This is a genomic window from Mesorhizobium sp. B2-3-11 (assembly GCF_006442215.1).
Classification (GTDB): domain Bacteria; phylum Pseudomonadota; class Alphaproteobacteria; order Rhizobiales; family Rhizobiaceae; genus Mesorhizobium; species Mesorhizobium salmacidum.
This window is the reverse complement of the sequence record NZ_VFVS01000007.1, coordinates 55492-110215: the sequence shown is the minus strand read 5'-3', so window position 1 is coordinate 110215 and position 54724 is coordinate 55492. Positions and strand designations below refer to the sequence as shown.

Below are 54724 nucleotides of genomic sequence, written 5' to 3'. Positions count from 1 at the left end.
GCGCAGCAGCGCGCTCATCTCCTCGCCATTCTTGCGGTGGCGAAGCTGCAGCGCCATCGAGAAGCCCAGATTGGGAATGAACGGGAACGGATGCGCCGGGTCGATCGACAGCGGCGTAAGCACCGGAAACACCTGGTCCTGGAAATGCTCTTCCAGCCAAGCCTTCTCGTCCTTGGTCAGCGCATCACGGGTGATGCTCTCGATGCCTTCCTTGTTGAGCAGCACCGTGAGTGCCGAAAGGCTCTTCTGCTGGTCCTCCTGCAGCCGCTCGACCTCACGCAGCAACTGTTCGAGCTGCTGTTCTGGGGTGCGTCCGTCCGGGCTCTTCAGCACGATGCCCTCGCGCACCTGGCCGGCAAGGCCGGCGACACGCACCATGAAGAATTCGTCAAGATTGGCGGCCGAGATCGACAGGAAGCGGACGCGCTCCAGCAGCGGGTGATGGGTGTTCAGCGATTCTTCGAGAACGCGGCGATTGAACTGCAACCAGGAGAACTCGCGGTTGACGAAACGGTCCGGATTGCCTTCCGGGCTGGCTGCCGTGATGTTGTTGAATTCGCTCTGTACCGGCTTCAGTTCGTTCATGATTCCTGCTCTTCCGCCCGCCTCGGCCGGTTAACCGGCTTAACTTATCCTGTGGCAGGCTTTTGCGACAGTTCTCTGACAGGCTTTTGCGACAGTTTGATTTCATCGACCTTGCAAAGAGGTTTGATATGATCCAGATGCAGAAGAGACTGCGTTAAGGAGACGACGATGGCAGGCGGTTCCATTCCCCATTTCCAGAACGATGCGGGCCATCCGGCAATCGACATCGGGGTCAAGGAATTCATGTGCACGGGCGCCAACCCGCCTTTCGATCATCCGCACGTGTTTCTGGACATGGGCGACGACAATGAGAAAATCTGCCCCTACTGCTCGACCCTCTACCGCTATTCGCCGAAGCTGAAGGCGACGGAAACGCTGCCGGCGGGCTGCCTCTACATCGACCAGGCCGCCTGACCTCCCGATCATGAGCGAGACGCGGTCCCGGCAGGTCGTGATTGCCGGGGCTGGCATCGCCGGGCTGACGGCGGCGATCGCTTTCGCCGAACGCGGCTACCCCGTGAGGGTGTTCGAACAGGCCAAGCGCCTCGAAGCGGCGGGCGCCGGCATCCAGCTCCCGCCAAACGCGACGCGCATTCTGCGCCGGCTTGGCGTCCTCGACACGCTTCTCGCCAATGCCGTCAAGCCGGAAGCCGTGGTGCTGAAGGACGCCGCGAGCCTGCGCCAACTGGCACGCGTGCCGCTTGGCGGCGCCGGCGAGGAACGCTGGGGGGCGCCCTATCTCGTGGCGCACCGGGCGGATCTGCAAGACGCCCTGATGGCGCGCGTTGTGCAAATGCCCGGCATCCAGCTCACCACCGGCGCGCGCGTCGGCAACATCGCCGCCGGCACGCACGGCGTCACCGTGACTGCCGAGGTGGACGGCAAGCCCGTCCAGGCAGCGGGTTTCCTGTTGGTTGGCGCCGACGGCGTCTGGTCGTCGGTGCGGAGACTTGCCGGCCCAGGCGGCGGAGCCGGCCTCGCGAACAGCCAATTCTCCGGCGAACTGGCCTGGCGCGCGACGGTGAGCGCGGACAGTGAAGCCGGGCGAGCCTATGCCGCGATCGGCGCCCCCGACTGCGTCACCACCTTCCTGCACCCCGGCTTCCATTTGGTGGCCTATCCCGTGAGCAAGGGTGACGCGTTCAATCTTGTCGCTTTCACCAAAGGCGAGCGCATTGACGAGGGCTGGTCCGGACACACCGATCCCGGCATCCTCGCCAGCGCCATGCGTGGCACGGCCGCGGGCCTTGCGAGACTGGTGGAATTGGCTGGCCCATGGCTGACCTGGCCACTCCATACAGTCGAACGGAAGCAGCCCTGGACGATGCCAGCCGGCATCGCGCTGATCGGCGACGCCGCACATGCGATGACCCCGTTCGCGGCGCAAGGTGCCGCCATGGCGATCGAGGACGCCGCAATGCTTGCTGATTTCCTTGCCGACTTCCCCGGCGACCTGACGCAAAGCCTCACCATGTGGGAGAAGCTGAGACGACCGCGCATCGAAAAGGTGCTGAAACGCGGCGCGCTCAACCGCCTCGCCTGGCACGCCCGGGGACCGGTGGCATTGGCGCGCAATCTGCTCCTGGCGACGCGGCCGGGAGAGAAGCTCGCGGCGGATTTGGACTGGCTATACGGGTGGGAACAGCAGAACATCATGAAGCGGCCCGACGATCCGCCGCCTTGACGTAAGGCTAGGTCGAATCTGCGCAAACATGGTTTGAGTTTCGAGACGGCCATTCGCGTTTTCACCAATCCCTTTGCGCTGACCGAGCAGGACAGAGTCGAGGACGGCGAGTACCGATGGCAAACAACGGGCGTAGTCGAGGGTTTCCTTGTGCTGTTGGTCGCCCATGCCGATCGAGCAGAAGACGGGATGGACGTGATCCGCATCATTTCCGCGCCGAGGGCCACAACAACGGAAAAAAACGTTATGCGCAAAATCGTTCGACATAAGTTTGACCCGACAAATCCGCATCCCCTGACGAAACTCAGAAGGCGGAAATCGCATCGCTGAGCGCGCTACCCGAAGGCAATGTCGATACAAGCGATATTCCCGAATTGACCGAAGATTTCTGGCAGAACGCTGTTCGAAATCCCTATTTCAAGCCAATCAAGCAGCAGCTAACGCTTCGTCTCGATTCCGATCTTGTCGCTTGGTTCAAAACACGCTCGCCGGACGGTCGCGGCTATCAGAGCGCGATCAATAAAGCACTGCGCGAGTATGTTGCGAAACAGGATCGCAAGGCCGGCTGATCGAGTCGAACGATCTCTCAATTATACAGCCGCATCGACAACCCAAGCGATGCCGGCAGCGGGTTCCACCAGCCGGTGCGCAGGCCGGCGGTGCGCAGTGCCGCCGCCGTCCAGGTATCGCAGCCGATCAGCGCGTTGAAACGGCCATTGGCCTCATAAAAGCGGTCGAAATTGGAGTAGGCGGCATTGTCGATGACGATCGGGCCACTCGGTCCCTGCTGAAAACTCGCTTCGATGAAGTCGAGCAATGCGGCGAAACGGTCCTTGTCCACATCGAAGCCGGCGACATCGGGGAGCGCCTCGGTGATATCGCCAGCGACGTCGACATGCATCACCGAAGCGTCGAGCGTCAGCGCCTTGAATATGGGCAGCGCCTTCACTTGCGACCATGTCGGCGTTTCCAGGTAAAAGGCCCGCCCACCCCAGCCGAAGACGATATAGCGCACTTCAGGTGCGCCCGAAGGCAGGCCGGCATCGGTCAGGAAACGGAAGCGCCGGCGCATCTCGTCGTCCACCGGAATGGCGATGTCGGTGTGGATCAGGTTCTTCAGCACCAATATGCGCCGCGTGCCCTCATCCGCGGCGGCCGCCGGCCAGAGCGGCCGCGGCACCAGCGTACCGAGCGCCACGGCGAGCACCACTGCTGCAACCAGCAGGGCCAGGAAACGCTGGAGTTTTCTCATCGGTGCGGCTTCGCGATTCCGTTCGCGGCTCAATGGAGAAGATCATTACCTGACGAGCCAGACGCAAAAAAGCCCGGCAATGGCGCGGCCGGGCTTTTTCGAATCGGCGTCAGTCCGCTCAGTGCAGGATCTGCGACAGGAACAGTTTCGTGCGTTCGTGGCGCGGATGGTCGAAGAACTCGGCCGGCGTGTTCTGCTCGACGATCTGGCCCTGATCCATGAAGATCACCCGGTTGGCGACTTTCCGCGCAAAGCCCATTTCGTGGGTGACGCAGAGCATGGTCATGCCTTCCTCGGCGAGGCCAACCATGGTCTCCAGCACTTCCTTGATCATTTCGGGGTCGAGTGCCGAGGTCGGCTCGTCGAACAGCATGATGCGCGGGTTCATGCACAGCGAGCGGGCGATCGCCACGCGCTGCTGCTGGCCGCCGGAAAGCTGGCCCGGATATTTGTTGGCCTGCTCGGGAATCTTGACGCGCTTGAGAAAATGCATGGCGATTTCCTCGGCCTGCTTCTTCGGCGTCTTGCGCACCCAGATCGGCGCCAGCGTGCAGTTCTCCAGGATGGTCAGATGCGGGAACAGGTTGAAGTGCTGGAACACCATGCCGACCTCGCGGCGCACCTCGTCGATCTTCTTCAGATCGTTGGTGAGTTCCTTGCCGTCGACGATGATCTTGCCCTTCTGGTGCTCCTCCAGCCGGTTGATGCAGCGGATCATGGTCGATTTGCCAGACCCGGACGGTCCGCAGATGACGATGCGCTCGCCGCGCATCACCTTCAGATTGATGTCCTTCAGCACATGGAACTCGCCATACCATTTGTGCATGGCGATGATGTCGATGGCGACATCGGTGGTGGAAATCTGCATCTTGGCGGCGTTGACCTTGATCTCTTCCGCGCTGACGGCGTTTTCGGTGGCCATGGCTGGGGTCCCCTTGTTCTTTTGTTTAGCGTTTGTAGCCGGTGTCGAGCCGGCGTTCTGTGTACATTGAATAGCGCGACATGCCGAAGCAGAACAGCCAAAAGACGAAGGCCGCGAAGACCAGGCCGGATTTCGCGGTCTGCGCCGTTGCCCAATTGGCATCCGAGAAGTTCTGCTTGACGATGCCGAGCAGGTCGAACATCGAGATGATGAGGACCAGGCTGGTGTCCTTGAACATGCCGATGAAGGTATTGACGATGCCGGGGATGACCAGCTTCAGCGCCTGCGGCAACACGATCAACCCCATCTTCTGCCAGTAGCCGAGGCCGAGCGAATCGGCGCCTTCATACTGGCCCTTGGGGATCGCCTGCAGGCCGCCGCGCACCACTTCGGCCATATAGGCCGCCGCAAACAGCGACACACCGATCAGCGCCCTCAGATACTTGTCGAAAGTGACGCCGGCCGGCAGGAACAGCGGCAGCATGACGCTGACGAAAAACAGAACGGTGATCAGCGGTATGCCGCGCACGGCTTCGATGAAGATAACGCACAGCATCTTGACGATCGGCATCTTCGAGCGCCGCCCGAGCGCCAGCACGGTCCCCAGCGGCAACGACACGGCGATGCCGACGAAGGACAGGCTCAGCGTGATCAGCAGCCCGCCCCAGCGCGAGGTTTCGACATGCGGCAGGCCGAATATGCCGCCGACCAGAAGGAAGAAGGAAACGATCGGCAGCACCAGGAAGAGCAGGATGGCGTTCAGCCCCTTGCGCGGCACACGCGGCATCAGCATCGGCACCAACAGTACCACGAACAGGATGGCGACCAGGATCGGCCGCCAGCGCTCCTCGACCGGATAGGTGCCGAACATGAACTGGCCGAACTTGGCGTTGACGAAAGCCCAGCAGGCTCCGCTCCAGCCGTCGGGCTGAATGCCGCCTTGCGCAACGGTCGCGCAGACCGTTCGGTCCGGCCCGGTCCACTGCGCGTTGATGAACGCCCAATTGATGACCTGCGGCAGAATCCAGGCGACGATGACGATGCCGAGGATGGTGAGGATGGTGTCGCCGGCCGAACCGATCAGATTCCTGCGCACCCAGGCGATGGGGCCGCTGACGCTCGCCGGCGCGGGCTGCGCGAGCGCCATCTCGGTACGCACCCAGGACATGTCATGTTCCTGCATGGCTCTACCTCTCCACCAGCGCCATTCTGGCGTTGACCACGTTCATGACAGCCGAGGTCACAAGGCTGAGTATGAGATAGGCGATCATCATGATCAGCACGCCTTCGACCGCCTGCCCGGTTTGGTTCAGAACCGTGCCGGCTGTCGCCGTCAGGTCGGGATAACCGATGGCGATCGCCAGCGAGGAGTTCTTGGTCAGGTTGAGATACTGGCTGGTCAGCGGTGGGATGACGATGCGCATGGCCTGCGGCACCACGACCAGCCGCAAGATCGACCCGGATCGCAGGCCAAGTGCCGCCGCCGCCTCGGTCTGGCCCTTGCTGACGCCCCTGATGCCGGCGCGCACGATTTCGGCGATGAAGGCCGCCGTGTAGCAGGACAGCGCCAGATAGAGCGACAGGAATTCCGGCTTGACCTGGAAGCCGCCGGTCAGGTTGAAGGTTGACTGTTTCGGCAAATCAAAGCTCAGCGGAAAGCCGCTCAGCACGTAAGCGAGCAGCGGCAGGCCGACGATCAGCGCGGCGGACGTCCAGAACACCGGAAATTGCTGGCCTGTCGCCATCTGCCGCTGACGCGCCTTGCGGGCGACGAACCAGGACATGGCGATGCCCACCACAAGGGCGACCAGGATCAGCCAGGAGCCGTCGCCCCAGACTGGGCGGGGAAAATAGAAGCCGCGCTGGTTGAGGAAGGAGCCGAAAGGCAGATGATAGGAGTCGCGCGGCGGCGGCAGTACGGCGAGCACGCCGGAATACCAGAAGAAGATGACCAGCAGCGGCGGGATGTTGCGGAAAATCTCGACATAGACCGTGCAGATCTTCTGGATCAGCCAGTTCTGCGACAGGCGGCCGATGCCGATGATGAAGCCGATGATGGTGGCGGTGATGATGCCGGCGGCGGCAACGATGATGGTGTTGATCAGGCCGACGATGATGGCGCGGCCATAGGTCGAGTCCGACGTATAGGCGATCGGCGTGTCCGATATGTCGAATCCGGCGCGCCCCTTGAGGAAGCCGAAGCCGGAGGCGATGTGCAGGCGATGCAGGTTGTCGATGACGTTCTGCACGATCCACCAGATGGAGCCGAACAACAAGACGACGACCAGCGTCTGGAAGAAGAGACTGCGTATTCTCGGATCATTGACGAAGGAGCCGCGGCTCGGCTCCTCGCGTAGGATTTCCTGCGATGCCATGTCACGTCCCCTGTGAAAGAGAAACCGGAAGGCAGGTGCCTGCCTTCCGGATCACATTTCGATCAGCGGATCGGCGGCGCGTATTGCAGGCCGCCCTTGGTCCACAGCGCATTGATGCCACGGGCGATCTTGAGCGGGCTGCCCGAGCCGACATTGCGGTCGAACATTTCGCCGTAATTGCCGACGGCCTTGACGATGTTGACGACCCAGTCGTTGGAGACGCCGAGATCGGTGCCGATCTTGGTATCGGCTTCCTGGCCGAGCACACGCTTGATCTCCGGGCTGGCGGAGTTCTTCATCTCGTCGACATTGGCCTTGGTGATGCCCAGTTCCTCGGCATCGAGCAGAGCGAAATAGGTCCACTTGACGATGTGGTACCACTGGTCGTCGCCCTGGCGAACGGCAGGTCCGAGCGGCTCTTTCGAGATGATCTCGGGCAGCACGACGTGATCGGCCGGCGAGCCGAGCGTCAAGCGAATGCCGTAAAGGCCCGACTGGTCGGTGGTGTAGACGTCGCAGCGGCCGGCATCATAGGCGGCGTTGACCTCTTCCAGTTTCTCGAAGACGACCGGATTGTACTCCATCTTGTTCGCCTTGAAATAGTCGGCGAGGTTGAGCTCGGTGGTCGTGCCACTTTGCACACAGACGGCGGCGCCCGAAAGCTGCAGCGCCGAATTGACGCCCGGCAGCTTCTTGGCGTTGATCATGAAGCCCTGGCCGTCATAGTAGGTCGTGCCGATGAAATTCAGGCCGAGCGCGGTGTCACGGTTGATCGTCCAGGTGGTGTTGCGCGACAGGATGTCGACCTCGCCGGACTGCAGCGCGGTGAAGCGCTCCTTGGCGCTGAGCGGCGTGAATTTGACCTTGGTGCCGTCACCGAAGACGGCGGCGGCAACCGCGCGGCAGAAATCGGCGTCGATGCCTTGCCAGTCGCCCTTGTCGTCCGGCGCGGAGAAGCCGGCCAGACCGGTCGAGACGCCGCACTGGATGAAGCCCTTCGCCTTGACGGTGTCGAGCGTGCCTGCCGACGCGGCCGACGCCATCAGTCCGAGCGTGGCGACGCCAAGAATGCCGATAGCAATGTGTTTCATAACCCACAGACCCTTTTCTGTTTTTTCAGGCAAAACCCTGATCTTTTTTCCCTTGTGAACGCAGCTCCCATCCCGGCCCATTCCCGAAACCCCGCATCGCAAACCGACGCGCCGCCTCCCATTCACGAACAGCATCGAAGGCGATAATTCCCGTGAGGTCAAGGAAAATGACCGAATTGCAACGGGTTTGAAAATCGATTGGCTGAAATGCCTGAATTGCAGACAGATGCGCCCGCGATTTAGTCAGAAGCGCAAATTAACTCGGCAAAGCTCATTTGACGCGGATGTGACCCGGTGCGGTAAAATCCGTTCCGGGCTATACCTTAGCGTTACTGCCCTCAGCACGAAATGCATTGACGTTACGTGATACCCTTCGGCCGACGATTACCCCGTGATTGCCGGTCAATATTGCTTGTGGACAAAGTCGGTGCGCACTCTCAAAGCGCCGGAAAGATGAGAAAGACGCCGACCGCAACCATCAATGCACCGGAGACCCGCGGGATCAATTGCCCAGTTGGGACCACCTTCTCCAGGAGAACGAGGAAGGCGATGCCGGCGATCCACAAGAGGTTCATGACACCGCCGACAAACAGCAGGGCCATCAGCGCCCAGCAGCAGCCGAGACAATAGGCGCCGTGATCCATGCCGAGCCGAAGCGCGCCGGCCGCGGTGGTGCGGAACCCACCATGGCTCGCCAGGAACGCTATCGGCGCCTGACATTGGCGCAGGCAGACGCCCTTGATCGGCGTCCATTGATAAAGGCCGGCGGCGATGAGGACGAGGCCACCTACGACCGCACTGCCGGTCGCCATCGCGGGGTTGAGCAAGGCGAAACGGGCGAGCAGCCATTGCGCACCGGTGGCCACGATGCTGAAGACGACCCAGACGATGAGATAACCGGTAAAAAACCATGCCGTCGAAGCGACAGGCCGGCCATCCGCCAGCGCCTTGCGGCCGACGCCGGCATAGAGCAGCAACATCGGCGCGACCGACGGCGTCATCATGCCGACCATCATCACAGCCCACATCGTGAAGATGAAAACGAAATCAGCCGAAGCCCAAGCCCGGAAACCCGGCGCCACGGCGGCACCCATATCCATGCTCCCCATGTCCAGGTTCGACATGTCCATCCCGGCCATGCCGCCTGCCGCACTGTCCGATACGAGAGCACCAGACATGACCACGTCGGTGGAGAGCCAAACAACATAGGCCCAGGCGAGAACGGCAATCACGACGAGCGCGGCCGCCACGACCGCGCGGTCGCGCCGCAGCACTGCCTCGAGAGCCGTCTCGCCCATTACATCAGGTCAATGCACGATGCCGCTCTGCGTGAGATGCAGATTGGCGAAATGGCTGTGCGTGTCGGCCACCTCGAACTTGATCGGGCCCGTTGCCTTGGTCCAGCCGCGCCCGACCTCGGCAATCGCGTATTCGAAGCCGCGCGGCAGGTCGATGCGCGCCCGGTGCTCGGCGCCGGTGACCGGGTTCTTGATCGGTTCACCATGGCCGTCGGTTACGCCGTTGACATGCAGCCGCCCGGTTCGCGCGTCGACGTCGACCTTGAAATCGATCGCGGCGAAGATCGGATCGTGGAATTTCTCCAGCGTGGTCGAGAAGACCTGGAATATGGTCGCGCCCGGTTCGGTGTCCTGACCGCCCAGTATTCGAAGCAGGGCATTACGCTGGGCCTCGCTGGCCCGCTCGTCGATAACCACCGCGGCCTCGCCCCTGCCCTGGTGGATCGCGCCGGGCCAGCTGAAAATGCCGACGAAGCGCAACCCGTCGAGCTTGGTGTCGCCGTGATGGCCGGTCTCGATCTCCATGCCGGCGACGGCCTGGCAGAATCCATATGTCGGCATGGCGTTGAACTGGCACGGGCAGCCATAGGCGCAATTGCAGTTGATGAATTCGCGCGCCTTCATTGTCCATTTGGTGTCAGGCATGGCATTCCTCCCCTTGCCGCACTCTCGATGAGCGCGATATCCGGATCGGGACCAGGAGGTTACCGGCAAGAACCATCCGGCAGCATCTGATCGAAGCATCCGGCGATTAACATTAGCAGTTTAGCATATACTTTTCACGGCCGGCTACAATAGGTTCACCAGCTGACGACCAAGCTTCCGACAAGGCACGGTCGCATGTGTGGCCGGTCCGATTCAGGAGCAGGCCCTGGCTGTCTTCCGGACCCGGGAATTGGCATATTCGAAGTCCATTCCTGGCGGACAGTGGGCTGTTGCGCGGCCCACGACGCCGCACTATGGCTAGCGCCTTGTCAAACAAGGCGACCAAGAATGGCGAAAGACGGCAGCGAGCAGGGTTCCGGCAAGGTGGGCATCAACACGCGGCTTGCCCATTCGGGCAACAACCCGCACGACTATTTCGGCTTCGTCAATCCGCCGGTGGTGCATGCCTCGACCGTGCTGTACCCCAATGCCGCCGCGATGGCCGCACGCAGCCAGAAATACACTTACGGCACGCGCGGCACACCGACGACCGATGCCCTTGCACTGGCGATCGATGCGCTGGAAGGGTCCGCCGGCACCATCGTGGTGCCATCGGGCCTGGCGGCGGTGACCATTCCGCTGCTCGCCTTCGTATCGGCGGGCGACCATCTGCTGATCGTCGATTCCGTCTATCACCCCACGAGAAACTTCGCCGACACGATGCTGAAGCGGTTGGGCGTCGAGGTCGAGTATTATGCTCCCAATGTCGGCGCCGGCATCGCGGCGTTGATCAAGCCGAACACCAAAGTGGTGTTTACCGAATCGCCGGCCTCCAATACGTTCGAGGTGCAGGATATCCCGGCAATCGCCAAGGCGGCGCATGCGGCCGCCGCCATCGTGATGATGGACAACACCTGGGCGACGCCGCTCTATTTCCGGCCGCTCGACCATGGCATCGACATCTCGATCCACGCGGCGACGAAATATCCTGCCGGACATTCGGACGTGCTGCTCGGCACGGTCTCGGCCACTGAGGCCTGTTGGACGCAGCTCTACGAGAGCTTTTGCACGCTTGGCTGCTGTGCGGGCCCCGACGATGTCTATCAGGTGCTGCGCGGCCTGCGCACAATGGGCGTGCGCCTCGAGCATCATCAGCGCAGCGCACTCGCCATCGCGTCGTGGCTCGAAGGCCAGAAGGGCGTGGCGCGCGTGCTCCACCCTGCCCTGCCCAGCCATCCGGACCACGCCCTATGGAAACGCGACTTCTGCGGTTCGAGCGGCATCTTTTCCATCGTGCTTGCCGGCGGCAGCCAGAAGGAGCAGCACGCTTTCCTGGACGCGCTGCAGATCTTCGGTCTCGGCTACTCCTGGGGCGGCTATGAGAGCCTCGCTGTGCCGGTCTGGCTTGGCGACCGCGTCGTTGCGAAAGGCCCTTACGAAGGTCCGTTGATCCGCCTGCAGATCGGTCTCGAGGATGTCGACGACTTGAAAGCCGACATCCTGCGCGGACTTACGGCGGCGGCACGCACGGGCTGACGTCAAACAGACTCGGCAAAGGTCGCAAGCCCTTGGCGCTGATGACAAAGCGGGAGCCGCAGTCAGCACTCCGGCGAAAGCCGGCGCGCAATATTATTCTCCTGCGCCGTGACTTTACGGATTTGTTTGACTTTCAAATCGGCGAATTCGGCTGCATTGCGTGCCGCACGCATCCTCGACAGATCCATTCCTCGCAAAGTTTCTCGATGGCCTTTCGTCTTTTTGTCCCCATCCTCGCCGGCGCGACGCTGCGTGAACGCATCCTGGCGTGTATCGGCGCCACGATCGGCATCGCGCTGACCGGCGTGATCAGCGGGCTGGCGATGGGCGGCGGCCCGCATGTGGCCCTGCTGGTGGCCCCGATGGGCGCATCCGCCGTGCTTCTGTTCGCTGTGCCCGCGAGCCCGTTGGCGCAGCCCTGGTCGATCGTCGGCGGCAACTCCATATCGGCGCTGGTCGGCGTGACCGTCGCGCATTTCATCCATGATCCGGTGATGGCCTCGGGCCTCGCGGTGGCATTGGCCATCGCCGCGATGTCGTTCACGCGCTGCCTGCATCCGCCAGGCGGCGCCGCCGCGCTGACGGCGGTGCTCGGTGGGCCGGCCGTCATCAGCGCGGGCTTCCTGTTCCCGTTCGTGCCGGTCGCCTTGAATTCGACCATCCTGGTGGCGCTGGGTTTCCTTTTCCACAAGCTGGCGCGGCGCAACTACCCGCATGTCGTGGCACCGGCCGCCAACAGCCACGGTACCGCCGATCTCCCGGCTCAGCAGCGCGCCGGTTTCCGGCCCGAGGACATCGACGCGGCGCTGACGGCGCTCGACGAGACCTTCGATATCGACCGCGACGACCTCGAACGGCTGCTTCGACAGGTCGAATTGCAGGCCATGGTGCGGTCGCACCGGACGCTGCTGTGCAAGGACATCATGTCGCGCGACGTGGTTTCGGTGCCCGAACAGGCCATCGCCGACGAGGCACGCCGGCAACTGCTTGATCACAATATCCGCACCTTGCCGGTGGTTGATGCCGAAGCAAGGCTGGTTGGCGCTGTCGGCCTACGCGAGCTGACGAAAGCCGTCGACACGGTGAAGAGCGTGATGGCAAAAGCCGGCACCGCCTCGCCCGAGACGCCGGCGATGAGCCTGCTTCCGGCGCTGACCGACGGCCGCAGCCATGCCGTGGTGATCGTCGACGGCGAGCGGCGCATTCTCGGCCTGATCACGCAGACCGACCTGCTGGCGGCCGTCGCACGCGTGCAGACAGCAGACAAAGGATTGGCGGCGGCCTAGAATAGCGAGCCCGGATCCCGCTGATCCGGGAACCTTTTGCCGGCAGGCGCATCCAATGTGCAGTCAAGCGCATGTTTGAAGAGGCGCCTGTTCGAAGAGGCGCGTGTTCTGGGAGATCCGGTCGCGATGAGCAAGCTCGCAACGCCCGCCACGGCACCCATGGTTGCCGAAAGCCTTTCAGGCGACATGCTGCTCGTCCACAAGACGCAGGCGCGCGAGCCGAATGCTTTTCGCGCCATCATGAAAATACACAACCAGAGGCTCTACCGCATCGCGCGCGGCATTCTGCGCAACGACGCCGAAGCCGAGGATGTCGTCCAGGAGGCCTATGTCCGCGCCTTCGCCAGCCTGGCGGCTTTTCGCGGCGAATCCACGCTCGCCACCTGGCTGTCGCGCATCGTCATCAACGAAGCGCTTGGCCGCCTGCGCAAGAAGCGTCGCACAGCGGATATGCCTGACAATCCGGAAGCGCAAATCATCCGGTTTCCTCTCAATTCCAACGATGATCCGGAGCGCGCGATGGCGCAGCGGCAGATTCTCGCACTTGTCGAACGAGCGACCGACAACTTGCCCGACATTTACCGCATGGTCTTCGTCGCCCGCATCATCGAGGGCCTGAGCATGGAAGAAACCGCCGATTTGCTTGGCGTCCGGCCGGAGACCGTCAAGACGAGGCTGCACCGTGCCCGTGTCCTGCTACGCAAGGCGCTGGACGATGAAATCGGCCCTGTGCTGCTCGATGCCTTCCCGTTCGCCGGGCGGCGCTGCGAGCGACTGACCCGGGCGGTGATGGAACGGCTGGGCTTCGAATGATGCGGTCCTGATTTCCGGGAACGTTTCTCTCCGCCCCGCATCCAATGAGCGTCAACTGAAAGATTTGAGCCCGGCGCCTCTTCGCGGCCGGGCCAAGGAGGATGCCATGTTCACCCGATATACCGTTGCCCTTGCCGCCCTGCTTCTCGTCGGCGCTGCCCCGGTCTCGCAAGCCGCCGACAAGCCGACCGACCCGCAGATCGCCCATATCGCCTATACGGCAGGCGTCCTCGACATCGAGGCGGCCAAGCAGGCGATCAAGACATCGAAGAACAAGGAGGTCGTCGATTTCGCCAAGGACATGGAGCGCGACCACGAAGCGGTGAACAAGCAGGCGCTCGACCTCGTCAAGAAGCTCAAGGTGAAGCCCGAGGACAACGCCACCAGCCAGGCGCTGACGAAGGCTGCGAAAGAGGAACGCGCCAAGCTCGCCAAGCTGAAAGGCGCGGCCTTCGACAAGGCCTATATCGAAAACGAGGTCGCTTATCACAAGCAGGTCGATGGCGCGCTCGAAACCCTGCTCATTCCCTCGGCCAGCAATGCCGAGCTGAAGAGCCTGCTCGAGACCGGCCTCAAGATCTTCCAGGGCCACGAGCAGCATGCCGAACACGTCGCCGGCATGCTGAAATGAAAGCGGGCGCCTTGGATCATCTGGCGTGGCTGGCAATGCTGGCGCTGACCTTTGCGGCGGCGCCGGCGGCGGCCGCAACCATCCAGGTGACGATCGACAGGCTCGTCTATTCGCCGGCAAGCCTCCAGGCCAAAGTCGGCGACACGATCGAATGGGTGAACAAGGACGTGGTCGCCCACACGGCTACCGTGAAGGGTGGCTGGGACGTGATGATGCCGCCGAAATCCAAGGGACAAGTGACCCTCAAGACAGCGGGCGCGGTGGATTATTTCTGCCGCTTCCATCCGAACATGAGGGGCCATCTCGATGTGGCGCCCTGACCGGTCCAGCCGCAGGACCGGTCAGGACATCATAGCCAGCCAGGCAGTGCCGAAAGCGAGCGTGATCAGCGTCAGCGGCAGCCCGACCTTGAAGAAGGCACCGAAAGACAACGGTGTGCCTGCCGACTTGGATTGTTCGGCGACGATCAGGTTGGCGACCGAGCCGAGCAAGGTGAAGTTGCCGGCCAGCGTCGAACTCATGGCCACCACCAGCCAGGCGCGCTCGGGGTTCTCCAGGCCGGGGATAAATGGCCTGAGCGCCAGCACGGCCGGAACATTGCTCATGATGTTGGACAAAACCGCGGTGAAACCCGACAGCCTCCAGACATCGTCGAGCCCGATGTTCTTGGCCGAGGCGATCATGTCTGATGTCAGCAGCGTCTTTTCCGCGCCCGCAACCACCACGAACAGACCCGCGAACATGAACAGCAGCGGTCCGTCGATCTCGCGGTAGATGCGCGATGGCTTGATGGCGCGGGTGAGCAGCAGAATGGCGCCGCCAATGAGCGCCGCCTTGGCTACGGGAACACCGGCGAAGAAGGCGATCGCCAATCCGATGCAGACGACCACCGCTTTGAGCACCTGGCCGCGATGCATGCGGCCGCGCGAGATGTGTGGCGTCAGTTCGCCGTTGCGGGTGAATTCGGCGCGATAGACGATGCGCACAATGACGATGACGGCGACAAGGCCAAACAAGGCCACCGGCGCGAGCGCCGCCGAAAAGGCCGGATAGGAAATGCCAGATAGCGCGCCGATGACCATGTTCTGCGGATTGCCGGTGATGGTGGCGACGCTGCCGCAGTTCGACGCGGTGGCGGTAGCGATCAGATAGGGGATGGGGTTGCGGTTGATGACGCGGGTGACGTGAACGACGATCGGCGCCATGACCAGGCAGATGGCGTCGTTGACCAGGAAGGCCGACAGCACGCCGGTCAGGAGCGTCACCATCACCAGGAGCATGAACGGCGCATGCGCGTGCTCGATGGCGATTGCGCCGAGACCGCGAAAGGCGCCCGACACCTTCAGATGCGCCACCACGATCATCATTCCGAGCAGAAGCGTGATGGTGTCGAAATTGATGGCGCGATAGGCGTCTTCCATGCTGAGCGCGCCGATGGCGATCATCGCCGCGCCGCCAAGCAGCGCAATGCCTGCCCGGTCAAGCCTTAGGCCAGGTATGCGGCCGATGGCGACTCCGGCATAGGTGAGGACCAGGATCAGCAGTGCCGCGGCGGCCGTCAACGTCATCGGTAAGAAGCCCTGCTTGATCTGTCCGCGCACCGATGCCGGCCGCCCGCGATTCACGTGATGCCAGCTTTAGCGCGATGTCGGGATTGATGCCAAACGGCTACGTGGACTATTGGCGGAGAATATCTGAAGGCCGATGGCGCGGGTGCCGCTAGCGTCGGTAGAAATCCAGCCGCTGTTGCAACGCCTGGGGTGAAAACAGCTGCTCGACTGTCTGCCGCGCCTTGCGGCCGACCGTCGCCCGCAGGCCCGGGTCGGCTTTGAGATCCGCCAGGATTCGCGCCGCCTGTTGCGTCGTTTCAAACAGGAAGCCGTTTTCGCCATGCCTGATGTGGTCGGCGTAGCCGCCATTCGCATGGCAGACCACGGGCAAACCGCAGGCCATCGCCTCGAACACCACACGGCCGAACGTCTCCACATGGGAGCCGGTGCGATAATAGAACACGTCGAGCGTCGGCAGGAACTGTTCTGCGACAAATTCACCCTGCGGCAGGAGTTCGAGTTGCGGATGCGGCGCAAGCCTGTCCTTGAGTGGCATGCCGCCCTGAATCCGCACCGCGATGCCATCGCCAAGCAACGCCTCATAGAGCGCCACATCGTCGGCGTGATGCTTGTCCGCCGTGTCGCGGCTCAGCCGCCCCACGGTGAACGGACCGTTTGGCTTTGCCGGCAGTGGCGAGAAGCGCTCGATCTCGATCGGCGAGGCATGGACGACGCCTTCGACCTCCAGCATGCGCCTCTGAAAGTCGGAGATCAGCACCAGTTCGGCAGCGGGCCAACCCAGCAGGCGCGGCCTGCGTGTCGTCAGAGCGATGATCTTGGGATGAAAGGTGTTGAAGACATAGATCAGCCGGTGCGGCCGCGGGACCAGATAAGGCCACATCTTGTTGTGCCAATGCGCGCCAAGAAAGACATAGGTGCCGCCATCCGGCACATTGCGTGTTGCCGGTGAGACGCGGCGTATCGGAAATTCCCGCATCAGGTCTTCGGATAGGCGCGACGAGGTTGCCCAGAGGCGCACCTGCGAGCCGGCGCTCAACAGCCGATACAACTCCAGGGTTTCGCGCTCACTGCCGCCAAACGGGTTCTGAAAGCCGTTGAATAAATGGATCATGATCGCGGTGCTTACTGGGTTCTATCCCGGCGCGTTTCGCCATTCATTGCCTGCACCCAAGGGTCGTGCCGTACCCGCGAACCGCACGATCGAGGGACTTAAGAGGCAGGACTATTTCCGGCGATACTTCCTACATTGCTTGCCCGGAGGAAGCACACAGACAAGCAGGCGTCAAGGAAGCGGCCGGTGCACTGCGAGGCCGCAGTCAGTGGACGGTAGCGATGCTGGGCAGAGACACCAGGGAGGCTTCCGCCGGATCGAAGCTGACCTGATCGCGCCCGTTCGACTTGGCGGCATAAAGCCGTCTGTCGGCGGCGGAGAATATTGCCTCGTAGGTGGTCGGCCCGCTGAAGCTGGTGCCGCCGATGCTGACCGAAAGCGGGCAGGAGCGGCCGCCTGGGGAAAAGTCCATTTCGCGTATCCGTCGGCGGATGCCTTCGGCAACCAGCCAGGATTGCGAGGGGTCGACACCGGGAAGGAATACGCCGAACTCCTCGCCGCCGATCCGGCCGACGATGTCGCCGCCACGCAGCTGACCCTTGATCGCCTGCGCGATCAGTTTGAGCGCCTTGTCGCCGCAATCATGGCCGAGGCGGTCGTTGATCGACTTGAAGTGGTCGGCATCGATGATCAGCAGCGCGCCGGAACGGGTCTCTTCCTGCTTGCTGGTCTGCTCGAGATAGGCCTCGACCAGCATCGAGAAGGCGCCGCGGTTCAGCACCGCCGTCAGGCTGTCCGTCGCGGCGATGACGCTGAGGTCGCGCTGGGCTATCGCCAGCTGGCGGATCTTCCACATCAGGAAAAACAGAAACGAGCCACCCAGCACCAAGGGCAGCAGTAGGTCGGTCAGCTTCGCGCGCCAGACAGATTCGGGCGAAAGATAGGGGAAATTGAACGAATCGACGAAAAACGCCACGGCGATAAAGAATGCCGTGCCGGCGCCGGTGACGGCGATCACCCTGCCCCAGCTGGTCGGCGACAGGTCCAGCTTCATCCCTTCCACTCCGTTAGCCGTCCCTACTATGACGTGCCAACGCAAACAAAATGATAAGACTTTCCTTTCAATTCGACATCGGATGACGGGGAGAAGAGATCAGATGGCCGGGAGCGGGGCACGATCGCCCAATCGCGGCCGTGTCCCGGTCGTGGAAGCAAATTTACTCTCCGCATCTCGGAGCGGGAGCAATTCCGAAGTCAGCGGGTGGACGCCGGCCCAACCGCCTCGGCGACGAAGGATGCCGCGATCAGGTCGTCGGCATCCAGTTGCAAGGAATCGCCGCCAGCTCCCATGATGGCCGCGACCTTGTGAAAGATTTTCATTTCATGGCCGGAAATTTCGGCATCCTGCATTCGGGCCCTGAGGTCGGCGATACGCCGCCCCAAGGCAGGGGACGTTCCAATCTCACGTTTCGACATAACCTGGTTTCTCCTCCCCCAACCCGTGCTTGTTTTGCCCACCCATTCGCTTGCCCGCACATTGCCCTTTATGAGGCTCCACGAATACAAGCCCCCGAACGCGCAGTTTTGGCCAAGGTTCCAACACGGCGAGATCACGAAATATTCCAGAGCCCTAAGGGCCCGAAACTCCTGTTCCAGCTTCCATCACACGGCGTGGCAGCACTGACAGGCAAGGGTGAAGGTCAAGTGGCGGCGTGAGGTCATGCGGCGTAAGCCATTGAAATAATGGTAATCCCGACAGAATTCGAACCGGTGACCATCGGCTTAGAAGGTCGAAAGAACATGAAGCTTTCTCAGCAGTGTTCCAACTTGCGACACTGTGCAGCATGTGGAGCAGAATAAGAAACTTGGAACTATACGACGAAGCTAGACGCCCTTGGCCTTCGCATAACCGTTCGGTATGGAATTGGCGATCAGGAGAATGACTGTGACGTTATGGCTGCAGTGTTCACATCGTCAGACGGCGGTTGAGCGGCGGCGCGCCATGAGGAAGGCGCGCCCCGAGTGCCGCTCCTGAGCTCGCCTGCGCGATCTGATCCCCTCGTGAACGGCTCAGGTGCTCTTCAGCGTACCGTTCATTCCTTCCGGATAGAAGCCGCCCTTGCTGACGCCGTCCTTGTCGGTGAGATACACAATCCGTAGCACTTCCTGCGGTGTTCTGGTGAACGCGATCGCGTCGGGAGTCGAGGGTACGATGTTGGCTCTGCCATTCACCTGGATGCCCTGGTCCTTGTCTTCCGGCCCGTCGATCTTGTCTCGTGCATCGGAGACAGCGTTGGCGGCCTTCCAGGCCTTCTCTCCCTTCCGGTATAAGGTGGAACGCGCCATTCCCATATGGTAAGCCTCGACCGCCAATATGCCAGCAGCGGCGGCGAGGAATTCCTTGTTCTTCAGAACCGTCGCAGCACCGGCATAGGCGGTGACGCCAACATCCTCGAACAACATGCCGCCGAGAACGAAGTTGGTTTCGTCGCCGAAGGGATCGAAGTCCGGTCCAAGGCCAGCTGCCTCCGCGACAGCCTTGAATCCTGTATCGAAATCGATGGCCGGTCTGTCGACGGCGTTCTTTCCCAGCGTCTTGCGGTAGAACCGAACGTGCGCGAGTTCGTTTTCAGCAACTTCCTGCATGAATTCGCCGATGGCTGGGGTGTCGAACGACACTTTCTTTCCGCCAACGACCTCGCCGGGTTTCGAACCGGCATCGGCGGCGTCAATGCCTTTTCCGGTGGTGCCGCGCAGGTAGTATTCGGCCTCCATGTATTCCAAGTTGAGCGCAAAACGGAAAATGTCTTCGTCCTGCATTTTCTCCTGGGCATAGGCGCGAGAAACTGGCGCCACGCCCGTCGTCGCGGCGAGGCTGGCTCCCAGCCCAAATTGCAATGCCCGCCGACGGGAAAGGTGGAGTGAGGGGATGGCACGTATCATAGCTTTCTCCCAAAAGCCCGCCGGCATCACCTGTTGGCACCCGATCGCGGGCCAACTGCCCCAACTCCGCAATAGGAGGAATGTTCCTGAAGAAGCTCGGACTTTGTAGGCATCGAGGATTGAACAGCCCGTTCGGTGCTATGACCGGCATTCTGAAGCGTGCGTGGGGGTTTCAAAATGGTCCGGCTCGATCCGAGACCAGTGCGCATCGGCCGGCGTGCCTCAAGCGATGGGAGCATGGCGCCCGACCCGGCCCGCCGGCCAGCGATCGAGACCGCATCATGGAAGGCGCGGCGCGCTGCGCCACCCTGACCGACACGCGCTGGACGTTCCACAACAGCGGCTACGCGTCCGAGTTGGAACTTTTCACCCACAGCGGCACTAAGTAACTGAAAACGTTGGCGATCCCGACAGGATTCGAACCTGTGACCATCGGCTTAGAAGGCCGGTGCTCTATCCAGCTGAGCTACGGGACCGTCGGCCGGCCAATGGGCCGGCTGAAATACTTGGCGCTGGCCGCCGGTCAATGCGTCCAGGGCGTCCTGCGGTCATAGCGGAAATTCTCCGCATAGGAAATCTGGCGGCGCTTGGTCTCTTTCGGCTCCTCGACGCGGAAGGCAAGCCCTTCCTTTTCGGCGTAGGCGACCGCTTCTTCGCGCGTGTCGAAGGTGAGCCTGATCTGGCTTCTCATGTCTCCCGAGGTGGTGTAGCCCATCAGCGGGTCGATCTTCTTGCGCATCTCGGGATCGAATTCCAGCACCCAATGGCCGGTCTTGGCCTTGCCGGACTGCATCGCGGTTTTGGCTGGGCTGAAAATGCGCGCGGACATGGCCACCTCTTTGTTGTGCGAGGCAGCGTCGCCGCCCGTAGGCCGTCATTACTGCGCATTGGCACCGGCGGCAAGGTTTTTGCACTTGCTATGTAACACCGAAATGAATAGGCAACAGACCGTTCGGAGTGTAGCGCAGCCTGGTAGCGCATCTGGTTTGGGACCAGAGGGTCGGGAGTTCGAATCTCTCCACTCCGACCATTTCTCTCTAAAATGCGATGCCGATGGCACCGAAGGGTTTTGCCCTTATTCGCGTTTCACCATTTCAGGCTCGCTTCCCTCGCCATTGCCGGCTTAAGCTGCGGCAAACGGGGGATTTGCGGTGCTTGGGATCGATGCTTGGGTGTCGCTGTTCGGGCCGGCCTATTTTGCCTATGCGGGCGTGACGGTTCCGTTCATGGTGACGTGGGCGATCGCCTGCGCGGCCTTGGCGATGTGGAACAATCGCGAGAGCCGCAGACAGGCCAGGCTGGCCCCGGGCATAGCCGCCTCCCATTCCTGGCCCGCCAGCATCGGGATGTTCGTGCTGGTCGCGGCCTGTTACATCGCCGCGCATTCCGCCGTCTATGTAGTGGTCCGGCATTTCGTCAGACTATGGCTGTGACCGCAAGCTCACCGGCTGACGGCGCCACGTTCAGAGCACACCCTCGATATCGGTTTTCGAAAAATCGGCCCCGACATACAACAGCCGGCAAGCGTGCTCCTTCGCCACTTCATAGGAGAAGCAATCGCCGAAATTGAGCGCGGCCGGATGGATGCCCTTCCCCCATTGCGCATAAGCCTCCGCGATTCGCCTGGCTGACGCCGGCGTCACCGCAACAACCTCGAAGCCAAGCCCATCAATCAGGCTGGATAGCTCGGCAGCGATGCCACGATGGGCGGCTACGATCAGCGCCTCGGCGACGGTGCCGGCGGAAATCAGGAGGTCATCTTCGGCTTCGATCGCGGCGATGCAAGCGGCGGCCCGAGGCTCATCAAGTACGATCGCCATAAGTGCAGAGGTATCGACCGCGATCACTCGGGCATGCCGTCTTCGCCATAAAGGAAATCCTGGCTACGAGCGGCGGATGGCCCCGCCTTCGCCTTGGCCGCCCCGGCAGTGCGCGCGGCTTCCAGAAGCGCCCGGCGAGCTCCCTTTCCGGGCATTGCCTTGATGGGAACCAGCCGCACGGCCGCATGACCGTGGCGGGTCAGAATAACCTCGTCGCCCGCCTCCGCGCGGCGCACCAGTTCGGTCAGCTGTCCCTTGGCGTCGGTGACGGATACCTGCATCGATCACTCCGCACGGACCATTCTGTGGTCCAAATCTTTCAACGGAAAAATAGACCATCGAATGGTCCATTTCAAGAGTTTCGACGATGCGACTGGTCAGTGTTGTTGGGTGAATGTCCGCTGCGGCGGCACCCGCTCGATACATTCTTAAAGGCAAGCTCGCCGGGCGAGAACCCCAACCGCCTCATCCCGGCGAGCCTACAACCTGATTTGGAACGCAATCAGGACCGGGGTTAGCCGGCAACCTCGCGCTGCAAGACCGGTGCCAATCTTGTGTGCCAAAACGGGACAGAGGTGGAGACGGAGAATCGCTGGAGCCCTGAAGCCATCAAATCTCGAACTCACCCTGCCCCTCGTCCATGGCGCTCACGGTCTCGGCGGCCAGTGCCCTTGTGATCGGCATCTTGCGCTCCAGCGCGGTGCGATCCAGGCGCTCCACCACACGCATCGCGGTTGCCAGCGAACGCTCGATGCGCCGCACCAGATACTGCACGACATGCGGCTCGACCTCGACCTGCCGGTCGGCGAACAGCTTGGTGATGACGCCGGCGAGCAAGAGATCATCAGGCTCGTGGATCTCGACGGTCGCCGCCGCCTTCAGCCGCGAGGCAAGATCGGGCAGCTTGACGCCCCAGGCCGACGGAAAGCGCCGCGCCGTCAGAAGCAGTGTCGAGCCAGCACCGCGCACGGTATTGATCAAATGGAACAGGCCTTGCTCATCGACCGCGCCGCTATCGACATCGTCGATCAGCGCCGGCCCCGCACCGAGATTGGCGATGCTGTCACCCATGCGCCTGGCGTCGACGGCCACCGCGTTGGCGCGAGCACGCCAGATCGAGGCCAGATGCGTTTTGCCCGAACCAGCGGGGCCTGCCAGCACCACCACTGGTGCTTGCCAATTCGGCCAGCGGTCGACCAGTGCGGCCGCCTGATTGTTGGTGCCGGAGACGACCAGCTCGTCGCGCGAGTAACCGGTGCCGTGGCCGAGATCGAGCGGCAGTTGGCGCGGCGGATCGGTTCGCTGGGCAGTCACGTCAACGACGCGGTTGTGTGCGATGGCCGCCACCGCGATCGGCCGGCAACGTCGGCGCGGGTGCCGTCGCGTGGCCCTTGTAGAGCGGCGATTCCAGATAGCGGGCGATGGCAAACCGCACCAGAACGGCAACCGCCGCGGATGCAGGAACAGCAATCAACAGGCCGACAAAACCGAACAGCGCGCCGAAGGCGAACAGCGCGAACATGAGCCACACCGGATGCAAGCCGACACTTTTGCCAACCAGCCTGGGCTGCAGGATGTTGCCTTCGACGAACTGGCCGATAAAGAAGACCACGGCAACGGCGACAATCATCGTCCAGTCCGGCCAGAACTGGACGAAGGCAACGCCGACGGCCAGCACCAGCCCGGTCAATGAGCCGACATAGGGGATGAAGGAGATCAGCCCGGCGAACAGGCCGATGAGGATGGCGAAGTTCAGCCCCGTCAGCGTCAGGCCGGTGGCATACATGGCGGCCAGCACCAGGCAGAGCGTGCCCTGGCCACGCACGAAGCCAGCGGTGGCGGTGTTGATGTCGCGTGCGATGGCGCGGACCGTCGCCACGTTGTCGCGCGGCACCCAGCTGTCGATGACCGCCACCATGCGATCCCAGTCGAGCAGCATGTAGAAGGCAACCACGGGCGTCACCACGAACAGGCTGACCACCGAGACCAGCGCCACGCCCGAACTCCAGATCGAAGTGAAAACCGTGGTGAGCAGGCCGAAACCGGAGGTCAGCAGCGAGTTCAACCCGTCGCGCAGGCCATTGGCGTTGACGCCGAATTTCTGTTCCAGCCACTTCGGATCAAAGGAGGTGATCAAGCTCTGCAGCCGCGTCAGGTACTCCGGCAGCTTGCCGGCGAAATCGGCCATCTGCGTCGCCAGCACCGGAATCAGGATGACGAAGGCCAGCACCAGCACGATGAGGAAGGTGATGAGGATGACCACGGTCGCCATGAAGCGGCTGAGGCCGAGCCGTTGCAGCCGGTCGGCGACCGGATCAAGGAAATAGGCAAGCACCATGCCGGCGACGAAGGGCAGCAGGATGGCGCTGAAGACATAAAGAAAAAGCGCCAGGATCGCGGCACCCGCCAGCCAGAAGAAGATCTGGCGGCGGAACGTGGCCGACGCCTCGGCCTCAGCCGCCGTCTCGCCGGCCGGCACTACGACGACCGTCTGGTCGTCCACGGCTTTGCCCCGCGCCACCGCTTTGGGGGCGGCCGGCTTGCGGGCAGCCTTGCCGTCGATGGGCTTGTCAGCCTGATTTACCGCCTTCGCCATAGCCGTTCATATGCCTCAGCCAAGCCACGAGATAGGCCGCGGCCGAAGCCACGGTCAAGACCCAGGACAGCAATATGAGGGTGGGCCGCAGAGGGTCGAGGTGCCCGGCAAAGGCGAGTTCGCCCAGCACAACCGCCGCCAGCGCGATCTGTATGGCGGTATTGGCCTTCGACACCAGAAACGGCTTTATCTCGACGGGATGGCCGATCACCGTGGACAACAGGACAGCGCACACGATCAGCGCGTCGCGCGACACCATGGTGACGACCAGCCACAGCGGCAATTGCCCGATGAAGCCCATGACGACGAACACCGAAACCAAAAGCAGCTTGTCGGCGATCGGATCGAGATAGGCGCCGAACCTGGACTGCTGGTTGAAGCGGCGCGCGATGAAACCGTCGACACCGTCGGAAAGGCCGGCAACGACGAAGCCGGCAAAAGCCCATTCCCAACGTGCCTGCAACATGGCCAGCACCACGGCAGGCACCAGCACAAAGCGCAGGATGGTGATCAGGTTGGGGATGGTCAACGCATTGTCCCGCCGTATTATGCCTCGAGATAGATGAGGGAGATGGAGGGCCGAGGCAAGGGAGAAGCAGGACGGGCCAGCGGCAGACGCAGTGCGCGATGCCCCGGCTATCCACGCTTTTGTCAACCAAACGGCGCCCGGTTCGGCCGTTATCCTTGCGGACCGAAACCGTTCATGCGAAGAGCCCGCAAACGAGCAGGAACATTGCGATGAGCAAGCGCGAAACCGGCCAGCATAAAACGGGCCAGAACAAAACGGCCAAGCGCAGAAACGGGCTCACCTATGCCGAGGCCGGCGTCGACATCGACGCCGGCAATCTCATGGTGGAGAAGATCAAGCCGCTGGTGCGCGCAACGCGCCGGCCAGGCGCGGATGGCGAGATCGGCGGCTTCGGCGGCCTGTTCGATCTCAAGGCCGCCGGTTTCACCGATCCGGTGCTGGTCGCCGCCAATGACGGCGTCGGCACCAAGCTCAAGATCGCCATCGATGCCGGCAAGCACGACACGATCGGCATCGACCTCGTCGCCATGTGCGTCAACGACATCGTCGTGCAGGGCGCGGAGCCGCTGTTCTTCCTCGACTATTTCGCCACCGGCAAACTCGATCCCGAACAGGGTGCCGCGATCGTCGGCGGCATCGCGCAGGGTTGCCGCCAGGCCGGCTGCGCGCTGATCGGCGGCGAGACCGCCGAAATGCCCGGCATGTATCACGGCAAGGACTATGACCTTGCCGGCTTTGCGGTGGGCGCGGCCGAACGCGGGCAGCTTTTGCCCACCGACGACATCGTCGAAGGCGACGTGCTGCTCGGCCTTGCCTCCTCCGGCCTCCATTCCAACGGTTTTTCCCTGGTGCGCCGCATCGTTGCCGCAAGCGGCCTGGCGTGGAGCGATCCGGCGCCGTTCAACGACGAGGCGACGCTGGCCGAGGCGCTGCTCGAGCCGACCCGCATCTACGTGAAATCGCTCCTCAAGGCGATCCGCAACACGCACGGCATCAAGGCGCTGGCGCACATCACCGGCGGCGGCTTCCCGGAAAACATCCCGCGCGTGCTGCCCAAGGATTTCTCGGCCGAGCTCGACCTCGAAGCCATCGACGTGCCGCCGGTGTTCTCCTGGCTGGCCAAGACCGGCGGCGTGGCGCCGGAAGAGATGATGCGCACCTTCAACTGCGGCATCGGCATGATTTTGGCTGTCGCTTCGGGTCAGGCGGCGCAGGTTGCGGCCGTCCTGCAGGAAGCCGGCGAGACGGTGACGCCGATCGGCCGCATCGTGCCGCGCCGCGACGCCGGCGTCATCTATCGGGGCTCGATCGGCCTATGAGCGCGCGGAGGAAACGCACAGTCGTGCTGATTTCGGGGCGCGGCTCCAACATGACCGCGCTGATCGCGGCGGCCAGCGACCCGTCCTTCCCTGCCGAGATCGCAGGCGTCATCTCCGATAAGGCTGACGCCGCCGGCCTCGTCATAGCCAGGGCACGCGGCATCGCCACACAGGTCATTTTGCGCGCCGCCCACGGCAGCAAGCAGGCGCATGACGCGGCGATCGACGCGGCACTCGCGGCCTTCAATGCCGACATCGTGGCGCTGGCGGGCTATATGCGCATCCTGACCCCCGGCTTTGTCCAGAAATGGCAGGGCCGCATGATCAACATCCACCCTGCCCTGCTGCCGGCCTTCAAAGGGCTCGATACCCATGCCCGCGCGCTGGCCGCCGGTATCCGCATCCATGGCTGCACGGTGCATTTCGTGACATCCGAGATGGATGACGGCCCCATTATCGCCCAGGCTGCGGTGCCGGTGATGGTCGGCGACAATACCGATACGCTGGCTGCCCGGGTACTGAAGGCCGAGCATCGGCTCTATCCGCTGGCGCTTGGACTGGTGGCCGAAGGCAAGGCGCGCATGGAGGAGGGCCGCGCCGTGCTCGCCCACTTTGCCGACGATGCCGACAACGGCACCTCGGTGGTGATGGCACCCGACCCGCTGCGCGAGGAGGCCGATCTCGAGCAGCTGGCGCGGATCACGCCTTAAGCCGAGGACACGGCGATGAAACAGCTGCTCCTCCTACGCCATGCCAAATCGAGCTGGGATGATCCTGATCTCGATGATTTCGACCGGCCGCTCGCGGAACGTGGGTTGAAGGCAGCCCGATTGATCGGTCGCGAGCTTGCCGCGCGCGACTGGCTGCCGGACCTTGCATTGGTGTCACCGGCGCTGCGCACCCGCGATACGTGGCGGCTGGTGGCGGCGGAACTGCCGGCGCAGCCTCGGGTCGCGTTTGCCCAGGCGCTTTACGATGCTCCAGCGGCGGATATTCTGAGCCAGGTACGCAAAGCAGACCCGTCGAGCGGCTGCCTGCTGGTTCTCGGCCACAATCCAGGCCTGGAGGATCTGGCAAAACAGCTTGCCGGATCGGGATCGGAGGCGAAAGCGCGCAAGAGGCTCGAGCAAAAGTTTCCGACAGCAGCCCTCGCGCGCTTCGTCTTTGAACACGATTGGTCTGCCCTGTCGGCCGCCCGGCTGACGCACTGTCTGCGGCCGAAGGATCTGAGCTAGACGGGTGCGGCAGATCAGACCTGCCGCACCCCTGACATCAGTTGCCCCATATGCCCTGGCCGGGCTCCGGCCAGTCGATGCCGGGCTTGATCTTGGTGTCGGCAGCCTTGTGCCTGGTCATATTCGTGTTGTCGTCGACGGCGCCGGTGGCGGCGTGGTCCACGCCGGCGACCGGGGCGACCGGCTGGCTGGCATTGTCCGAGCCATAATGGTCGCTGCCGGCGAGTGCACCTCCGGTTGCGACGAGCATAGCGGCGGCAGCGAGAGCAAGTCTGTTCATTTCAATCTCCAGGTTCATTCGTTGGGCGGCGTCTTGGGAGGACGGTTCCGCTGGGGACAAGACCAGAAGCAGCCTGGTTTTATTCCTGACCGTGAAATGTTTTTGCCGACTGCGAAGATCGGCTGATACGGCCAATGCCCAGGGCTCATCCAAAAAAACAAGAGCGGCGGGCCAGGCCCACCGCTCTTTGACGTCGAGTTAGTCGAGGCCCCGCGCGGGATCAGCGGCCCCAGTTGCCCTGGCCGGGATCCGGCTGATTAGAGTCGGGCGTCAGTTTGAAACCGCGGTGTTCGACCGGCTTGCGGATCGAAGCCGTATAGCTGTGGTCGATCCTATCCGCAGGCGCGGTGACAGCCGGCTGATTGACGTTGTCCGAGCCATAGTGGTCGCTGCCGGCGAAGGCGCTGCCCATGGCAACGAGAATGGCGGCGGCGGTAAGTGCGATCCTGTTCATTTTCTTTACTCCAATAGTTCTGGTCTGTCCGTCAAGTGGCGTGCCTTGGGAGGACTTCGCGTCGCTCGGACCACCTGGAAGTGGGTTTTTCGTTCGCCGGCTTCCAATCACGAAGATGTTCCTTCACGGCCAGATTCCGGACCTCAAAGGTCAACAACGAATTTGAAAATAAGACGATTTTCATCAGCAATAACAGATTTTTACTGAAGATCTCACGGGGCATTGCATTGTATTTCGCCGAGCTCCGATTCGCGCTGCGCTCACGGCTCGTCAACATTAATTGAACCGACTGGTTCGATCCGTGATCAGCACGCGGGCTGCGCCCGCTCGATGGTTGTCCGGCATGGCCGGCCCGGTTGGCTCAACCGGCCGCTCTGCCAAAAAAAAAGAGCGGCGGGCCAGGCCCACCGCTCTTTGTCGTCATGCGATGCTTGAAGGGATCAGCGGCCCCAGATGCCTTGGCCCGACAAAAATCGGATCCCGACCGCGGCCAAGCCGCATTTGCCTTGCGTTGCGATCGAGACTATCGATCATTTCGGGTCCGATTGCCGAATGGGCCCGCCAATCGAGCCCGAGGCGGCCGTTGAGACCGAAAGTGGGCGGATGCTGGAACGGCAATAGACATGCGATTGCTGCTTGTGGAGGACAATCGCGAACTGGCGGACTGGCTAGGCAAGACCTTGCGCCAGGCGAATTATGTCGTCGACATCGTCCATGACGGCGAGGATGTCGAGCATGCGCTCGCCGCCGGCGACCACGCGCTTGTCATTCTCGATCTTGCGCTGCCTCGCATGGGTGGACTGGAAGTGCTGCGTATGCTGCGAACACGCGGCAACCGGGTGCCGGTGATCGTACTGACTGCCAATGCCAGCCTCGATGGCCGAGTCAAAGGCCTCAACGAAGGCGCCGACGACTATCTGCCGAAGCCCTTTCAGATCGAGGAACTCGAAGCACGCATCCGCGTCCAACTGCGCCGCGCCAATGACCGGACGGCACCGGTCGTTGCCTGCGGCGACCTCGTCTTCGACACCAACACCAGGCTGTTTTCGCTCGGCGGCGAGACGTTGGCATTGACGCCGCGCGAACATGCCGTGCTCGAGCAGTTGATGATCAAGGCAGGACGCACCGTGAGCAAGGCCGCCTTGTCCGCGGCGATCTATGACTTCGAGACCGACGCCGATCCAAGCGCCATCGAGATCTATGTGCACCGTGTGCGCAAGAAGCTTGAAGGCTCGCGGGTCCAGATCACCACTTTGCGCGGCCTCGGCTATCTCTTGCGCCACGATGATCTGGCGCCATGATGATTTGGCGCTATGAAGACTAACAGCCTGCGCCTGCAATTGCTGGCCTGGGTCGTGCTCCCCCTGGCCGGGCTTGCGACCATCAATCTGTGGACCAGCCAGCGCAACGCTCTGGCGACCGCCGATCTGGTCACCGACCGCATGCTGGTCGGCTCGGCCCGCGCCATCGCCGAGCAGGTCGCCATGGCCGATGGCGTACTCGATGCCACCATCCCGCCGGCGGCGATCGAGATGTTCGATACCGGCGATCGCGACAGCGTCTACTATCGCGTCGAGACCGCCGGAGGACGGTTGCTGACCGGTTACCCCGATTTGCCGCAAGCGCCGCGGCATGCGAGCGTCGAGGCGAGCTATCGCGACCATATGTTGCGGCTCTTGACGCTCAGCCACGCGGTGATCGGCGCCGGCGGCGATTCCCCCATAACGGTCACCGTGGGCATAACGCTCTCCGGGCATGATGCGATGGTGAGGCGGCTGTGGCTCAGCGCCTTCGTCCAGCAACTGGCGCTCGTGGCGATCGCCGGCGTGTTCGTGCTGCTTGGCCTGCGCCGCGGCCTGGCGCCATTGATGAGCCTGCGCGACGCGGTGCGTTCGCCAAGCCGAAGCGACCTCGATCCGGTTGACGTGCCGGGCGCGCAGAGCGAAATCCGGCCTCTGATAGAGGCGCTCAACGCCTACATGGAACGGGTGCGCGCGCAGATGGGAGCGCAGCGCCGTTTCATCGCCAATGCCGCACATCAATTGCGCACGCCGCTGGCGCTGCTATCGACGCAGGCAAGCTATGCGCTACGCGAAACCGCCACCGATGCGCGCCAGGAAGCGCTGGTGGCGCTGCAGGCCAGCTCCGGCAAGCTGGCGCGGCTGGCCGAACAATTGCTCACCCTGTCGCGTGCCGAGCCTGGCAGCCGGCGGCCACGCGCCGATCGCATCGACCTGACAGAAGCCGCCCGCCATGTACTGGAAACGCAGGCGCCCGCGGCGATCGCCCGCAAGATCGATCTCGGGCTGGAGGAAACAGGGCCGGTTGCAGTCATTGGCGACGGCACCATGCTGCGCGAGATGATCGTCAATCTTGTCGACAACGCGCTGCGTTACTCGACGGCAGGCGCCAGCGTGACGGTGAAGCTGGCCGCCATCGATAGCGAAGCCGTGTTGACGGTAGCCGATGAAGGGCCCGGCATCCCTGCCGAAGAGCGGGATCACGTGTTCGAGCGCTTTTATCGCATCGCCGGTTCGACCGAGGAAGGCAGCGGCCTGGGCCTCGCCATCGTGCGCGAGGTTGTCGAGAATGCCGGCGGCCGCGTCACCCTCGGGGATGGCGCGGCCGGCGGTCTGGTGGTCGAGGTCAGGTTGCCCCTGGCCTGAACCGACCCGCGCCCAGCGCGGGCTCGGATTGTCCTCGGAACAAAATCAGGTGCCCTGCTCGTTGAACGGCGCCGGCCGCCACTTGACGACATAGTTCTCGAAGCGAGTGATGATGAATTCCACCACCAGCGCCATAACCGCCAGGATGATCATGGCGGCGAAGACGCCATTGGCGTTGAAGGCGCCCTGCGCGGTCGAGATCAGCAGGCCCATGCCTTGCTTGGCGCCGAGGAATTCGCCGACCACGGCGCCGACCAAGGCAAAGCCGAAGCTGACATGCAGGCTGGCCAGGATCCAGCTCATCGCCGACGGGATAATGACGGTGCGGGTGATCTGGAACGGCGAGGCACCGAGGATCTGGGCGTTGGCGATCATCGCCCTGTCGGCCTCGCGAACCCCCTGGAAGGCGTTGGCGAAAACGACGAAGAACACCATCACCACGGCGAGCGCCACTTTCGAGGCCATGCCTAGGCCGAGCGCGATGATGAAGACAGAGCCGAGCACGACGCGCGGCACGGAATTGGCGATCTTGATGTAGATCGAAAAGACATCGGCCAGCAGCCGGTTGCGGCCGAGAATGATGCCGGCGGCGATGCCGCCCAGTGCGCCGATGGCGAAGCCGAGGAAGGTTTCCTCCAGCGTCACATAGATCTGCAGCCAGAGCGGTCCCTGCGAGGTGCCCTCGGTGATCCAGGACCAGATCTGTTCCCAGATGCCCGAGGGGCTGGCGAAGAAGAACGGGTCGATGATGTTATAGTCGGCGCCGAGTTCCCACAGGCCAAGGAACGCAACGAGGATAGCCAGGCGCAGGCCGATGACCAAAGCATGGCGGCGGCGCAGCCGGGCCCTCGCCCGGGCCTCGGCAACGGCAATGGAGGCATCGCGGACGGCGGCATGGGAAGCGGTGGGAGAAATAGCGGTCATGTTGGTGTCTCCTCTCAATGCCCGCTCTGCAAGGTGCGGCTCTGGCCGAGCTGCACTTCTTCGCGCAGGTCGTTCCAGATCACCTTGGCGATCTCGACGAATTTCGGGTCGTAACGGATGTCGGCCATGACACGCGGACGCGGCAGGTCGATGCGGTAGACGCTCTTGACCGTTCCCGGCCCGGCGGTGAGCACATAGACCTTGTCGGCCAGCGCCACCGCCTCCTCCAGATCGTGGGTGACGAAGACGACGGAGGATTTCTGTTCCGACCACAGGCCGAGCAATTCGTCCTGCATGGCCGTGCGCGTCTGCATGTCGAGCGCACTGAACGGCTCGTCCATAAGCAGAATCTTCGGCTGGTTGATGAAGGTCTGGGCAAGGGCGACGCGCTTGCGCATGCCGCCCGAAAGCTGGTGCGGATAATGTTTTTCGAAGCGGCCGAGGCCGACGCGGGCGATCCAGTCGCGGGCCCGATCATAGGCCTGCGCCTTGGCGATCCCGCGATAAAGCGGACCGGCGGCGACATTGTCGATGACGCTTCGCCAGGGAAAAAGCGCATCGGCCTGGAAGACGAAACCGATGTCGCGGCTGATATCGGTGACCGGTTTGCCCATGACGCGGACATGACCTGTGGTCGGCCGCAGCAGGCCGGTGACGAGGTTGAGCGTCGTCGACTTGCCGCAGCCGGTCGGCCCGACGACGCAGGCGAATTCGCCACGCGCCACCGTCATGGTGAAGTCGCGGATCGCCGTCATCATATGGCCGTCGGGCGTGACGAAGCGTAGCGTCACATCATCGATGGCGATCGCGGCATCGGCCGGCGGCGCGGCCTGAGACAACTTCTCAGCCGCCATCGTTTGCACTTGCATGGCATACTCCTGTGGCGATGATGCGAGAATGCCCTGCGGCCAAAACTGTGGTCGCCATCTCTCGACATCGGTAGGCGCGCCGCTGCCAAATCGATTCAGGCCAGCGGCGCAACTTGTTGTTCCTCAAGAGCGAACCGGGTAACCCGCCTCGCCTGCCTGCCTACTTGGCGGCGTCCACGAATTCCGTCGTGAAGGTTTTCGACAGGTCGATCTGCTTGCCCTGCAGGCTCTTGGAGAAGGTCGACAGAACTTTCAGCACCGTCTCGGGGCCATCGGCCGGCATGCGTCCGTCGGGCGTGAACATCGCCTTGCCGCCGGCGAGCCCCTGGATATAGAGATCCTTGTTGCCGGCGTAATAGTCCTTCGGCATCTTGTCGGCGATCTCCTCGGCCGAATGGCCGGCGATGAACTTCATCGTCTTGACGAAGGCATTGGCGAGCTTCTGTGCTTCGTCCTTGTGGCCTTCGACCCAGGAAGACTGGACGTAGAAGGATGCCGCAGGATAGTCGCCGCCCAGCGCTTCCTTGGTCTTTTCGGGCGTGCGCATGTCGACCAGGACTTTGGCCTCGCCGGTCTTGAGCAATTTCGCGATGGTCGGCTCCGTGGTCATGCCGGCCTGAATTTGGTCCTGCTTGACGGCGGCGATGAAGGTATTGCCGGCGCCGACCGGCAGCAGCGTGTAATCACCCGGCTTCAGGCCGCTGCGGACGGCAAGATATTGGGTCAGGAAATCGGTCGACGACCCAAGTCCGGTGACGCCCAGCGTGGCGCCCTTGAAGTCGGCCGGCGACTTGATCTCCGGGTGCTTGGCGGAGACCAGTTCGACCTCGCCAGGGGCCTGGCTGAACTGGACGATCGACTGGATGTATTTGCCCTTTGACTGTAGGTCGACAGTGTGATCGTAAAAGCCGACAACGCCCTGCACGGCGCCGGCCAGCAATTCATTCTCGGCCTCGACGCCGGCTCGCGAGTTGATCAGTTCGACATCGAGCCCCTCATCCTTGAAGTAGCCGAGCTGCTGGGTGAGCACGGCCGGCAGGTAAATCTGCTTTTCCATGCCTCCGACGATGATGGTGATCTTGTCCGCGGCGGACGCCGCGGTCGCGCCCGTGCCGACAATGGCGAGCGTCAGCGCCGCCGAACGCAAGATGCACTTCGAGATCAAACCGGTCATGTAACTTCCTCCACCTGGGCGGCGCGCCATCCAGGCTGCGCCGCATTCCTCCTGCCGGCCACTCCCGCACCGGTCACGCGGCGAACGCCGCAATGAATCAATTGCATGCCCAAGCTTTCAGCTGGCTTTCAGCCACTTTAGCAACCGGGGAATGAAAACAGCCAGGATTTGCCGGTTACGATGCGCCAAAACCCAATACGTCGCGCATGTCGTACTCGCCGGGAGCGCGGCCCGCCACCCAGAGTGCCGCGGCGATGGCGCCACGCGCGAACATGATGCGGTCGCCAGCCGCATGCGACACGGTGACGGTTTCGCCCTCGGCGCAGAAGCTGACGCTGTGCTCGCCGATGATGCCGCCGCCGCGCGCCACCGCGAAGCCGATCTCGCCCGCCGGCCGCGTGCCGGTGACGCCATCGCGGACGCGCCTGGCAACCGCGTCCAGTTCGACGCCGCGTCCGCCGGCAACGGCTTGCCCCAGCATCAGCGCCGTGCCCGATGGAGCGTCGACCTTATGGCGATGATGCGCCTCGAAAATCTCGGCATCCCAGTCTTGCGGGCCAAGTGCCCGCGCTGCCCGCCCGACCAATCCGACCAACATGTTGAGCCCGAGCGAGAAGCTTCCGGACCGCACAATTGCGACGGTTTTCGCGGCGGCGGCGATGGTGGCCAGTTCGGCGGCATCGAAACCCGTCGAGCCAATCACCAAGGCTGGCCCGCCACGTTGCGCACAGAAACTGGCCAGATCGGCGGAGGCGGCCGGCGCGGTGAAGTCGATGACCACGTCGGCCATGGCAAGCGCCTCGTCGCGGCTCACCAGCCCATCACCGACACTGCCCGGGCGGTGAAAGCGGGCGGCAAGCGCCAGGCGCGCATCAGCCCGCACCGCATTCGCCATCTGGCGTCCCATGCGGCCGACCGCGCCTGATATGGCGATCCTGATCGGCGGTTGCGCCATCGGCTCCTGCTATTTCCACATGCCGCGCATGCGGGCGCCGATGTCGACGCGCACCTCCGGCCGGGGTGCCCTGCCCTGCACCGCTTGCGCGGCCGGCCACGAAAGCTGCTGGAAGGCGGCAAGAATGGAGGCCGGGATGAAACGGGTGCGCGAGGCATAGAGATGGCGGTCGCCGCGCGCCGCCTGGCCGTGCGGAAAGAAGCGCTGCGGCATGACCAGGTTGAGGCTGTCCTTGGCTCGTGTCATCGCCACGTAGAGCAGCCGGCGCTCTTCCTCGATGTCCTCCTTGGTGCCGACGCCGAGATCGGCCGGAATGCAGCCATCGACCGTGTTGAGCACGAAGACGTTCTTCCACTCCTGGCCCTTGGCCGAGTGGATGGTGGACAGGATCAGATAGTCCTCGTCGCGATGCGGCGGCCCGGCCTGATCGCTGGTCGCGTCCGGCGGATCGAGCGTCAGCTCGGTCAGGAAGCGTTCGCGCGAGGCATAGCCCGAGCCGATCTGCTCGAGCTGCAGCAGGTCGGCGCGGCGCGTGATCGCATCCTCGTGGATGCGTTCCAGATGCGGTTCGTACCACAGCCTGATCTGTTCGAGGTCGGCTGGCCATTTGGCGCCAGCTCGCAAGCCGGAATAAAGCGAGACAAAACCCGGCCAATCGTCGGCGGCGCGCTGCGGCGGACGCCAGCCGGCCAGGCCCATCGCCTCGTCCAACGCCGACGTCATCGCTTCGACGATTTGCGCGGCGGCGGAAGGGCCTATGCCCGGCAGAAGCTGCAGCACGCGAAAACCCGCGACACGGTCGCGCGGGTTTTCGGCGAAGCGCAGCACCGCCAGCACGTCCTTGACGTGGGCTGCATCGAGGAATTTCAGGCCACCGAACTTGACGAAGGGAATGTTGCGCCGCGTAAGTTCGATCTCCAGCGGTCCGCTGTGGTGCGAGGCACGAAACAGCACCGCCTGCGACTTTAGCGCGGTGCCAGCCTCGCGCTCCGCCAGGATGGTGTCGCAGACGAAATTGGCCTGCTCGACCTCGTCACGCACGGTCACAAGTCTTGGCTTGTCGGCGGATTTGCGTTCCGACCACAGGTTCTTGGTGAAGCGCTCCGAAGCTTCGCCGATGACCGCATTGGCGGCCGCCAGAATGGTCTCGGTCGAGCGGTAATTGCGCTCCAGCATCACCACATCGGCGGTCTGGGCGAACTGCCTGGGGAAGTCGAGGATGTTGCGCACTTCGGCAGCGCGGAACGAGTAGATCGACTGCGCGTCGTCACCGACCACCGTCAGCCCGGCGCCGTCGGGTTTCAGCGCAAGCAGAATCGACGCCTGCAGCCGATTGGTATCCTGGTATTCGTCGACCAACACATGGTCGAAACGCCCGCCGAGATGCGTGGCGATCTCAGGCTCGGCGGTCATCTGCGCCCAGTAGAGCAGCAGATCGTCGTAATCGAGCACGTTCTGCGCCTGCTTGGCCTCGACATAGCCGGCAAACAGCTGCTTGAGCTGCTCGGCCCAGCCGGCGCACCAGGGGAAAGCAGATCCCAGCACCTCACCGAGCGGCACCTGCGCGTTGACGGCGCGCGAATAGATGGCAAGGCAGGTGCCTTTGGTCGGAAAGCGCGCTTCCGTCCGGGAGAAGCCGAGTTCGTGGCGTACGAGATTCATCAGATCGGCGGAATCCTCGCGATCATGGATGGTGAAGGCCGGATCGAGGCCGATCTCCATTGCATAATCGCGCAGCAGCCGCGCACCGATGCCATGAAAAGTGCCGGCCCAGGTCAGCGCATCCGTGATCACGGCAGCATCGCGGCCTAGCACCTCGCCGGCGATGCGCTCGACGCGCCTGGCCATTTCGGATGCGGCGCGCCGCGAAAACGTCATCAGCAGGATGCGGCGCGGGTCGGCTCCCTTGACGATCAGATGAGCGACGCGGTGCGCCAGGGTGTTGGTCTTGCCGGAGCCGGCACCGGCGATGACCAGCAGCGGGCCTGCAATCTTGCCGTCGCCATGTTCGACGGCCTGGCGTTGGGCGTCGTTTAGCCGGGCGAGATAAGCCGGCTGGACGGTCGAGTCCAAAAAGGTCGAATCATGGGCGGCGAGGTTCATCGCCCATCAAGCATCGTTTCCGCTTTGTTCGCAACAGAGAAGCAGCTCCGCCAATTCGGCGAAACAAGAAGGTCAGCGTTTCGGGTCAACGCCCATCGACGCCGATTGCCGGCGCAACGCCTCGCGGTCGTTTGCGGGCGCCGGCAGCAAGAGAGGATCGACACTGTCGGGTACCTCATCGATCATCTTGCGGGCGAGACGGTAAGTAACAAAGGCCAACGTGCCAACCAGGAGCAAACGGATCATGCGGCGGTCCTCCTTCGCTGGGTCAACCTGAGGCAGGGGATTTTGTTCCCTCGGTGCAATCGAGCAACCAAACCGACACCGCGTCGTTTTGGGGGTGGAGGAAATAGCGATGAAAAAGCTAGTACTGATCCTCGCGCTGGTGGCCTTGGCTCTCTCGGCTTGCGACAACAAACTGCCGCCGACAAAGGCGCCTGGAGCGGACCAAGACCTCGCAATTCCTGTCGTGAACAATGGCATTGCTGGCCAGTGAATGGTGCCCTGCGCCAGACGATTACGGCATCGCCTCAACGCATTGCCTCGAGGTGATCGAGGCGGAACTTGGAATTGCGCAGTTCGTGGCCTGCGTCCTGGCGCAGCTGTTGTATCTGGGCCGAGGCAGCGGTCAAGTTTCGTTCGAGTTCAGCGATAAGCGCGCGCACCCGCCGCGCTTCGTCCTGACGCGCGCCTTTATCCAGTTCCGCCCGCGCATCTATGAACCACAGCAAACTAAAAGCCCGCCGCGGTCATGGCAGCAAAACTCTGACTTCCGCCAAGCGCGAGCATTCTAAATTTAACGAAAGCTAATTTAGCGCAGGGAAGAAGGCCGGCGCCGCTTGGGAGGTAATCTGATAGCGCCGGCCAGGCGGATATCAGGTCCGCCGCGCCAGGGAGGCTAGCTGAGTCTTGCCGTTGCGTCATGCGAGATCAGGGATTTCAACCGTTCCCGGGCGTTTTCCCCCCGTAAAATGCCGCGAAAAGCCCATGAGGGTTCAAGTCCCAAGCCGCTGCCTGGCGATGGCGACATGGAAATTGACACCGAACAACAGCCCATCATCGTTGAAGTCGTAGCTGGAACTGTGAAGCGGTGCCGAGACCTCGCCATTGCCGAGGAAGACGAAGCAGCCCGGCACATGATCGAGGAAGCGGGCGAAATCCTCCGATGCCGTCATCGGCTCGCGGGCGACCGCGATATTGCCGGGCTCGAACACGTGTCCGGCGGCGGCGAAGGCCGCATCGACCAGTTCGGCATCGTTGCGCAAAGGCACGAATTCCCTGGTATAGTTGACCTCGGCGGTGACATTGTAGGCGGCAGCGATACCTTCGGCGACAATGCGCATCTGGCGTTCGATCGCGGCGCTGACCTCGGGGCGGAAACTGCGCGCGTCGCCAAGGATGCGGGCAAGGCCCGGCAGCGCGTTGCGGGTGCCGTCGGTGATCAATTCGGTCACCGAAACCACGGAAATGTCGGCCGGGCTCAGCCGTCGCGAGACGATGGTCTGCAGGTTGGTGACCAGCGCACAGGCGGCAACCAGCGTTTCCTGACCCGAATGCGGCCGAGCAGCGTGGCCGCCCAACCCCCTGAGGACGATCTCGAAAATATCTTCGGCCGACATGACCGGGCCGGCGCGGGTTTCGAAATGCCCGACAGGCAGGCCCGGCATGTTGTGCAGGCCGAATATCTCGTCGAAGGGAAAGCGCTGCATCAGGCCATCATCGAGCATCGCCAACGCGCCTTTTCCCCATTCCTCCGCCGGCTGGAAGATGAAGCGCACCGTGCCGTCGAAACCACCCTCCCCAGCCAGAAGCTTGGCCGCACCCAGCAGCATCGCCGTGTGGCCGTCATGGCCGCAGGCATGCATGAGACCGGGATTGCCGGAGCGGTGGGGCGCGGTCGATTGCTCCGATATGCGCAGCGCATCCATGTCGGCCCGCAGCGCGATGGCACGGTTGCCGCTGCCACGCTTCAAAGTGCCGACGACGCCGGTGCCGCCGACACCCTCGGCGACATCGTCCAGGCCGAATTCGCGCAGCTTGGCCGCGACGAAGGCCGCCGTGCGCTTTTCCTCGAAGCCGAATTCGGGATGCGCGTGCAGATCGCGCCGCCATCCGGTCATCTCCAGCTTCAGCGCATCGCGATCGATTTCAGCCATTGTCTGATATCTCCTGATCCGCAAGGCGGGTGACGACATCAAGCAGGATGTTGGCGCCGGCGACAAGCTCGGCATCGGCGGTATGTTCGCGCGGATTGTGGCTGATGCCGCCGGCGCTCGGCACGAAAATCATCGCCGCGGGCGCAAGGCGCGCCATCATCTGCGCATCGTGGCCGGCGCCTGAGGTCATGCGCTTCGATGCATACCCGCGCTTCTTCGCGGCGGCTTCGATCAATTCGACAATGCTGATATCGAAGATCACAGGCTCGAAGCGGGCCAGCCGCTCGACCGAGATCGCGACGCCATCGCCGGCCGCGAGGTCCTCAAGAAACGCGGCGAGCGCGGCTTCCTCGGCTTGCAGGCGATGCTCGAAAGGGTCGCGCAGGTCGACGGTGAAGACGGCGCGCGAGGGGATGACATTGATGGCGTTTGGCTCGAAACGCATCGTGCCGACCGTCGCAACGGTCGGCGTGTTCGAAGCCTTGGCGCGGTCGTGCAGGAACGTGACGACACGCGCAGCCGCATGCCCGGCGTCATTGCGCATCGACATCGGCGTGGTGCCGGCGTGGTTGGCGATGCCGTCTATGGTGATGCGCTGCCAGGAGATGCCTTGGAGGTTTTCCACAGCACCGATCGGTACGCCTTCGCGTTCCAGGACCGGGCCCTGCTCGATATGCAATTCGAGATAGACATGCGGTTGGAGGAAGCCCGGCTCCTCGTCGCCGGCATAGCCGATGCGGGCCAGTTCCTCTCCCAGCAAGCTGCCATCGGTGCCGACGGCCGCCAGCGCCTCGTCGATACCGACGCCGCCGGCATGGACCAGTGAACCCATCATGTCAGGGGAATAGCGAACCCCTTCCTCATTGGTGAAGGCGGCGACCGCGAGCGGGCGCGACGGGACAAGAGCCGACGCCTTCAGCGTTTCGATCACCTCCAGCCCGGCGAGCACGCCGTAGCAGCCGTCATAGATGCCGGCATCGATGACAGTGTCGATATGCGAGCCGATGAGGATCGGCGCATGGCCGGCATTTTCCGGCACCCGCCAGACTCCGAAGATATTTCCCATGCGATCGATGGCGATTTCGAGACCGGCCTCGCGCAGCCAGCGGACGAAGCGGTCGCGACCCAGCCTGTCGGCGTCGGAGGCGGCCAGCCGCACCAATCTGCCCTCGCCATCACGACCGATACCGCCGAGCTCGCGGATGCGGCCAAGCAGCCTTTGTGCGTCGATCGAGGTCATTGCGTCGATCAAGGTCATGGCGTCACTCCAGAAAGCACCTTGCCGGCAAGCACATCCGCCGGACTCATGCCGACGAGTTCGGCATAGCGGCGGGGATCTGTCGCGCCTTCGGTGTTGACGACCAGCACGCGCGAAGTGGCGTCGAGGCCAAGCTCGGCCTTATGATCGGCCATCGCCCGGATCAGCCCGGCAAGGCCGACCCCGCCGCTTTCACCGGCGACGATGGCCGGATCATTGCCGGCCGGGCGTGCCAGCCGCCGCATCACGGCGATGGCTTCGTCCTCGTCGACGGTCATGAACGCATCGGCGACGCGCGCCAGCACGCGCCAGGCGACCGGCGAGGCCTCGTAGCATTCGAGCATCGCCATGACTGTCGCCTCGCCATGCGCGATCTTGACCGGATGCCCGGCCTTGGCGGCGCCGAAGACGCAGGCGGCACGGGAGGGTTCCACCACCGTGAAAACCGGTCTGGTTTCGCCGAGCACGATTGCGAGATGGCCGGCGATCGCGGCCGCGATGCCGCCGACGCCGGCCTGCACGAAGACATGGGTCGGCGGTTCCGAGAGCTGGCGCAGCGCCTCGCGCACGATCGCCGTGTAGCCCTGCATGACGAGGCCCGGAATGCGTTCGTAGCCCGGCCATGAGGTATCGGAAACCACCGTCCAGCCTTTCTCCGCGGCGATGCGCGCCGCCTGCCTGATCGAATCGTCGTAATTGCCGTCGACGCGGATCATCTCGGCCCCATAGCGGGCGATGGCCGCGACGCGCTCGTCGCTGACGCCGGCATGGACGAAGATCACCGCCTTGGCACCGACGAGCTCGGCGCCTTGCGCGACGGAGCGGCCATGATTGCCGTCGGTCGCGCATGCAACCGTCATGGTCGCTGCAACCGTGCGAACGTCGGGCCGATCGAGATCGCCGACATCGACGGAGCGGCCGAGCCGCTTGCTGGCCTCTTCCAGGACCAGGCGGAAGACCGCATAGGCGCCGCCCAACGCCTTGAAGCTGCCGAGACCGAGGCGAAAGCCCTCATCCTTGACATGCAAGGCAGCGAGACCGAGTTCGCCAGCCAGCGCCGGCAGCGCGTGCAGCGGCGTCGTCAGGTGATTGTCACGGCAGGCAAGGAAACGCTCGACAGTGTCCGCCCCGGCGATGCCGAGGGTTTCGGCATCGCCCTCGTCCAGCGGCTGGCGATGCAAGGCATGGCGATTGAGCAGGAACATTGGCGATCTCTTGTTGGTGTCGTCCAAGAGAAGATATTGCAAACCATGCGCAAAAAGCGCCGTAATTTGGCTCTCGAAATGCAAGTTTGTTTCGTCGGGACAGCAATGCCTCATTCGCCAGCCTCACTCGACAGCTTCGATCTCGCCATCCTTGCCATCCTGCAGCGGGACAACACGACGCCGCAGCGGTTGATCGGCGAGGCGGTGAACCTGTCGGCGCCGGCCGTGCAGCGCCGCATCAAGCGCATGGAGCAGACCGGCGTCATTGCCGGCAATGTCGCCATCGTCGAGCCTGCGGCCGTCGGCCAGCCGATCACCCTCTTCGTCGAGGTGGAGCTCGAGAGCGAACGCACCGAATTGATCGACGAGGCCAAGAGGCAATTCTCGGCGGAGCCGCAAGTACAGCAATGCTATTATGTCACCGGCGAGGCCGACTTCATCCTCGTTATCACCGTGGCCGACATGGGCGCTTACGAGGCGCTGACGCGAAAACTGTTCTTCGGCAGCAACAATGTGCGGAAGTTCCGCACCTTCGTCGCCATGGACCGCATCAAGGTCGGTTTGACGGTGCCCCTGCCTGGATGAGCCGGTGGTACGCTTGCCACGCTTCTGACATTCTGGATCGCCAATTGGAGGGGGAGGCGCGCATGGACGAAACCACGAAAGTCGCGATCATCGGTGCCGGACCGGCGGGCCTGGCGGTTGCTGCGTGCCTGCGGCAAGCCAGGCTGGATTTCGTCATGCTCGAAAAGGAGCAGCAGGCCGCGCCAGCCTGGCGGCGTCACTATGACCGCGTGCATCTGCATACGACCAAGCGTTACTCCTCGCTGCCATTCGTTCCCTTCCCAAGGGACTATCCGCGCTATGTGCCGCGCCATCTCGTGGTCGAGTATCTCGAAGCCTATGCAAAGCGTTTCGACCTGGAGCCCCGCTTCGGAGAGACGGTGCGGGCGATCGCCCGGGAGGGCCGCGGTTGGCGGGTGGAATCGACGTCCGGCGCCTTACGCGCTTCGCATGTGGTGATCGCGTCCGGCTACAATGCCGAGCCCTTGCTGCCCAAATTTGCCGGCATCGACACCTTCAAGGGCAAGACGCTGCACAGCGCCGACTATCGCCACGCCTTTTGCCGGCCAATCGGTGCTGGTCGTCGGCATGGGCAACACCGGTGCGGAGATTGCGCTCGATCTGGCGGAAGCCGGCGCCCGACCGACTATCTCGGTGCGTGGCGGCGTTCACATCGTGCCGCGTGAACTGTTCGGCGTGCCGATCCAGATGGTCGGCATGGCGACGCGGCTCGGGCCGCAGCGCATCAACGACGCCCTGTTCCCCGTCATCCTCAATCTGGTACTGGGCAGGCTGGAGAAGTTTGGGCTCAGACGGCCGAAGCAGGGACTGCTGCAGCAGATCGCGCTTGCATCGCGCATTCCGGTGATCGATGTCGGCACCATCGGCAAGATCCGCGAGGGCGCGATCAAGGTGGCGCCCGACATCGCTGAAATCTCGGAACGCGGTGCCTGTTTTGCGGACGGCAGGAACAGCGAATTCGACGCCATCCTCTTCGCCACCGGCTATCGGCCGGGCTATGCCAGGTTCCTCGAACCCGGCATCGAGCCGGGGCCTAGCGGCGTCAATGCCCGCGCGTCGGATCTCGGCCTCTATCTGGTCGGCTTTCACAACGCGGTCACCGGGCTGCTGCGCGAAATCGGTATCGAAGCCCAGGCGGTCGCCGACGACATCCGCCAGCGGCAAAACAGGAAGAAGGCGACTGAGACCCTGCCGGTGTGAAATTCGGCCGCGCTGTCAATCCGCCGCTGATGATGTCCTGAGCATCATGCCGGCGATCTCCTTCGTCAGTTTGGCGGCGACAAGCGCCGTCACATTGGAGAGGTCCTGGCTCGGATTGTATTCAACGATATCAGCAGCAACGATCGGCTGGTTGACGCCTTGAATCAGGTTGATGACTTGCCGTGTCGACAGCCCGCCAGGCTCACGATGGGAGACGCCGGGCGCAAAAGCAGGATCGAGCCCGTCGATATCCATCGAGATATAGACGGGCGTCTTGAGATCAAGGGACAGGCTTTCGCTGAAATGCGCAGCCTCCACGACCTCTACGCCAAAGCGCTTGAACTGATCGCGGTGATGGTCGTTCACGGTGCGCAAGCCGATCTGGATCAGGCGGTCGGCAAGCCGCTCCTCCATGATCCGTGCGAAAGGCGATGTGTGCGAACGCGGATTGTCACCGTAGGCATGATAGATGTCGGGGTGGGCATCGATGTGAACGATCGTCAGGCTTGGATGGCGACGGCGCACCGCACGCAGCACCGGCCAGGAGATGGCGTGATCGCCGCCCAGGCTGATCAGGGGGTGGCCTGCGTCCAGCGCGCGGTCGACTTCGCTCTCGATCCGCTGCCAGGGATCGCCCGGTTGGGCGAAGTCGATGTCGCCATGATCGACGAAACGGCCGGTCAGGTCGAAGCCGGTCTCGCTCCATGAGGAGTAAGGATCGCTGATGAGTTCGCGCCTGATGAGCGGTGGCGCCTTAGCAGCCCCCTGAAGATAGGACGAATTCTCGTCATGCGGTATTCCCAGAAGCGAAATCGCGCCGGTCATCGACACTCTCCCATTTGCGACGGACGACTGCCTCTATAGGGACGGGAGTTGGCGTTCGCGACCGCTGGTGTTTGGGCCAGAGGTGGAATCGGGAACGGGAAATCAGCAGCGCTAGGCGCCCAGGTCTTCCGCCTTGCGCAGCCACACCTTGTTGTCGTGGAAGGCAGCGCCGCCGTAAGGGGCGGGCGCATCGGCTCCCGTCAGCACGTTGATGCCTTCGCCGCGCTCATGCGCGCTGTTCGGCCAGATGCCTTCGGCGATCACGACACCGCGCTTGATACCGTCGAACAATTTGGCGTGCAGCACCACCTCGCCGCGCATGTTGCCGATCTCGACACGATCGCCGTCGGCAAGATCGAGAGCCGCCGCATCGTCAGGATGCAGCAGGAGCTCCGGGCGGCCCTCCTTGACCTTCGACACCGGTGTCTCGGAAAAGGTCGAGTTGAGGAAGTTGCGCGCCGGCGAGGTCGACAGCCGGAACGGATGCGCTTCGTCGGCCACTTCGATCAGATCGACATGATCGGGAAATTCGGGCAATAGCGCCACCGGGCCGAACAACCCCATGCTCTTCGGCGGCCGGTTGGGAGCCGCCTGCCCGGTCCAGTCGGCGCGGAAGCGGAATTTTCCGTCTGCGTGACCAAAGCCCCGGATGAAATGCGCCGTGTCGAAATCCGGCTGCAGGTCGATCCACTTCTCGTCCTTCAAGGAGTCGAAACTGCCCAGCCCGCGCTTGCCAAGAATGATGTCGATATGCTGCTGTTCGGTGAGGCCGAAGCCCGGCCTGTCGGCGACACCGAGGCGCTCGGCCAGTTGCTCGATGACGAAATGGTTGGTGCGCGGCCCTTCCGGTGGCTCGATCAGCTTGGGGCCGAGCGTGATGTGCTGGTTGCCGCCGCCCTTGTAGATGTCGTCGTGCTCGACGAACATCGTCGCCGGCAGCACGACGTCGGCCAGCTTGGCAGTGTCGGTCATGAACTGCTCGTGCACGCAGGTGAACAAATCGTCGCGCAGGAAACCCTGTTTCACCAGCCGCTGCTCGGGCGCGACATTCACCGGATTGGTGTTCTGGATCAGCATCGCCGTCACCGGCGGTCCGCCATAAAGCGCGTCGCTGGCGCCGGTCAGCACCGGGCCGATACGCGAATGGTCGAGATAGCGGATCGAGGGATCACGCATCCTCGTGCCTTCGAGCACATCCTGGTTGAGTTTGAAGATGCCGGAATTGGAATGGAAGGCGCCGCCGCCCTCATACTGCCAGGCGCCGGTGACGGCGGCGATGCAGGACGCCGCATGCATGTTGACGGCGCCGTTGCGCTGGCGCGCAAAGCCGTAGCCGAGGCGGAAATATGTTTTCCTGGTCGTGCCGACCAATCGCGCGAAGGCCTCGATCTCGGCAACGCCAAGGCCAGTGATGGCAGAGGCCCATTCCGGCGAGCGCGTCTTCAGGTGCGCTTCCAGTCCTTTCGGATCGTCGGTGTATTTTTCGAGATAGGCGCGGTCGGCCAAGCCTTCCATGAACAGGACATGCATGACAGCACAAGCCAGCGCGCCATCGGTGCCGGGCTTCAGGACCAGGCCCATATCGGCCTGTTTCATGGTCGCGTTTTCATAGACGTCGACGACGACGATTTTCGCGCCACGTTCCTTGCGCGCCTTGATGGCGTGGGTCATGACATTGACTTGCGTCACCACCGCATTGGTGCCCCAGATCACGACGCAATCGGATTTGGCCATCTCGCGCGGGTCCGGTCCGCGCAAGGCGCCTGCCCCCATCATCCAGCCGGTCCATGCGAGATTGGTGCAGATCGAGCCGAAGAAGCCCGAGTACTTTTTTGCATGCCGCAGCCGGTCGATGCCGTCGCGCTGCACCAGCCCCATCGTGCCTGCGTAATAGTAAGGCCAGACCGTCTCCGAGCCATACTTCTCCTCGGCCGAGATGAACTTTTCGGCGACGAGGTCGAGTGCGGCCTCCCAGCTTGATTCCTGCCAGACGCCCTCGCCCTTGGCACCCTTGCGCACCAGCGGCTTCAGCAGACGGTCGGGATGATGGATGCGGTCGGCATAGCGCGCGACCTTGGCGCAGACGACGCCCGCCGTATAGCTGTTGGCCTTAGCGCCATGGACACGCCCGATGCGGTTGCCATCGAGCAATTCGACCTCGAGCGCGCAGGTCGACGGACAATCATGCGGACAGGCCGAATGGCCGATGCGAAGGTTCGCGTGCTGGTTCATGGGGGCAAACTAGCGGTTTATGACGGCCACGTGTAGGGCCAGATGGTGCCTTCCCTTCTCCCCTTGTTGTGGGAGAAGGTGGATCGGCGCGCAGCGCCGAGACGGTTGAGGGTGTTCCAGCGGAATGAGACGCTGGCGTTCCCTGGAACACCCCTCATCCGTCGCCTTCGGCGACACCTTCTCCCACAACAAGGGGAGAAGGGAGAATCGCTCTCCCTACTCCGCCGTGCCTTCCTCATACTCCGCGGACATGGTCAGCCATTTTTCTTCGTGGCCGGCAAGCGTCTGCGCAAGCTGCGAGCGTTCCTTGGCGAGCCTTGTCGCCGTCGACGGATCCTTTTCGTAGACCGCCGGGTTGGCGAGTTCGTCCTCGATGCCGTCGATGCGCTTGCGGATGCGGTCCATCAGCGCCTCGGTGGCGCGGATTTCCTTGGCCAACGGTTCGAAGGCGGCGCGGCGCGCGGCCGCATCGCGGCGGCGGTCGGCTTTTGACGCCTTGTCGGCCTCCCGCTTGCCGCGACGGTCGCCGGAGATGCCGGTGACCAGCGTCTTGTAGTCCTCCAGGTCGCCGTCATACGGATTGACCGCGCCGTCCTTCACCAGCCAGAGGCGGTCGGCGGTCGCCTCGAGCAGATGGCGGTCGTGCGAGATCAGGATGACGGCGCCGGGAAATTCGTTGAGCGCATGGATCAGCGATTCGCGGCTGTCGATGTCGAGATGGTTGGTCGGCTCGTCGAGGATGAACAGGTTCGGCCCCTCGAAGGCGGACAGCCCCATCAACAGCCGCGCCTTCTCGCCACCGGACAGGTCCTTGGCGGGCGTGTTCATCTTCTCGGTCGTGAGGCCGAATTGGGCGACACGGCCGCGCACTTTCGATTCCGGCGCCTCCGGCATCATCCGGCGGACATGCTCATAGGCGTTTTCCTCAGGGCGCAGATCGTCAAGCTGATGCTGGGCAAAGATCGCCACCTTCAGCCCGGGCGCCACCGTCATGGTGCCGGTCTCCTGCTTCAGACGGCCCGACAGCAGCTTGGCGAACGTCGACTTGCCATTGCCATTGGCGCCAAGCAGCGCGATGCGGTCGTCGGCGTCGATGCGCAGCGTCATCTTCTTCAGGATCGGCTGCCCTTCGGTATAGCCGACATTGACGTTGTTCAGCGCAACGATCGGCGAGGCCACCGTCTTCACAGGTTCGGGGAAAGAGAACGGCCGCACCGTGTCGTTGACGATGGCCGAGATCGGCTTCATCTTTTCCAGCGCCTTGATGCGCGACTGTGCCTGTCTTGCCTTGGAGGCCTTTGCGCGAAAACGCTCGACGAAGGATTCCATGTGCTTGCGGGCGGCTTCCTGCTTGACCCGGCCCTTTTCCTGCAATTCCTTCTGCTCGGTGTACTGGCGCTCGAACTGGTCGTAGCCGCCGCGCCAGAACGTCAGCTTCTTCTGGTCGAGGTGAACGATCGAATTGACCGCACGGTTGAGCAGATCGCGGTCGTGCGAAATCAGAAGCACGGTGTGCGGATACTTTGAAACGTAGTTCTCAAGCCACAGCGTGCCTTCGAGGTCGAGATAGTTGGTCGGCTCGTCGAGCAGCAGGAGATCCGGCTCGGAAAACAGCACGGCGGCCAACGCCACGCGCATACGCCAGCCTCCGGAGAAGGACGAGGCCGGACGGCGCTGCGCGGCGTCGTCGAAGCCGAGGCCGGCGAGGATGGTGGCCGCGCGCGACTCGGCCGAATGGGCGTCGATATCGGCAAGCCGCATATGGATGTCGGCGATACGGTGTGGATCGGTGGCGATCTTTTCTTCTTCCAGCAACGCCGTGCGCTCAAGGTCGGCCTTGAGCACGATCTCTATCAGCGGGTCCTCGGTGCCAGGTGCTTCCTGCGCCACCTGGCCGATGCGCGTATTCTTCGGCAGGCTGATCGAGCCGGTCTCGGAGGGAAAATCGCCTGTTATAGCCTTGAACAGCGTCGTCTTGCCGGTGCCGTTGCGGCCGACAAGACCGGCCTTGGTGCCGGCCGGCAAGGTGAGCGAGGCGTGGTCGAGAAGCAAGCGCCCCGCCATGCGGAGCGAGAGGTCATTGATGATAAGCATGGTCGCGCTTTTGCACTGGACATCAACGCTTCGCAAGACCTTGCGGGCCAGTTGGCCGCACAAGGCCTGGAAACGGCGCACATAATGCGCCGCCAGAGCAGCCGATCAGTGATCTGCCATACCGGCCAGCAAGGCCTCAGGCAGTGGCCTTGCCACGCTTTGTCGCCTTGGCCACCACTGCTGGCGCAGCGGCCGGCTTGCGGCCAAGTCCCGTCGATTTCGCCAGCGCCGACCGGGTCGCCGAGTAATTCGGGGCGACCATCGGATAATCCGGCGGCAAACCCCATTTGGCCCGATAGTCGTCCGGGCTCAAACCATGGTCTGTCCTGAGGTGTCGCTTGAGCGACTTGAACTTCTTGCCGTCCTCCAGGCAGATGATGTAGTCGGGAAACACCGACTTTTTCGGATTTACAGCCGGAACCAGGCTCGGGCTTTCCACGACGGCCGCGCCAGCCAGCTTTCGGACCGAGGCGCTAACGCTGGCAATCAGGTCAGGCAGGCCAGAAGCCGGAAGCGGATTGTTGCCTACATAGGCCGAGACAATATCGGCGGTTAGCTCGATAACGGTCTTATCCTCGATATTTGACAATTCTTTCACCTTATTTGTGACAAAGTCATCTACCCCGGTGAAGACTTTTGTCGATGTATCTCTTTAACCGCGTCCCCCGACGGACCGCCAAGTCCCAAAACGAATCAAGACTTGGCATCAACTACCTTTATGGGAAATCGACGTCGCGCAAATTAGAAAATCTAATACTTCGAAGCGACAGACTTGGTTGTCCGACCATCCGCCAATATCTCAAGAATACGCTTCCAGCGGGCACAACGCCCGAAATCCTTCTGCTCAATCGCCTTTTCAGCCTTCATCGCGGCATAAAGTGGTGCCTCCGCGCCGAATTCCTTGATGAGCCAGTGCGCTTCCTGCCTGGCGAGACGCTCATTGTCGTCAAACATAGTCTTGCGCCTCCGTACGCTCCAGGCCGACGGCGACACAACTGCCGATCACGAGGACGGCTCCGGCAATGGCGGTCGCCGTCAGCCGTTCACCGGACAAGGTCAGCAGCAGCGTCGAGGCAATCGGCGTGAGATAGGCGACGACAGCGACCTTGCCGCTGCCTCCGAGCTTCAAGGCGTGCGACCAGAAGTAATAACCCAGCCCCATCGGCCCGGCGCCGAGATAGAGCCCGAGGGCCAGATCCATCCCGGTGGGCCAGGCGACGCCTTCGCGAGCGGACCATATGAGTGTCAACGCGACGCCAACCAGCGACGAGGGCAACAACAAGCGGTCCGGCGAATTGGCGAGCCGTCCCACCATCACCGAATAGAAAGCCATGCACAGCGCAGATCCGAATGCGGCCAGATAGCCGGCGAGATCACCCTGGAACCAGGTGCGGTCACGTCCTCCCGAAATCACCAAGGCGACGCCGACGAACCCAAGGCCCGCGGCAAGGCCCAGCAAAGCCGGACGCCGGGGATTGTCGACGGCGATCACCGCCGCGGCAACCATCAAGGGCCAGGTGTAGGCCACGAGATTGGCTTCTATCACCGGCATCAAGGCAAAGGAGATATATTGCAGTATCATGGTGCCGACCAGACCGACAAAACCAACCGCGAGCGGCGCCAGCGCGGTGCTCGCCGTGACTGCCGCGGCTTTCTCGCGGCTCATCAACCGGATGACCGCGAACACCAGTGCGGCCCCTACAAATTGCAGGAATTGCACTTGCGACACCGGGTGACTGGCCAGCAGGGATTTGCCGACCAGCGCATTTGTCGACCACAACGCCACTGCGCCGGTGGCGAAGACCAGCACGGATACCGAGCCCGATCGATGCCGAAAGAACCGGCAAGGGCTATCCCTGTGGTCGACCATGATCCTGTCCGAAAACCGGTTTCCACTTTTCGGGGTCATGGGTCGTTACCATGATTCCCTGGCTCCGCCCGGAACCGGCGCTTCGGCAGGGGCCGGCGTCGGATGTTCCGCTTCGAACCGGCGATAGGCCGGCAGTTGGTTGGTCCACACGTCGTCGGCCAGTTCGTTGACCCACTCGCGGTCGTGATCGTTGTCGGCGGCAAGATAGAACATCCTGTTATCGTCGACATAGGGCTTGGCCACAGAGCGCTGGTTGAGCACCAGGGTGACGCGCTCGCCGAACTGGATCGGCGCAGTGCGATGCAGGACGCCGAGGAACTGCCCGAGCGTGGCGTAGTTCATCTTGTGATCGATGCGCATGATGCGGTTGCGCGGAATCTCGCGGCCGGATTCGAGAATGGCGCGGCCGGTCTCGGAATCGTCGCAATAGATTTCGAGCTGGCCGCCGACCAGCGGATCGCTGATCGACAGCGGAATGAGCTCGGTGACCGGAACGCCGTCGCAATGCCATTCGACGGCGCCATCCCTGGGGTTCATGAAGGTGACGGTCGAACCGACGATCGACAGCGGATAGGGCTCCAGCTTCGTGCCCATCATGTCGGAGAGCCGCTCCAGGCGCAACTTGTCGTTCAGCAACTCCTTGATTTCGGGGATGAAACGGTCGGCGCCGGTGATGAAGGTCAGGTCGAGGTGCTTGTGCACGGCATGACTGGCCTTGAGCTTCAGGGCGGCTTCCTCGATCGCGGCAAGCAGTGCCGGATCATAGCCATGCAGATACTGCGCAACGCCGAAGCTCGACACTTTCCAGGCGGTTTCGTGACCGATAATGGCCTCGCGGCTCATCGCATAGCGCAATTCGGGTATCGTATGTGCGTTCATTGTACTTCTCCAAGTGGGGGCAAACACTTGGTTAACAGTCGATTAAATTAGCTCCCCCTGTAAAATTAGGAATGCTAGTGCTACCATAAGCCCAGCTTAAGGTCGAAACCGTGCGTCTGCTCAGTCAGGTCAACCTCAATTCGCTGAAAATCGTCGAGAGTGCTGCGAGGCATGGCAATTTCACGCGTGCCGGCGAAGAACAGTTCATCACCGCTTCGGCGGTCAGCCAGCGCGTCAAAAGCCTGGAGGACCAGCTGCGCTTCAAGATTTTCCAGCGCGGCGGCAATGCAGTGTCGCTGACACCCGAGGGCGAGACCTATGTCTCGCGCGTTCGCGAGGCGCTGGAGCGGATCGTCGCCGCCAGCATGGAAGCGACCGGGCAATCACAGGAACATGTGCTGAAGATATCCGTACTGCCGACATTTGCCGCACGCTGGCTGTTTCCGCGCCTGCCACTTTTTCAGCAGCAACATCCCGATATCGTGATGCGAGTTTCGACCTCGTACGCGACGCATGAGTTCACGACTTCCGAATTCGATCTCGAAATCCGCTATGGCGACGGCCACTTCAACGGACTGCCATCGGACCTGTTGTTTCGGGAAGACCTGACGCCGGTGTGCAGCCGCAAGCTGTTCCATGAAGTTCTCGGCCAGAAGCCGCTGTCAAAGGTCACACCGGACGACCTCAAGCACTTCACGTTGCTGCATTCCGACACCTGCACCCAGAACTGGCAATCCTGGCTTGGTTTTGCTGGTGCCAGTTTTGTGCTCAGCGAGACCAAAAGCATCTATTTCGATTCGTGCATGATGTCCTACGAGGCGGCCAACTCAGGAATGGGTTTTGCCGTTGCCAACCGTGCCTATATGGTCAGCGATATCCGCGCCGAAAAGCTGATCGCTCCGTTTGCCGTTCATCATCCGAATACGGCCGGTTGGTACTTTGTCTCGCCCCACAAGAGCCCTGCCGCACGCAAGGTGCTGCTGTTCAAACAATGGGTGATGGCGGAAGCGGCCATGACGCAACGCCAGTTGGACAGTGAAGTCATCGACTTGGCTTCAGAGGCTGTCTGAATTCGAATAGGTCTCACTTGCCGCTCGGTGACCGCAGACGGCAAAAAATGCGACGGTAGCCCGCGCGAACCGCTCGCCCCGAATTTAAAACAAAACCATGTGGATCAGGCGAAGGCCCTTCCTTCCTCGGTGCGCTGGAAATGCGCCAGATCGAGCGGTACGGAAGGGCGGCCCAGAACCGTCAGGATCATATGCGCCTGGCCGCGGTGATGGGTCTGGTGGTTGAAGACATGAGCCAGCGCGGGCGCCAGGCGCTGCGAGACGGTGCGCATGTCCGATACGGTCATATAGGTGAAACGACCCGACAGCGCCTTGTCGTTCAAGCCGCCGAGCCAGTCGATAATCCGCCGGTCCTCGGCCTCGCGCGCTGTCCTCAGGACAGGCAAGGCCCGGTACAATATGGCGTCCAATGTCGTCGGCGCGGCGCCTTCGCCGGTGAAGCGTTTCATCCAGATGCGATCGGCGGCGAGCAGGTGGTTGAGCGTGCCCATCAGCGAGCCGAAGAAGGCGCCGACGTCGCGATTGAATTCCTCATCGTTGAGATCGTCGGCGGCATCGTAGATGCGGCCATTGGCCCATTGATTGTATGCCGCAAACATCATGAAGTGCTGTTTCATCTTTTTCCCGCCGCGCCTGTTTCGGGTGTCGGGAGCGATACCTAGACCGCAAAGGAACCGGCGCCAATGACCATTCTGCTTTATGATCTCGTCGGGCGTGACGAGGGCCGTCCGTTCAGCCCACATTGCTGGAAGGCAACGATGGCGCTGGCCCATAAGGGACTTGATGCCTCGACCGCGCCGACGCGTTTTCTCGAAGTGCCGGCCATTGAAGGCGGTGTCTCGAAAACCGTTCCGGTTATCCGCGATGGCGACAAGGTCGTCGCCGATTCCTTCACCATCGCGCTCTATCTCGATGAGGCCTATCCGGATCGCCCGACGCTGTTTGGCGGCGAAGGCGGCAAGGCGATGGCGCGCTTCACCGAGCGCTGGTCGCAATTGACCATCCACCCTTATGTCACCACCGCGGCGGTCGTTGACCTTCATGCCATGCAAGACGAGGAGAACGCCTCGTATTTCCGACAGAGCCGGGAGCAGCGCCTCGGCAAGCGGCTGGAGGACGTCGTCGCCGCACGCGACGCCGGCCTGGCAACCTTCCGGGCAGCGCTGGAGCCGCTGCGCTCCATGTTGAGCTACCAGCCGTTCATCGGCGGCGCCTCGCCGCTGTTTGCCGACTATATCGTCTTTGGCGCGCTGCAATGGGCGCGTATCGCATCACCTTACAAGTTGCTCGAAGGCAGCGACGCGGTAGCGCAGTGGTTCACCCGCTGCCTCGACCTGCATGGCGGGCTGGGACGAAAGGTTTCCGCCGCAGCGTGACGGACGCAAAGGCCTGCCTGCCCGCAAGGCAGCTCCAGCGCCGTCTACCTGTTGCGAAAATCAGCGGCGGAACAGCTGGCCTTATTTGGCCGCCTTCTTTGGCTTGCTGGCCTTCGGCTTGCTGGCTTTCGCGGCGGCCTTTTCTTCCTTGGGGGCTGCTTTTGTCTTGCCGGCGCCGGATGCCTTCTTGGCTGGCTTCTTGTCCGCCGACGGCTTCCCCGCGTCCTCCCGATCGACGTCGGCCGCCGCCTGGTGCCAATGGCGTTCGTGATGACCGGCCGGTCGCCCTTCTTCCTGCCAGATCTGATGTGCACGGTTGCGAATGCGCTCCTGACGATCGTCTGTCATGGTCATGTTGTCTCCCTTCGGGCCGACTTCAGCGCGGCGCCGACCGAGCGACTATAGCAAGCAAACCGTTGCTTTACAGCCATCTGATCCGCCTGCCTGCGGCGACCAGCCATGGAAGCGCAGACCGGTCCGGCGCTCGCTGTCGCTGGGCGTTCGTCGCTCGGAAAGCAAAAGCAATTGGCTTTCCGCCCGCTACGCGGACCGCTCCTCACCCCGCTCCTCACCCCCTTGGCAATAGGCCGGGCGGCTTGTATAGAGCCCGCCACTCTCAATTCAAATTCAGACAAGGACGACCCATGGCGCTCGAACGCACTTTTTCCATGATCAAGCCGGACGCAACGCGGCGCAATCTCACCGGCGCCATCACCAGGATGCTGGAGGAAGCCGGCCTGCGCGTCATCGCCTCGCGCCGGGTGTGGATGAGCCGCCGCGAGGCGGAAGGCTTCTACGCCGTCCACAAGGAGCGGCCGTTTTTCGGCGAGCTGGTGGAATCCATGTCCTCGGGCCCGACCATCGTGCAGGTCCTAGAAGGCGAGAGCGCCATTACCAAGAACCGCGATGTGATGGGCGCCACCAATCCGGCCAATGCCGCCGAAGGCACCATCCGCAAGGTGCATGCGCTGTCGATCGGCGAGAACTCGGTGCACGGCTCGGACGCGCCGGAAACGGCCGCACAGGAGATCAAGTACTGGTTCTCGGATACCGAGATCGTCGGCTGAGCCGACGGCATCAAATCCGATCTGGAAGGCCGGCGTTCAGCCGGCCTTTTTTCTGGAGTGCAATCAGCTTGCGGCGCTGAAGCGCAGGATTTCGCGGCCGTCCTTGTCCGATATGGCGAGCTTGCCGGCATCGACAGTGTATGACGCCGCGTTGGCCAACGCATCGAACAGGGCTTTTTCCTCGGCCATCACATTGGGCGCGCAGGCTTTGTAGGTCGAACTGATATCGCCGATCGCGATTGCCTGACCCTCGACCTTCGCCGTGGCAAAATAGGTGTTGCAGGGACCGTTGCCACCGGC

Annotated in this window: 63 protein-coding genes and 2 tRNA genes (2 of these 65 running past the window's edge); 24 read left to right on the top strand and 41 right to left on the bottom strand. The window is 62.8% G+C overall.

The features are described 5' to 3' along the window. Positions 1-585 carry the start of an RNA degradosome polyphosphate kinase gene (locus tag FJ960_RS12135; RefSeq protein WP_140507424.1) on the bottom strand. It extends 1608 nt beyond the left edge of the window, so only the first 585 of its 2193 coding nucleotides appear in the window; the start codon lies at positions 583-585; its stop codon lies off the left edge, out of view. A gap of 168 nt (positions 586-753) precedes the next feature. Here FJ960_RS12135 and FJ960_RS12130 point away from each other — a divergent pair, with 168 nt between their 5' ends. The 4 genes from FJ960_RS12130 to FJ960_RS12115 are packed head-to-tail and all read left to right on the top strand — an operon-like array spanning position 754 to position 2838. Next, positions 754-999 carry a zinc-finger domain-containing protein gene (locus FJ960_RS12130; protein WP_140714122.1) on the top strand — a complete coding sequence of 82 codons (246 nt, stop codon included), beginning with the start codon at positions 754-756 and terminating at the stop codon, positions 997-999. A gap of 10 nt (positions 1000-1009) precedes the next feature. After that, positions 1010-2269 (top strand): FAD-dependent monooxygenase, encoded by a 1260-nt coding sequence (locus FJ960_RS12125; RefSeq protein WP_140714120.1) that lies wholly within the window; start codon positions 1010-1012, stop codon positions 2267-2269. A 33-nt stretch (positions 2270-2302) separates the two neighbouring features. Continuing rightward, positions 2303-2599, top strand: coding sequence for a BrnT family toxin (locus FJ960_RS12120; RefSeq protein ID WP_348642355.1), 297 nt, complete (start codon positions 2303-2305; stop codon positions 2597-2599). Positions 2600-2643: 44 nt separating this feature from the next. Next, positions 2644-2838, top strand: coding sequence for a BrnA antitoxin family protein (locus tag FJ960_RS12115; RefSeq protein ID WP_210243280.1), 195 nt, complete (start codon positions 2644-2646; stop codon positions 2836-2838). Between the two features lie 17 nt (positions 2839-2855). Here FJ960_RS12115 and FJ960_RS12110 read toward each other — a convergent pair whose 3' ends face one another. From FJ960_RS12110 to FJ960_RS12080, 7 genes are all read right to left on the bottom strand, one after another. After that, complete coding sequence (locus tag FJ960_RS12110) at positions 2856-3521, bottom strand: TIGR02117 family protein (protein WP_140714114.1); 666 nt, start codon at positions 3519-3521, stop codon at positions 2856-2858. 118 nt (positions 3522-3639) lie between these two features. Further along, entirely contained in the window at positions 3640-4443 is an 804-nt protein-coding gene (locus FJ960_RS12105) for an amino acid ABC transporter ATP-binding protein (RefSeq protein ID WP_013532420.1), read from the bottom strand. 25 nt (positions 4444-4468) lie between these two features. Continuing rightward, positions 4469-5626: an amino acid ABC transporter permease gene (locus FJ960_RS12100; RefSeq protein WP_140714112.1), complete on the bottom strand. Its 1158-nt coding sequence runs from the start codon at positions 5624-5626 to the stop codon at positions 4469-4471. Between the two features lie 4 nt (positions 5627-5630). Then, complete coding sequence (locus tag FJ960_RS12095; RefSeq protein ID WP_140507432.1) at positions 5631-6818, bottom strand: amino acid ABC transporter permease; 1188 nt, start codon at positions 6816-6818, stop codon at positions 5631-5633. A 62-nt stretch (positions 6819-6880) separates the two neighbouring features. After that, a complete protein-coding gene (locus FJ960_RS12090) occupies positions 6881-7909 on the bottom strand; it encodes an amino acid ABC transporter substrate-binding protein (RefSeq protein WP_027144474.1) in 1029 nt (342 codons plus the stop codon). A 437-nt stretch (positions 7910-8346) separates the two neighbouring features. Beyond that, positions 8347-9207: a DUF2182 domain-containing protein gene (locus tag FJ960_RS12085; RefSeq protein WP_140714110.1), complete on the bottom strand. Its 861-nt coding sequence runs from the start codon at positions 9205-9207 to the stop codon at positions 8347-8349. A gap of 9 nt (positions 9208-9216) precedes the next feature. Continuing rightward, positions 9217-9852 carry a DUF1326 domain-containing protein gene (locus FJ960_RS12080; RefSeq protein WP_140507436.1) on the bottom strand — a complete coding sequence of 212 codons (636 nt, stop codon included), beginning with the start codon at positions 9850-9852 and terminating at the stop codon, positions 9217-9219. Between the two features lie 348 nt (positions 9853-10200). Between FJ960_RS12080 and FJ960_RS12075 the strand changes: the two genes are divergently transcribed. The 5 genes from FJ960_RS12075 to FJ960_RS12055 all read left to right on the top strand — a co-directional run bounded on the left by FJ960_RS12075 (position 10201) and on the right by FJ960_RS12055 (position 14438). Beyond that, positions 10201-11388, top strand: a complete 1188-nt coding sequence (locus FJ960_RS12075; protein ID WP_140714108.1) for a cystathionine beta-lyase — start codon at positions 10201-10203, stop codon at positions 11386-11388. 206 nt (positions 11389-11594) lie between these two features. After that, positions 11595-12674: an HPP family protein gene (locus FJ960_RS12070; RefSeq protein WP_140714106.1), complete on the top strand. Its 1080-nt coding sequence runs from the start codon at positions 11595-11597 to the stop codon at positions 12672-12674. A gap of 126 nt (positions 12675-12800) precedes the next feature. Further along, positions 12801-13487 carry an RNA polymerase sigma factor gene (locus FJ960_RS12065; RefSeq protein ID WP_181174215.1) on the top strand — a complete coding sequence of 229 codons (687 nt, stop codon included), beginning with the start codon at positions 12801-12803 and terminating at the stop codon, positions 13485-13487. Positions 13488-13593: 106 nt separating this feature from the next. Beyond that, on the top strand, positions 13594-14118 hold the full coding sequence (locus tag FJ960_RS12060; protein WP_027144478.1) for a DUF4142 domain-containing protein: 525 nt from the start codon (positions 13594-13596) through the stop codon (positions 14116-14118). Continuing rightward, positions 14115-14438, top strand: coding sequence for a cupredoxin family copper-binding protein (locus tag FJ960_RS12055; protein ID WP_181165964.1), 324 nt, complete (start codon positions 14115-14117; stop codon positions 14436-14438). Before FJ960_RS12060 ends, FJ960_RS12055 begins: the two co-directional genes overlap by 4 nt. Positions 14439-14459: 21 nt before the next feature. Here the strand turns inward: FJ960_RS12055 and FJ960_RS12050 are convergent, their stop codons facing one another. From FJ960_RS12050 to FJ960_RS12030, 5 genes are all read right to left on the bottom strand, one after another. Beyond that, on the bottom strand, positions 14460-15686 hold the full coding sequence (locus FJ960_RS12050; protein WP_140714104.1) for an anion transporter: 1227 nt from the start codon (positions 15684-15686) through the stop codon (positions 14460-14462). 151 nt (positions 15687-15837) lie between these two features. Then, entirely contained in the window at positions 15838-16800 is a 963-nt protein-coding gene (locus FJ960_RS12045) for a glycosyltransferase family 4 protein (RefSeq protein WP_140714102.1), read from the bottom strand. A gap of 205 nt (positions 16801-17005) precedes the next feature. Next, positions 17006-17794: a GGDEF domain-containing protein gene (locus FJ960_RS12040; protein WP_140714100.1), complete on the bottom strand. Its 789-nt coding sequence runs from the start codon at positions 17792-17794 to the stop codon at positions 17006-17008. Positions 17795-17994: 200 nt separating this feature from the next. Then, positions 17995-18216 (bottom strand): hypothetical protein, encoded by a 222-nt coding sequence (locus FJ960_RS12035; protein WP_140507507.1) that lies wholly within the window; start codon positions 18214-18216, stop codon positions 17995-17997. Positions 18217-18810: 594 nt separating this feature from the next. Then, positions 18811-19683: a ferritin-like domain-containing protein gene (locus FJ960_RS12030; protein WP_140714314.1), complete on the bottom strand. Its 873-nt coding sequence runs from the start codon at positions 19681-19683 to the stop codon at positions 18811-18813. An 80-nt stretch (positions 19684-19763) separates the two neighbouring features. On the opposite strand from FJ960_RS12030, the gene FJ960_RS12025 reads away from it, so the two are divergent. Next, positions 19764-20072 (top strand): hypothetical protein, encoded by a 309-nt coding sequence (locus FJ960_RS12025; RefSeq protein WP_140714098.1) that lies wholly within the window; start codon positions 19764-19766, stop codon positions 20070-20072. A 10-nt stretch (positions 20073-20082) separates the two neighbouring features. On the opposite strand, the gene FJ960_RS12020 is transcribed toward FJ960_RS12025, so the two are convergent. Next, positions 20083-20159: transfer RNA gene (locus FJ960_RS12020), tRNA-Arg, on the bottom strand. Between the two features lie 47 nt (positions 20160-20206). Continuing rightward, a complete protein-coding gene (locus tag FJ960_RS12015; protein WP_015318428.1) occupies positions 20207-20512 on the bottom strand; it encodes an ETC complex I subunit in 306 nt (101 codons plus the stop codon). 124 nt (positions 20513-20636) lie between these two features. Here FJ960_RS12015 and FJ960_RS12010 point away from each other — a divergent pair. Further along, positions 20637-20713: transfer RNA gene (locus FJ960_RS12010), tRNA-Pro, on the top strand. A 121-nt stretch (positions 20714-20834) separates the two neighbouring features. After that, entirely contained in the window at positions 20835-21116 is a 282-nt protein-coding gene (locus FJ960_RS12005; RefSeq protein WP_140507452.1) for a hypothetical protein, read from the top strand. 30 nt (positions 21117-21146) lie between these two features. On the opposite strand, the gene FJ960_RS12000 is transcribed toward FJ960_RS12005, so the two are convergent. The 5 genes from FJ960_RS12000 to FJ960_RS11980 all read right to left on the bottom strand — a co-directional run bounded on the left by FJ960_RS12000 (position 21147) and on the right by FJ960_RS11980 (position 24628). Beyond that, positions 21147-21530 carry a type II toxin-antitoxin system VapC family toxin gene (locus FJ960_RS12000; RefSeq protein WP_140507454.1) on the bottom strand — a complete coding sequence of 128 codons (384 nt, stop codon included), beginning with the start codon at positions 21528-21530 and terminating at the stop codon, positions 21147-21149. Next, positions 21527-21784, bottom strand: a complete 258-nt coding sequence (locus FJ960_RS11995) for a type II toxin-antitoxin system prevent-host-death family antitoxin (RefSeq protein WP_140714096.1) — start codon at positions 21782-21784, stop codon at positions 21527-21529. The genes FJ960_RS12000 and FJ960_RS11995 overlap by 4 nt, the downstream gene beginning before the upstream one ends. A gap of 328 nt (positions 21785-22112) precedes the next feature. Beyond that, a complete protein-coding gene (hdaA, locus tag FJ960_RS11990; RefSeq protein ID WP_140714094.1) occupies positions 22113-22817 on the bottom strand; it encodes a DnaA regulatory inactivator HdaA in 705 nt (234 codons plus the stop codon). Between the two features lies 1 nt (position 22818). After that, positions 22819-24099, bottom strand: a complete 1281-nt coding sequence (locus FJ960_RS11985; RefSeq protein WP_246672735.1) for an AI-2E family transporter — start codon at positions 24097-24099, stop codon at positions 22819-22821. After that, positions 24074-24628, bottom strand: coding sequence for a CDP-alcohol phosphatidyltransferase family protein (locus FJ960_RS11980; RefSeq protein ID WP_140714092.1), 555 nt, complete (start codon positions 24626-24628; stop codon positions 24074-24076). The genes FJ960_RS11985 and FJ960_RS11980 overlap by 26 nt, the downstream gene beginning before the upstream one ends. A gap of 209 nt (positions 24629-24837) precedes the next feature. On the opposite strand from FJ960_RS11980, the gene purM reads away from it, so the two are divergent. The 3 genes from purM to FJ960_RS11965 are packed head-to-tail and all read left to right on the top strand — an operon-like array spanning position 24838 to position 27182. Continuing rightward, entirely contained in the window at positions 24838-25947 is a 1110-nt protein-coding gene (gene purM / locus FJ960_RS11975) for a phosphoribosylformylglycinamidine cyclo-ligase (RefSeq protein ID WP_027144488.1), read from the top strand. Further along, positions 25944-26657, top strand: coding sequence for a phosphoribosylglycinamide formyltransferase (gene purN / locus FJ960_RS11970; RefSeq protein ID WP_140714090.1), 714 nt, complete (start codon positions 25944-25946; stop codon positions 26655-26657). The genes purM and purN overlap by 4 nt, the downstream gene beginning before the upstream one ends. A gap of 15 nt (positions 26658-26672) precedes the next feature. Then, entirely contained in the window at positions 26673-27182 is a 510-nt protein-coding gene (locus tag FJ960_RS11965; RefSeq protein WP_140714088.1) for a histidine phosphatase family protein, read from the top strand. Positions 27183-27219: 37 nt separating this feature from the next. Here the strand turns inward: FJ960_RS11965 and FJ960_RS11960 are convergent, their stop codons facing one another. Both FJ960_RS11960 and FJ960_RS11955 read right to left on the bottom strand, forming a co-directional pair. After that, positions 27220-27462: a DUF680 domain-containing protein gene (locus FJ960_RS11960; protein WP_140714086.1), complete on the bottom strand. Its 243-nt coding sequence runs from the start codon at positions 27460-27462 to the stop codon at positions 27220-27222. A 220-nt stretch (positions 27463-27682) separates the two neighbouring features. After that, entirely contained in the window at positions 27683-27916 is a 234-nt protein-coding gene (locus tag FJ960_RS11955; protein WP_140714084.1) for a DUF680 domain-containing protein, read from the bottom strand. Between the two features lie 623 nt (positions 27917-28539). On the opposite strand from FJ960_RS11955, the gene FJ960_RS11950 reads away from it, so the two are divergent. Beyond that, positions 28540-29217: a response regulator gene (locus FJ960_RS11950; RefSeq protein ID WP_140714082.1), complete on the top strand. Its 678-nt coding sequence runs from the start codon at positions 28540-28542 to the stop codon at positions 29215-29217. A 12-nt stretch (positions 29218-29229) separates the two neighbouring features. After that, a complete protein-coding gene (locus FJ960_RS11945) occupies positions 29230-30582 on the top strand; it encodes a sensor histidine kinase (protein ID WP_140714080.1) in 1353 nt (450 codons plus the stop codon). Between the two features lie 45 nt (positions 30583-30627). On the opposite strand, the gene FJ960_RS11940 is transcribed toward FJ960_RS11945, so the two are convergent. From FJ960_RS11940 to FJ960_RS29470, 6 genes are all read right to left on the bottom strand, one after another. Further along, entirely contained in the window at positions 30628-31506 is an 879-nt protein-coding gene (locus FJ960_RS11940; protein ID WP_015318444.1) for an ABC transporter permease, read from the bottom strand. Positions 31507-31520: 14 nt separating this feature from the next. After that, positions 31521-32375: an ABC transporter ATP-binding protein gene (locus FJ960_RS11935; RefSeq protein WP_140714079.1), complete on the bottom strand. Its 855-nt coding sequence runs from the start codon at positions 32373-32375 to the stop codon at positions 31521-31523. 160 nt (positions 32376-32535) lie between these two features. After that, the gene (locus tag FJ960_RS11930) at positions 32536-33549 is read right to left on the bottom strand and encodes an ABC transporter substrate-binding protein (RefSeq protein ID WP_140714077.1); all 1014 of its coding nucleotides are present in this window, start codon (positions 33547-33549) and stop codon (positions 32536-32538) included. Positions 33550-33724: 175 nt separating this feature from the next. Next, positions 33725-34504, bottom strand: coding sequence for a 4-hydroxy-tetrahydrodipicolinate reductase (gene dapB / locus FJ960_RS11925; RefSeq protein ID WP_140714075.1), 780 nt, complete (start codon positions 34502-34504; stop codon positions 33725-33727). Between the two features lie 9 nt (positions 34505-34513). Further along, positions 34514-36607, bottom strand: coding sequence for an ATP-dependent helicase (locus FJ960_RS11920; protein ID WP_140714073.1), 2094 nt, complete (start codon positions 36605-36607; stop codon positions 34514-34516). 72 nt (positions 36608-36679) lie between these two features. Next, complete coding sequence (locus tag FJ960_RS29470) at positions 36680-36853, bottom strand: hypothetical protein (RefSeq protein ID WP_015318449.1); 174 nt, start codon at positions 36851-36853, stop codon at positions 36680-36682. 230 nt (positions 36854-37083) lie between these two features. Here FJ960_RS29470 and FJ960_RS29465 point away from each other — a divergent pair, with 230 nt between their 5' ends. Then, the gene (locus FJ960_RS29465) at positions 37084-37401 is read left to right on the top strand and encodes a hypothetical protein (RefSeq protein ID WP_181169848.1); all 318 of its coding nucleotides are present in this window, start codon (positions 37084-37086) and stop codon (positions 37399-37401) included. A gap of 201 nt (positions 37402-37602) precedes the next feature. On the opposite strand, the gene FJ960_RS11910 is transcribed toward FJ960_RS29465, so the two are convergent. The 3 genes from FJ960_RS11910 to FJ960_RS11900 are packed head-to-tail and all read right to left on the bottom strand — an operon-like array spanning position 37603 to position 41226. After that, positions 37603-38763: a M20 aminoacylase family protein gene (locus FJ960_RS11910; RefSeq protein WP_140714071.1), complete on the bottom strand. Its 1161-nt coding sequence runs from the start codon at positions 38761-38763 to the stop codon at positions 37603-37605. Beyond that, positions 38756-40003 (bottom strand): Zn-dependent hydrolase, encoded by a 1248-nt coding sequence (locus FJ960_RS11905; RefSeq protein ID WP_140714310.1) that lies wholly within the window; start codon positions 40001-40003, stop codon positions 38756-38758. Before FJ960_RS11905 ends, FJ960_RS11910 begins: the two co-directional genes overlap by 8 nt. A gap of 14 nt (positions 40004-40017) precedes the next feature. Then, a complete protein-coding gene (locus FJ960_RS11900; RefSeq protein WP_140714069.1) occupies positions 40018-41226 on the bottom strand; it encodes a diaminopropionate ammonia-lyase in 1209 nt (402 codons plus the stop codon). A gap of 105 nt (positions 41227-41331) precedes the next feature. Here FJ960_RS11900 and FJ960_RS11895 point away from each other — a divergent pair, with 105 nt between their 5' ends. From FJ960_RS11895 to FJ960_RS30255, 3 genes are all read left to right on the top strand, one after another. Continuing rightward, the gene (locus FJ960_RS11895; protein WP_140714067.1) at positions 41332-41811 is read left to right on the top strand and encodes an Lrp/AsnC family transcriptional regulator; all 480 of its coding nucleotides are present in this window, start codon (positions 41332-41334) and stop codon (positions 41809-41811) included. Between the two features lie 62 nt (positions 41812-41873). After that, positions 41874-42476, top strand: coding sequence for an NAD(P)/FAD-dependent oxidoreductase (locus tag FJ960_RS30260; protein ID WP_348642354.1), 603 nt, complete (start codon positions 41874-41876; stop codon positions 42474-42476). Beyond that, positions 42379-43011 (top strand): hypothetical protein, encoded by a 633-nt coding sequence (locus FJ960_RS30255; protein WP_348642353.1) that lies wholly within the window; start codon positions 42379-42381, stop codon positions 43009-43011. Before FJ960_RS30260 ends, FJ960_RS30255 begins: the two co-directional genes overlap by 98 nt. A 15-nt stretch (positions 43012-43026) precedes the next feature. Here FJ960_RS30255 and speB read toward each other — a convergent pair whose 3' ends face one another. The 7 genes from speB to FJ960_RS29460 all read right to left on the bottom strand — a co-directional run bounded on the left by speB (position 43027) and on the right by FJ960_RS29460 (position 50911). Beyond that, positions 43027-43836, bottom strand: coding sequence for an agmatinase (gene speB, locus FJ960_RS11885; protein WP_140714065.1), 810 nt, complete (start codon positions 43834-43836; stop codon positions 43027-43029). Between the two features lie 111 nt (positions 43837-43947). Continuing rightward, the gene (locus tag FJ960_RS11880) at positions 43948-46068 is read right to left on the bottom strand and encodes a molybdopterin oxidoreductase family protein (RefSeq protein ID WP_140714063.1); all 2121 of its coding nucleotides are present in this window, start codon (positions 46066-46068) and stop codon (positions 43948-43950) included. A gap of 216 nt (positions 46069-46284) precedes the next feature. Beyond that, entirely contained in the window at positions 46285-48162 is a 1878-nt protein-coding gene (locus tag FJ960_RS11875; protein ID WP_140714061.1) for an ABC-F family ATP-binding cassette domain-containing protein, read from the bottom strand. Between the two features lie 136 nt (positions 48163-48298). After that, positions 48299-48751 carry a MucR family transcriptional regulator gene (locus tag FJ960_RS11870; RefSeq protein ID WP_140509900.1) on the bottom strand — a complete coding sequence of 151 codons (453 nt, stop codon included), beginning with the start codon at positions 48749-48751 and terminating at the stop codon, positions 48299-48301. 161 nt (positions 48752-48912) lie between these two features. Next, complete coding sequence (locus FJ960_RS11865) at positions 48913-49116, bottom strand: hypothetical protein (RefSeq protein ID WP_027144508.1); 204 nt, start codon at positions 49114-49116, stop codon at positions 48913-48915. After that, positions 49109-50032: a DMT family transporter gene (locus tag FJ960_RS11860; RefSeq protein WP_140714308.1), complete on the bottom strand. Its 924-nt coding sequence runs from the start codon at positions 50030-50032 to the stop codon at positions 49109-49111. Before FJ960_RS11860 ends, FJ960_RS11865 begins: the two co-directional genes overlap by 8 nt. Before the next feature lie 45 nt (positions 50033-50077). Further along, positions 50078-50911 carry a hypothetical protein gene (locus FJ960_RS29460; RefSeq protein WP_181166733.1) on the bottom strand — a complete coding sequence of 278 codons (834 nt, stop codon included), beginning with the start codon at positions 50909-50911 and terminating at the stop codon, positions 50078-50080. A gap of 110 nt (positions 50912-51021) precedes the next feature. Between FJ960_RS29460 and FJ960_RS11845 the strand changes: the two genes are divergently transcribed. Continuing rightward, a complete protein-coding gene (locus FJ960_RS11845; protein WP_140714059.1) occupies positions 51022-51981 on the top strand; it encodes a LysR substrate-binding domain-containing protein in 960 nt (319 codons plus the stop codon). A 104-nt stretch (positions 51982-52085) separates the two neighbouring features. On the opposite strand, the gene FJ960_RS11840 is transcribed toward FJ960_RS11845, so the two are convergent. After that, positions 52086-52598, bottom strand: coding sequence for a DinB family protein (locus FJ960_RS11840; RefSeq protein WP_027144513.1), 513 nt, complete (start codon positions 52596-52598; stop codon positions 52086-52088). Positions 52599-52664: 66 nt separating this feature from the next. Here FJ960_RS11840 and FJ960_RS11835 point away from each other — a divergent pair, with 66 nt between their 5' ends. After that, positions 52665-53357, top strand: a complete 693-nt coding sequence (locus tag FJ960_RS11835) for a glutathione S-transferase family protein (protein WP_140509892.1) — start codon at positions 52665-52667, stop codon at positions 53355-53357. 81 nt (positions 53358-53438) lie between these two features. On the opposite strand, the gene FJ960_RS11830 is transcribed toward FJ960_RS11835, so the two are convergent. Next, positions 53439-53711: a DUF2934 domain-containing protein gene (locus FJ960_RS11830; protein ID WP_140509890.1), complete on the bottom strand. Its 273-nt coding sequence runs from the start codon at positions 53709-53711 to the stop codon at positions 53439-53441. A gap of 290 nt (positions 53712-54001) precedes the next feature. On the opposite strand from FJ960_RS11830, the gene ndk reads away from it, so the two are divergent. Beyond that, on the top strand, positions 54002-54424 hold the full coding sequence (gene ndk, locus FJ960_RS11825; RefSeq protein ID WP_027144516.1) for a nucleoside-diphosphate kinase: 423 nt from the start codon (positions 54002-54004) through the stop codon (positions 54422-54424). A gap of 63 nt (positions 54425-54487) precedes the next feature. Here the strand turns inward: ndk and FJ960_RS11820 are convergent, their stop codons facing one another. Next, positions 54488-54724: the final stretch of a YbaY family lipoprotein gene (locus FJ960_RS11820; protein WP_140714057.1), read on the bottom strand. It continues 528 nt past the right edge of the window; the window shows 237 of its 765 coding nt (coding positions 529-765); its start codon lies beyond the right edge, outside the window — the gene reads right to left on this strand; its stop codon occupies positions 54488-54490.

Coding starts and splice junctions, on each gene's coding strand:
- FJ960_RS12130 (WP_140714122.1), top strand. CDS start 754: ATGGCAGGCGGTTCCATTCCCCATTTCCAGAACGATGCGGGCCATCCG.
- FJ960_RS12125 (WP_140714120.1), top strand. CDS start 1,010: ATGAGCGAGACGCGGTCCCGGCAGGTCGTGATTGCCGGGGCTGGCATC.
- FJ960_RS12110 (WP_140714114.1), bottom strand. CDS start 3,521: ATGAGAAAACTCCAGCGTTTCCTGGCCCTGCTGGTTGCAGCAGTGGTG.
- FJ960_RS12105 (WP_013532420.1), bottom strand. CDS start 4,443: ATGGCCACCGAAAACGCCGTCAGCGCGGAAGAGATCAAGGTCAACGCC.
- FJ960_RS12100 (WP_140714112.1), bottom strand. CDS start 5,626: ATGCAGGAACATGACATGTCCTGGGTGCGTACCGAGATGGCGCTCGCG.
- FJ960_RS12095 (WP_140507432.1), bottom strand. CDS start 6,818: ATGGCATCGCAGGAAATCCTACGCGAGGAGCCGAGCCGCGGCTCCTTC.
- FJ960_RS12090 (WP_027144474.1), bottom strand. CDS start 7,909: ATGAAACACATTGCTATCGGCATTCTTGGCGTCGCCACGCTCGGACTG.
- FJ960_RS12085 (WP_140714110.1), bottom strand. CDS start 9,207: ATGGGCGAGACGGCTCTCGAGGCAGTGCTGCGGCGCGACCGCGCGGTC.
- FJ960_RS12080 (WP_140507436.1), bottom strand. CDS start 9,852: ATGCCTGACACCAAATGGACAATGAAGGCGCGCGAATTCATCAACTGC.
- FJ960_RS12075 (WP_140714108.1), top strand. CDS start 10,201: ATGGCGAAAGACGGCAGCGAGCAGGGTTCCGGCAAGGTGGGCATCAAC.
- FJ960_RS12070 (WP_140714106.1), top strand. CDS start 11,595: ATGGCCTTTCGTCTTTTTGTCCCCATCCTCGCCGGCGCGACGCTGCGT.
- FJ960_RS12065 (WP_181174215.1), top strand. CDS start 12,801: ATGAGCAAGCTCGCAACGCCCGCCACGGCACCCATGGTTGCCGAAAGC.
- FJ960_RS12060 (WP_027144478.1), top strand. CDS start 13,594: ATGTTCACCCGATATACCGTTGCCCTTGCCGCCCTGCTTCTCGTCGGC.
- FJ960_RS12055 (WP_181165964.1), top strand. CDS start 14,115: ATGAAAGCGGGCGCCTTGGATCATCTGGCGTGGCTGGCAATGCTGGCG.
- FJ960_RS12050 (WP_140714104.1), bottom strand. CDS start 15,686: ATGACGTTGACGGCCGCCGCGGCACTGCTGATCCTGGTCCTCACCTAT.
- FJ960_RS12045 (WP_140714102.1), bottom strand. CDS start 16,800: ATGATCCATTTATTCAACGGCTTTCAGAACCCGTTTGGCGGCAGTGAG.
- FJ960_RS12040 (WP_140714100.1), bottom strand. CDS start 17,794: ATGAAGCTGGACCTGTCGCCGACCAGCTGGGGCAGGGTGATCGCCGTC.
- FJ960_RS12035 (WP_140507507.1), bottom strand. CDS start 18,216: ATGTCGAAACGTGAGATTGGAACGTCCCCTGCCTTGGGGCGGCGTATC.
- FJ960_RS12030 (WP_140714314.1), bottom strand. CDS start 19,683: ATGATACGTGCCATCCCCTCACTCCACCTTTCCCGTCGGCGGGCATTG.
- FJ960_RS12025 (WP_140714098.1), top strand. CDS start 19,764: ATGTTCCTGAAGAAGCTCGGACTTTGTAGGCATCGAGGATTGAACAGC.
- FJ960_RS12015 (WP_015318428.1), bottom strand. CDS start 20,512: ATGTCCGCGCGCATTTTCAGCCCAGCCAAAACCGCGATGCAGTCCGGC.
- FJ960_RS11995 (WP_140714096.1), bottom strand. CDS start 21,784: ATGCAGGTATCCGTCACCGACGCCAAGGGACAGCTGACCGAACTGGTG.
- FJ960_RS11985 (WP_246672735.1), bottom strand. CDS start 24,099: ATGGCGAAGGCGGTAAATCAGGCTGACAAGCCCATCGACGGCAAGGCT.
- purM (WP_027144488.1), top strand. CDS start 24,838: ATGAGCAAGCGCGAAACCGGCCAGCATAAAACGGGCCAGAACAAAACG.
- purN (WP_140714090.1), top strand. CDS start 25,944: ATGAGCGCGCGGAGGAAACGCACAGTCGTGCTGATTTCGGGGCGCGGC.
- FJ960_RS11965 (WP_140714088.1), top strand. CDS start 26,673: ATGAAACAGCTGCTCCTCCTACGCCATGCCAAATCGAGCTGGGATGAT.
- FJ960_RS11960 (WP_140714086.1), bottom strand. CDS start 27,462: ATGAACAGACTTGCTCTCGCTGCCGCCGCTATGCTCGTCGCAACCGGA.
- FJ960_RS11955 (WP_140714084.1), bottom strand. CDS start 27,916: ATGAACAGGATCGCACTTACCGCCGCCGCCATTCTCGTTGCCATGGGC.
- FJ960_RS11950 (WP_140714082.1), top strand. CDS start 28,540: ATGCGATTGCTGCTTGTGGAGGACAATCGCGAACTGGCGGACTGGCTA.
- FJ960_RS11945 (WP_140714080.1), top strand. CDS start 29,230: ATGAAGACTAACAGCCTGCGCCTGCAATTGCTGGCCTGGGTCGTGCTC.
- FJ960_RS11940 (WP_015318444.1), bottom strand. CDS start 31,506: ATGACCGCTATTTCTCCCACCGCTTCCCATGCCGCCGTCCGCGATGCC.
- FJ960_RS11935 (WP_140714079.1), bottom strand. CDS start 32,375: ATGCAAGTGCAAACGATGGCGGCTGAGAAGTTGTCTCAGGCCGCGCCG.
- FJ960_RS11930 (WP_140714077.1), bottom strand. CDS start 33,549: ATGACCGGTTTGATCTCGAAGTGCATCTTGCGTTCGGCGGCGCTGACG.
- dapB (WP_140714075.1), bottom strand. CDS start 34,504: ATGGCGCAACCGCCGATCAGGATCGCCATATCAGGCGCGGTCGGCCGC.
- FJ960_RS11920 (WP_140714073.1), bottom strand. CDS start 36,607: ATGAACCTCGCCGCCCATGATTCGACCTTTTTGGACTCGACCGTCCAG.
- FJ960_RS29470 (WP_015318449.1), bottom strand. CDS start 36,853: ATGATCCGTTTGCTCCTGGTTGGCACGTTGGCCTTTGTTACTTACCGT.
- FJ960_RS29465 (WP_181169848.1), top strand. CDS start 37,084: ATGGCATTGCTGGCCAGTGAATGGTGCCCTGCGCCAGACGATTACGGC.
- FJ960_RS11910 (WP_140714071.1), bottom strand. CDS start 38,763: ATGGCTGAAATCGATCGCGATGCGCTGAAGCTGGAGATGACCGGATGG.
- FJ960_RS11905 (WP_140714310.1), bottom strand. CDS start 40,003: ATGACCTCGATCGACGCACAAAGGCTGCTTGGCCGCATCCGCGAGCTC.
- FJ960_RS11900 (WP_140714069.1), bottom strand. CDS start 41,226: ATGTTCCTGCTCAATCGCCATGCCTTGCATCGCCAGCCGCTGGACGAG.
- FJ960_RS11895 (WP_140714067.1), top strand. CDS start 41,332: ATGCCTCATTCGCCAGCCTCACTCGACAGCTTCGATCTCGCCATCCTT.
- FJ960_RS30260 (WP_348642354.1), top strand. CDS start 41,874: ATGGACGAAACCACGAAAGTCGCGATCATCGGTGCCGGACCGGCGGGC.
- FJ960_RS30255 (WP_348642353.1), top strand. CDS start 42,379: ATGGGCAACACCGGTGCGGAGATTGCGCTCGATCTGGCGGAAGCCGGC.
- speB (WP_140714065.1), bottom strand. CDS start 43,836: ATGACCGGCGCGATTTCGCTTCTGGGAATACCGCATGACGAGAATTCG.
- FJ960_RS11880 (WP_140714063.1), bottom strand. CDS start 46,068: ATGAACCAGCACGCGAACCTTCGCATCGGCCATTCGGCCTGTCCGCAT.
- FJ960_RS11875 (WP_140714061.1), bottom strand. CDS start 48,162: ATGCTTATCATCAATGACCTCTCGCTCCGCATGGCGGGGCGCTTGCTT.
- FJ960_RS11865 (WP_027144508.1), bottom strand. CDS start 49,116: ATGTTTGACGACAATGAGCGTCTCGCCAGGCAGGAAGCGCACTGGCTC.
- FJ960_RS11860 (WP_140714308.1), bottom strand. CDS start 50,032: ATGGTCGACCACAGGGATAGCCCTTGCCGGTTCTTTCGGCATCGATCG.
- FJ960_RS29460 (WP_181166733.1), bottom strand. CDS start 50,911: ATGAACGCACATACGATACCCGAATTGCGCTATGCGATGAGCCGCGAG.
- FJ960_RS11840 (WP_027144513.1), bottom strand. CDS start 52,598: ATGAAACAGCACTTCATGATGTTTGCGGCATACAATCAATGGGCCAAT.
- FJ960_RS11835 (WP_140509892.1), top strand. CDS start 52,665: ATGACCATTCTGCTTTATGATCTCGTCGGGCGTGACGAGGGCCGTCCG.
- FJ960_RS11830 (WP_140509890.1), bottom strand. CDS start 53,711: ATGACCATGACAGACGATCGTCAGGAGCGCATTCGCAACCGTGCACAT.
- ndk (WP_027144516.1), top strand. CDS start 54,002: ATGGCGCTCGAACGCACTTTTTCCATGATCAAGCCGGACGCAACGCGG.